Consider the following 57,671-nt stretch of genomic DNA (forward strand, 5'->3'; position numbering starts at 1 on the left):
TTCCTAACCTCCTTTTTATACAGCTCAATTGTGTATAAACCTATATCCAAAACTGAAAATAAAAAAAGCTGCCTCATTTTACTTTTGAGACAGCCTCCCAATGATATTGTATACCTCGTTAATCTTTCTTTTTCTTGAAGATTCGTTTGAAAAACGGTACTTTCTTTTTTGTAGTATCGGTTGCTTCTTTTTTGTCCCTTCCGTTATCATCATCTTTCGCTCCCTTTCTTGCTTCTTTCAACACTTCTTTTTCATCTTCATCGATTACCTTCTGAGACTCTGTAACCACTTTCTCCCGACCATCACTTACAGGAATATCGATAAAATCTGATGCACTTCCACTACCTGCATTCTCCCCTTCAGCAGGAGGAGCGGTTTCGCCACGTGCGAGTTCCTGGTAATCATAAATTGCTTCGTTATGCAGTTTTTCAGGAACCATAAATTTCGCTTCCTGATCGATACCCAGCGATTTATCTTTAAACACCTGCTGGTAATAATATGCCCATGCCGGCATCGCCATCTGCGCGCCACCTGTAGTATTCAGTAACCTTAGTAACGGATCATCACAACCTACCCATACACCGGTGAGTAACTGTGCATTGAAACCGATAAACCAGCCGTCAGCATTATCATTTGTGGTACCGGTCTTACCAGCAATCTCACCAGGCACTGCATATGCTCCGCGTAATGCACGGCCAGTACCAAAATTGACAACGCCTTCCATCATCTTTGTCATCACATATGAATCAGCTTCGCTGATCACTTCTTTGCTTTCGCTGTGGAAAGATTCGAGCACGTTTCCGTTGCGATCTTCAATACGATTAATATAATAAGGCTTAACATTGAATCCACGACCAGGGAACATCGTATATGAACGCACCATTTCATAAAGAGAAATATCTGCTGAGCCCAATGCAATTGAGGGCACGGCAGGAATTTTACTTTCAATGCCGCATTCTTTCGCGAAGTCAATAGTACGCTGAACGCCTAACTGGTTAATGAGGAAAACAGCTCCCGGGTTTTTCGAGTAGGCGAGACAGATAGCCATCGGGCCGCCACTTCCGGTGATCACTTTATTTCCCATATTGATCGGCCCAGGCGGAAATTCTGTATCGGGCTGATATCCATTCAGTACGCCAACAGTATAAAGCAGCGGTTTGAAAGTGGATCCCACCTGTCTTTTGGTACTTATGTTTACGTGGTCAAATTTGAAATTTTTGAAGCTGCTACCACCAACCCATGCCCGAACTTCGCCCGTCAGCGGATCCATCGACAAAAATCCGATCTGCATGATCTGTTTGTGATATTTTATAGAATCCAGTGGGGTCATGATTGTATCCTTCTCACGTTTCTCATTCCATGCAAAAACCTTCATCGGAACTTTTACATCAAAAGTCTTACGGATATCCGCCTCACTCATTTCATCTTCCTTTGCATTCCTCCAGCGATCACTTTGCTTCATTGCTGATTCAATGATCACACGACCATCCTTTGATTTCCAGATACTGCCATCTTTAATGTTTTTCTGATTGCTGAAAACCTTTTGCAGATTCTGCATATGCCGGTAAACAGCTATCTCTGCATACTCCTGCATGCGTGGATTGATCGTTGTAAAAATGCGCAGACCATCCTTATAGATATCATAGGGATTTCCTGTCTTCGGATTCTTGTGTTCCTTGCACCATTTTTTTATATCATCTCTCAACACCTCACGGAAATAAGGTGCTATACCTGCATTCTCGTCAAGCCTCCTGTATTTCAGTTTGATGAAATCTTTTTTGAGTTTATCTGCTTCAGGTGCCGGCAGAAAATTATTACGCACCATCTGATCAAGTACAGTGTTCCTTCGGTCCAGAGCAGCTTTAGGATTTCTGCGAGGATTGTATTTTGTAGTTCCTTTCAGCAATCCAACCAACACTGCCGCTTCCTGCACTTCAAGTCTGCCAGGTTCCTTCTGAAAATAAGTACGGGCTGCATTCCGGATCCCATAAATCTCATCTCCGTAAGTAACCATATTGAGATAAAGTGCAATGATTTCTTCTTTAGTAAAATTCCTTTCGAGTTTGATTGCTACGATCCATTCTTTGAACTTCTGGATCATGCGCATAAACATGTTCTTACTTCCTTCCCCGAAGAGCAGGTTTTTTGCAAGCTGCTGTGTGATCGTACTTGCACCACCTTCACGCCCCAGGTAGAATACAGCGCGTGCAGAGCTTTTCGGATCGATGCCGGAGTGATCATAAAAACGTTCGTCTTCAGTGGCGATCAAGGCCTTGATCACATTCTGCGAAATATCCTGGTACTGTACATTGATCCTGTCCTTTGTATAATATTTACCCATGAGAGAACCATCGGAGGCGTAAATTTCTGAGGAGGAAAGTACGGATGGATTTTCCAGTTCTACCAACGAAGGCAGTTTGCCGAAAAGGCCGAGGTTAATCGAAAGGATCAATACAATAAAAGCGGCCCAGCAGATGAAGAATACTTTCCAGAATATACTAACCCATTTTGTCATAAGATCTAGATTTTCCTGATGCTTTCGCAGCGTATAAAACTAAAAAAAATCCCTTTCCCGGTTTAATAAGATTAGCTAAAATTTACCAGGAATTGCCTGCTGTAGAAATTTAATATACTCATCGACATTTTTCTTTTCCTGAAGTACATCAAGATTAGTGCCCGACAGCAGGATAAACTTCCATTTACCTGCTGGTAACCAGGGGAATATCTCGGCTTGCGCCACTTTCCTTGTGTTTTCGAGATAATTTACCGCCGCACCTGCGTCAGGGAAGGAGTCGATGATCACCAGTTTAACATCATCATTCAGCGGCTTTATGGAAATTTCTAAAGGTGTGCTATAATATTTTTCCCTGTTGTATCTGTTCAATGCCTGCCGCGCTTCATTTACATAAACGATGTCAACTTTGTCCAGCACCAGCGCCACTTTTTGCGGTTCCGCTGCATTGAAACTATATCCTGCCGCCTTTTTCGTAATCTCAGGCGCTTTAAACTGTGTAGTATCCACCTGTTTGACAATCGTCTTTGGAGGAGCCGCTACTTCAGCCTGTGGTTTTGGAGCCTGCGTGATCTGTTGTTTTTCTTTAGGTATGTACAAATCCTCCACCTGGTAAATGCTATCTTCTTTCATCCTGGTTACCTGGAGATTGGTTAGATAATCCTCTATTTCGCCACGCCTGCTGAGTACATTTAAAAGATTTCCCGCCTTCATGATCAGGTTGGACTGAGGATAAAGACGGATCAGGTTATTGAGTGTCGACATGGCGAGACTGTCCTGGCGATTTTTTATATAGTAGACAGATTCGATGTACAAAAGTTGTGGCGTCCAGTAGTTTTCGCCATAGGTACTGTCCGCTTTCTTTTTTGCTTCCAGCGCCTGGTCGAATTTTCCTTCGATGAAGGAATTATAGACGTCTTCATAGCTTTTTGTCGCGGCGGTATTGAAAGCATTTTCATCTTTTTTCGCCTGTACGGGACTGTTAATATAACGGAGATACTTACCCGAACTGAAGTTTTTTTCAAGAAATCCCTTGTAGAAATTTGCCTTTGCGGTATTTCCCGCTTTCGCGTAGCAGCTGTACAAACCAAACAAAGCTTCTTCCTGCTTATTTGTTTCCGGGAACTTATTAAGCAGGTTCTCATAATTGATGATGGTTTCGTCGCAATCATCCAGCCTGTCTTTAAAAATCTTTCCTAATTGATAATAGCTGCTTTCCAAAGTATCGTTTGACACTTTAAGCGCTTCAGGCGTCAACGGAATATTTTCCATCAGTCCTTCAGATGTGATATCATCGGGAACTGTTTTTGCATTTGGTTTTGCATCACCATCCTCGCGCGTATTTATGGCGATGGCCTGCGTATTGATGGCTGTTATTCTTCGCCAGTTGTCCACATTAGGGCGGTTTCCCCATTTCCCCTTAAACATGCGATAACCCTGTGACCTGAGAGAACTGTTACTAAAATACCATTCGCCACCGCGACCAGCATTTTCAGCAAAAATATCTGCGGGAACATTTGCATCAAATGCACTGGGCACAGCTGCTGTGCCGGTAACAGGTGCTGCCTCTTCTTCTTTAAGACCCCTTTCTTTTCTTAGCTTTTTTGCAAGTACTTTGACATACTTTTTTCTTTCTTCTTCCGGCATCCGTGCGATATGCTGAAGGCTGTCTTCTACGCGAATATTTTCCTGGAGTTTAACAACTTCTCCTAGAATGGATTTACGATGTGCCAGCATCGCTCCATCCGGAATATCAGGTTGATCAAGATTTACACTGTCATATGCTGCATAAGCCGGTCCCCATTTCTTCATGCTGTAATTCAATTCAGCCATGAGAAGAAAAGACCTCTGTTTGTGCGCGTCATCGACGAGGTTTTCATTTATGCTTTTCCTTAAATATGCAACGGCAGCATCAGGTTGATGTCTCAGCATTTCCATTTGCGCAGCGGCATAGAAAATCATATAGCGGTATTCTTCATACCGGCTTTTTTTTGCCATACTGTTGAGTGCGGCAAGATTTTCTTTTATGCGTAGCTCTTCATTTTCACCGGTGACCAGCCTGATCTGGCTGATTCTTGCCCAGGCCTCCATGATCGGGTCCGTAGTATGTTTCATTGACCTGGCATACCAGTCTTCAGCCATGTCTTTTTTACCGGACCGTTCATACATCTGTGCAATGAGGTATTCCCAACGGGACTTTTCAGTATTGCTTTCTGCATTATCCAAAGCCTCTTCAAGATGAAACGCTGCGCTGTCATAAATCTCCTGTTTATAAAACCATAATGCTTCCAGTTCTTCCAGATCAGGTTTTAATCTTGAAGGAAACTGAACATCGCGTCGAAGTGTTTCAAGCAGACCCCAGGATTCATTATAATTTCCTTTTTCGATCATAGTGCGTACATACCAGAGCAACGCATCATTTCTTTTAGGCTTGTTTTTGAAGGTATTGGCAAAGACGTTGTTTTTTTCTTTTGTTGAAATCGTATACACGTTTCCGGTAGCGTTCATATTACTGCCGATCTTCTTATCATATCCAAGTTCATCTTTGGTACGCGGCTGGAAAGCAAAATTGATGTACTGAAAAACGATGGCGGCTGAATCTAGGTTGTCCTGGTAAAAATAGGAGAGACCCATGAGCATATACATATCATCGACCCAATCGCTTCGCAGATCATGGAGCAGTATGCCATTGTTGGTTTTGTGAATTACTGAATCAAGCTCAGCTTTCTGGCCTTTGGTGTCCTGCAGGGAATAATTATAAAACGATAGGAGTTTGCTGAAATCGTCCTTGTACGACTGCTTGGCGCTGGTCACCACATCGTTCAGCTCGTTATAGGCGTTGAACTGGTAATTATAATGGGAGGTAACATTCTGGGTAAAACGCCTGAGTCCGCCGATTTTTTTGTCGGTATCTTTTTCAGATGCCAGTTTACGGTTCTCAAATTTTTTCGGTTTTTCCAGGTCGGATACGGACGCACCGGGTTGAGCAGACGAATAGCCGCCGCAATGAATTAATAGCCATATTGAAAATATCCGGAGATATGATCTCTGTATCAATACGTTAACATTGATCCGCACGTAGAGTAAACTGATTTTCCGCAAAATTATTTTAAAAATATCGCAAATATTTCGCTGTAACTTTATGAATTCCAATCTGAAAGCATATTTAACAGCGCATTGGGCAAGTGAAAATTTTATGCCAGTTGCGGCCGCGTAACCGGTTTTTTGTTGTTAATTCGATTTTTCATTTGAAAGGTCAGGGAAAAATTATCAATTAGTAGGAAAAATGGCCAAATCCCAGGAGGAGTTATCCACATTAAAGCGTTTAAAGAATCATTATCGCCTTGTTGTGATGAATGATGATACTTACGAGGAAGTTGTTACGTTTAAGTTGAACCGATTAAGCGTTTATATCGCTTTGTGCACAATTTTTGTGGTGTTGGTAGGTCTTACGGTGTCCCTGATTGTTTTTACCCCATTGAAGTATTATATACCGGGTTATGGCAGCCAGGCGGAGCGGAGAGAGATGATTCAGCTGAAAATCAGGGCTGATTCGCTGGAGACACAGGTAAAATACAAAGAGGCTTACTGGAATAATGTGAAAAATGTTTTATCGGGACAGGTGCCTGTCAATCTGGATACTACCCAGATCAATGTACCTGAAGCAGAAAAGAGCGTCGATTAAATCCAAAATTGATACATTAAAATCTGAAGCCATGTTTAACTCAAAATCCAAATCCGACTCAGGGTCAGTTACATCATTCTCTTCAAGTTCTTCATCCTCCTCTTCATCATCACCGGCGGGTAACAGCCTTATCGGCGTAGGTACCACCATCAAAGGCGATATTGTAAGCAATGGTGACGTGCGTATAGATGGTATTCTGAAAGGAAACATCACCGGTTCTGCAAAAATTCTGATCGGCCAGGACGGGCTGGTAGAAGGTGATATCGAAGGCCAGACTGCCGACATCCTCGGGAAAGTGACAGGTAAACTCGTAATTAAGGAATTACTTAATCTTCGCGGCCAGGCTCATATCCGTGGAAATATTCACGCCGGCAAGTTACAGATCGAACCAACAGTTACCTTTAATGGTCAATGCCATATGGGTAAGGAAGCCAGTGTGGTGGAATTGCCAAAAGCTGAGGAAGCAAAACATGCCATCGCCAAATAATCAAAAAGACAACTCAGGCAATCGTAATAAGTTACTCTTTCGCTATGCCGGTTTGGCCACTCAGTTCCTGGTGTCCACCGGCATAGCTGTTTTTATCGGTTATAAGGCTGATCGTTGGTTATCTATCAGGTTCCCGGTATTTGTTTGGTTATTACCTTTGATTGTTATTGCAATCACTATTTATAAGGTAGTGCGAGATACATCAAAAGAGTAAGTATGGCAGCCCGGAAATCCCTTTCCCCCTTAATCATTCTTTTTGTTTTACTGAATATGCTCTTTATCGTTTTCAGGAGTTTCCTGGAAAAGAAAGGGTTTAATGTCGATGTGCTGTTGATTGGCAACCTTGTCCTCTGGCTGATCACTTTATTTTCAGCGGTGATGTTGCAGAAAGGACTGAGAGCAACTTCGACTGCGGGTTTTCTTCGATCGGTCTATGGATCATTTATGATCAAGCTTTTTCTAGTGGCAGCATTGGTATTCGGATACCTGATGCTGAATAAAGAGAATTTTAATAAGCCGGCCATATTTAGCTGCATGTTCCTCTACCTGGTGTATACTTTTATTGAGATCCGCGGACTATTAAAACTTTCGAAGCAAAATCCGGATGCCTAAAGAGGAAAAGCCGTTAGACACACTTGCCAGATACCTGCCGGAAGGAACCTACCCGATGGTAGAGCAGTTTCTGCATCAGCACAAAATTCACCTCACTATTACGCGTGAACGAAGTTCAATACTTGGCGACTACCGGCATGCTGTAAACGGTAAAAATCATCGCATCTCTGTGAATGGCAACCTGAATAGTTACGCGTTTCTGTTAACGCTTCTTCATGAGATTGCGCACTTGCTCACCTTTCAACAATATGGCAACCGGGTTCAATCGCACGGCAAGGAATGGAAAAAAGATTTTTCGCAATTGCTCCGCTATTTTCTGCAATCACACACATTTCCCCCCGATATTGAAAATGCTGTAAGGAATTCTTTGAATAATCCTGCTGCAAGCTCATGCGCTGATGATGACCTTACGCGTGTGCTTAGGCGTTATGATAAAGATGGCGATCAGCTTTTATTTGTAGAAGACCTGCCGCCGGCGAGTTTATTCAGGATAAAAGGTAATAGAATATTCAGGAAAGGAGAGAAGATCAGGAAAAGAATTCAATGTACGGAAGTGAAAACAGGGAGGGTTTATTTGTTTAGTCCGGTGTATGAAGTGGAAAAGGTTTGAAGTTGAAAGTTGAAAGTTTAAGGTTGAAAATTATTTGATGATTAAATCGTAGAGACGCCCTGCATAGCGTCTCTACGATTTAATCTTTATAATTGTCACAAGACTACAATGATCTTTTGTTCAGGGTTCGAAATTAATTTAGTCACTCGATGAATACAGTTTAGTCCGGTGTATGAAGTGGAGCAAGTTTAAGGTTGAAAGTTAAAAGTTGAAGGTTCAAGGCCCCCTGCCGGCACAGGTTATCAATGGTAAGTTATATGTCATCCTTCGCGAGTGACAAATTCAACTTTTCCTGCAAAATGCCATGCCTGCAATGATTGTTTAAATGTAGATAAAAGGCATGCCTTGTATCTGCATTTAGACTTTTGAACCAAACATATTCTAAATTCACACGCATACGCCGGCTGTTCCTGTTGCCTTTGTACTATTGCCTATTGCCTCTGCTGTCTTTTCATTCCGCTGCCCACTGCCAATTTACCTATATTTACCCCGTTATATCATTACCAAAACCAACCCGAATTATGAGTAAGATCCTGATTGCGATAGCATTGATTTTTTCTTTCAATATTGTCAACGCACAGACCGAACGTGGCGACTGGATGGTAGGGGGAGGATTGGAACTGAACACTTCAAAAAACAAAACTGTCTTTGTTTTCAATCCCAATATCGCATGGTTCATCGCTAAAGATTTTGCACTCGGCGCACAGTTTTCTTATAGTTATTTAAGTCTTGGCGATAACAGGATCAATACTTACGGAGCCGGGCCTTTCATCCGTTATTATATCCCAACAAAAAATGTAAGACCGTTTCTTCATGGTGATGTCGATTTTCAAACCAATAAGATCAAGAACAATACGATCACAACCACTGAAAATGCTTTCAGCTTTTATATTGCCGGCGGTGCTGCATTTTTTATCAATGAAAGTCTTGCTTTCGAATCAAAAATTGGCTACCGATATACTGATCTGAAAAATCAGAGTGGTGCTGGCGGAGTTGGTTTGAGTCTCGGCTTCCAGGTATATATCAATCGGAGACAGGCAGAAGCGGCAAGGTCGACGATTAATGGTAAATGAGGTTTAACGTATAACGTTAAACTTCCCGTATCATCCACACATCACACCCATGATGCCCGGAATTTCCAAGTGGTTTATCGAGAGCGATGAAGCCGAATTTCTGGTAATTGGAAATGGCTTTTCTCAGTTCGGGCATCGTTTCGAGGTAGATCTTTTTGAAACCATGCTGGCGTGCGAGAGCAAGGCATTCTTCCATCAAAGCTGCACCCAGACCGAAGCCGCGGGCTTCAGGAATAAGATACATTTTCACCAGTTCGCAGGTATCTTCCGGTAATCCGTCTGTAGGAAATATTCCTGCGCCGCCCTGTATGACTTGGTTCTTTTCAGCGATCAGGTAAGCGGATTTCTTCGCCTGGAAGAGTTCGTATAAATGATCCGTGGTTTCATCATAATACACTGTTCCTGGTTTATTGGCACCGAACTCAGCGAGAGAATTTCGAATGATCGCAGCGATGGCAGCATTGTCACGCGCTTCAATTGGTCTGATACTAAATCCTGAAACGGGCTTGATCTTCATGTGACGAAGATACTGGAGGTAGAACGTAAAACGTTCAACGTAAAACGTAAAACGTTCAACGTAAAACGTAAAAAACCGCTCCCAAAAGGCAGCGGTCTTTTCTGACGGTTGATTATAGAAATTATTTCGGCTGATAGACGCCCACCAGTTTGATCTCCATTCCTGTTGAGTTATCAACAAGAGATCCTTTGAAACTGGTTTCGGTTAATTCTTCGATGGTAAGTGTTTGTGGATCTTCATCCGCGGGATCAATGATCACTTTAGTATCATTTTCCACCAGTTGCCAGGTTCCGGTAGTCACAATATCGTTTGCACTGCATTTTACAGTGTTTTCTGTGAGAACGAAAGTACCGTCGGAATTAAGGGTGAATATGTTATCCTGGGCACACGCTTCGATTTCGTCGTCAAAAACGCTTTGGGAAAGTCCACCCACGCTGGCGATCAGGTCTGTTTGGATCCACGCGCGGACAATCAGGTCTTTTTTTGTTTTTGGTTTATCCTGGTCAGGGTTTTTATCCTTGCTGCAGGAACCTAAAGTGACGATAAGAACGAGTGCGGGAATCAGAGCCCGGGTTTTTAGATTGAATTTCTTCATGGTATCAGATTATAAAATAGATGAATGCTTTCGGTAAAGAAATGCAAATTCATTGAACATCAGTGTAGTTTTTTTCCTCAGCAAATCCAGGCCATCACCGTATACAAAAGCGAAATCGCTGCAACGATGATGAGGATAAAAGGACGATCTGCGTGTTTCATAAAGCCGGATATTAAAATTTAGTTAGTGAGTACGTAAACTGAACGAAGCTGGCAGAAGAAAATTGTGATTTTCCTAATTTTAACGCCTTTTTCATTGGCAACGTTATAATACGCACGTAAAATGGTGTTTATTAATGTGATAATTTTTAGAAATTCAACGCTGTGAGAGAAAAAATCATGCCAGTGATTTTACGTGGAAGGTTTTAAGTTGGAGGTTATAAGTTAGGCCCTGTGATTGGGCCTTATCTCCATTGTATTAAACCGTTTCGGTTTGCGGAAAAACTTCTTTAATCAGGTAACAAATTTGTAAGCAAAATTCCAGACTAAACCATTTAAAAAGCCCGACCGTTTGCTCTTAGGCTTACTTAAAACATAGAACCTAAAACTTACAACTTTACTTCACCTGAATATGTTCCACTCCACTCCAGTCGTCCGGAACGCCATGATTGAGAAAATTCAGCGCGTTGGAAATAAATAATTTAGCCGCATGATCCGTGGGGAAATATTCCATCCCTGCCCGGAAGGAACTGATAGCGGATTCAAATGAACGGTTCAGGTAAAGATGCATCCCTTCCGTGAAGTAGGGCAGGGTAATGAGTTTATCATTCTTTTCATCGGCTTCGTTGCCGCTGAAGCACTCATGAATATTGATCGCCTCGTGTTTACCTTTCAGCCTTACGCGACCCAGGGGTCTGAAATGAAAATGACTGTTGTCAGCGATGTGCTGAAGGGTCGCTTCACTTAATATAATGCTGGATTTATAATACTTGGTCAGGCTTTCAATCCGGGAAGCGGTATTAACCGTATCCGAAATAGTGGCAGCGTCCATCCTGTCCTGGTCGCCGGTGATTCCCATAATCAACGGGCCCGTATGCATTCCGATCCCGATCCTGATCGGGTCCCGCCCGCTCATTGTCCATCGCTCATTAAAATTCCTGACCTGGACTTCAATTTCCACTGCGGCAGCCAGGGCATCTCCCGGGCTGCCCGGAAAAATGGCCATGATCGCATCACCTAAGTATTGATTGATAAAACCGGAATGGCTCCTTATTACCGGACCCATCATGAGATTAAAGTCACACACAAAATTGAAATTCTCTGCCGGCGTCATCTTTTCCGCGATTGTTGTATATCCGCGGATATCAGTAAAAAGTACGGTCACGATTTTTTCAACCTGGTCGCCTAACCGAACATCAGTTATTACCTCCCGGCCAAGCGAACGTAGAAATTCAAACGGCACAAACTTTCCGGCGGCGGCATAAATTTTTCGCATGGCTTCTTCCTTCTCCCGCGATTCCTGGATATTCTTTTCATACAGCATTGCACTTTCTATTGTGGTAGAAGATTGTTGGGCAAGTGTTGTCAGAAGTTTCAGGTCATTCGCATGATACAGGTCAGCTTCTGTGTGCGCCAATACAATCGCACCCATCACCCTACGGTTAACCTTAAGCGAAGAAAAAATCAATGAATTGACTTCTTCCGCAATTATGCCGGTTTCTTTGAGTTCACTAAGATCGCTCATGATTTCGGACTGACCATCCAGTAAAATATTCTGCAGCATCTGGTGATACTCTAACACAAGTCTTTTATTCACCAGCGGCAGACCTTCCGATGCAAGAATATTCAGCTGCTTTGTTTTTTCGTCCCAGATAATTATCCATCCTGCTGCGAAACGAATAACATGACCTGCTTCTTCAAGGGTAATCTGTGCAATTGCGGCAGGTTCAATAGCCTGCGCCAATTTCCCCGCAAAATTGAACATCAGGTTAACTTCCTGGTACATATTCAGTACTTCTGCACCTAGTTTCTTTTTTTCCTGTTCCTTGTTCACGATCATCCGAAGCATGTCTGCTACCAGCAATGCCTGTTCATTGCAGGTTACCCATCCCAGTAAGCTGCTGTCTGATTCTATCGGAATTTTTTCAGCATCGGTCGAATCCGGCAGACCGAACAGAGCTATTCCCTTCGCATCTTCTATATATAGTGAAGCACCGGGCAAACCCTGGAAGTGATCCAGCAGCCTGCCGAGTTCTTTATTCGACTGAATGATGTTTTTAAGACTTAGTTTTCCCATGTTTCAATATATCTGGCTATTTCAACCGTTCAGCTGTAAAACTTCCCTCGCTTTTATCAGCAGGCTTTCCGGATCGAAAGGTTTTGTCATATATACATCAGCACCTACTTCTGATCCTTTTTGCCTGTCAAGTTCCTGGCCTTTTGCTGTGAGCAATACGATAAATACCTGGTTCATGCCCAGTTCTTTTTTCACTTTTCTGCAAACCTCCATTCCATTCATCCGGGGCATCATTACATCAAGGAAAACCAAATCCGGCGTTTCCCTCCGAATCAGGTCGAGGGCTTTTTCTCCATTATCAGCTGTGAGGAATTCAACACCATCATCTTCCAATTCCTCGAGCGTCTGTTCAATCAGCATCCGGATATGTTGTTCATCATCTACGATCAGAATTTTTTTACTCATGTATTCGTGTTTCTTTTTAGTTGTCAGTTGTTGGTTGTAAGTCAGGCAGCAGTGCGCAGGCAGCAGATACATTCAAACTCACCTGACATATTCATATCATTTGAACTTGAAAACCTCAATCGCTTTATCCTGATTATTCCTTTTGCTTTTGTTTCTTATTTTGCCTTTTCCTGACTGTTTTATTTCTTTTCTCATTTCAGTTTTTTGTTTTTCCCAAATACGCCTGATCTCCCAATCGCCGTTTGTTCCTGTTGCCTGTTTACTATTGCCTGTATTCTGTCCCCTCTCTTTTATTGGTATACTAAAAACAACACATTTTCCATTCCTTTTTCCAAACGCAAACTCTGCGTCAGATCATGCTTTTCTGAAATCAGGGAATTCAGAATGATGATATCCGGTTGCGTATCCATAGCTTTTGTAACGAGTTCTTTTCCGTCAGATTCCACCACCTGGTATCCTTTACTTTTCAATACATCAACAAGCGTACGTACTGTCGTCTGATCTTCATCAACAACCAATACTTTTTTCCTTGATTTGCCTTGCTGTAGTAATGAATCTACTTCATTGAAAAGAATTCCGGTATCGATTGGCTTGGTGAGATACCGGTCTACCCCGATTCGAAAACCGCGTGCTTTATCCTGAACAATTGACAATACGATGATCGGGATATCAAGTGTCTGCGGATCATTTTTCAATACTGCCGCAACATCAAATCCGTTCATTTCCGGCATCATGACATCCAGTATCACGAGGTCGGGGCGGTTGGCACGGATGCTTGCCAATGCTTCCTTTCCATTTGTCGCCTCTTCAATCAGGTACCCCGCATCACTGAGTTCCTGGTACAGTAAAGAGCGTATCGAATCATCGTCATCAACAATCAATATAGTGGACGTTTGGGTTTTGTTGTTCAGCCGTGATTGTGCCATCTGTTCTTTCAGCTGAGCAACGAGATCGTTTAATGGAACAGGTTTCAGCTCTTCATTTACTTCAATAGGAATAGAAAACGAGAATGTACTGCCTTTGCCGATCTCGCTTTCCAGCCAGATCCTTCCTCCATGATGTTCGATGATTTCCTTACAGATCGGCAGACCGAGGCCGGTTCCCTTAGGCTTATCCGTTAGTGTGTCTCCCACCTGCCGGAACTGTTCGAACACAGCATTATGATCAATTGCGGCAATTCCGATTCCGGTATCAGTGACGTCGACAATGATATCTGAATCAGTGCGGCTGACCTTACATGTTACTATGCCCTGGTCGGTGAATTTTACGGCATTGGACAAGAGGTTAACAACCACCTGTATAAGTTTGTCGCGATCGCCGCGAATTTCAGGAAGATCTGATCCATATATTTTTTCAATTGCCAGACCTTTCTGATCAAACAACGCAGATGTTGCCGAAGATGCACGCTCCACAATTTCCGGGATCGATACCCATTCTTCACTCCACTCCATTTTACCCGCTTCGATTTTTGCCAGATCGAGTACATCATTGATCAGGTGCGTGAGCCTTTCACCTTCAGCTACAACAACATTCAGGTTTTCTGATACCTGCTGTATTACTTTTTCTGTTTTTGGATCTGATTGATTCGTGAGCGGAAATATTTTTTCTTCGAGTCTTTTCCTGATGATTTTTGCAAAACCAAGAACAGAAGTTAATGGTGTACGCAATTCATGACTTACTGTAGACAGAAATGCACTCTTTGCTTCATTGGCTTTCTCCGCAATCTTCGATGCTGTTTCCGCTTCAAGTTTTGCCAGTTGAACTTCTTCGAACAGTCTTGCATTTCGAAGGGCAACTCCTACAGACGCGGCAATAGTAGATAACACGCGTTGATCATTTTCAGTAAACCGGTTTTCCTGTTCAGTTGATTGAACACTGAGTACGCCGATAATTTTATCACCGTCAGGAATGGGAACACCGAGATAGGAAGCTGCAGGTAAGCCAACACGTTGAAAACCCAGGGCAGTTGTTGAACTTTCAATTTCACTATTCAGTAAAAGCGGCTCTCCTGTGATCAGTACCTGTGAAGTAAGGCCCTCTCCGATTTTGCGCGGATTCATTACTTCTCCATATTGATAAGGGAAAAAGATGGTTCTTGTTTTTTCATTCAGCAATGCCAGGTAAACAATATTTGCATTGAACAGCTCTTTCATCTGGTTCCCGACACGTGCGATCAGCTCGTCGGCGTTGAGTTGAGATGCCAGAGTCTTGCTCACATTATTAACTGTCTGCAATTCTGCACTGCGTTGTTTTGCCTGGTTGAGCAGGCGGTTGGTTTCTTCAAAAAGTCTTGCATTCTGCAGGGCAATACTTAAACTGTTCGACAGTGTTACAAGCATTTTTACATCTGAATCAGTGAATGCGTTTTCTTCATCGAGGTTCTGCAGGCTGACGATCCCTGTTACTTCATTACCCTCAAACATCGGTACAAATACTGCGGACTTTGCACCCTGGCCAACAAAAATCGGGTTTACAAACTTCTCTTCATAATCCCGCATGCCGCTGTTGATCAGCAGCATTTGTTTTGTTTCAATGATGTGTTTGCGTATGCCGTATGGTTCACGTGCAGCCACCTTACTTCTATCGCCTTTTTCGTATGCATAACGATCTTCGATAATATTCGCCTTGCGGTCATAAGTAACGATGTCGACTACCTGCGCGTTGAATACTTCACGCATTTTTTCGCCCACCATTTCATAGATCGATTCTGCATTCATCTCACGAACCAAACCTTCCTGAACTTTGTTGATCGTAGCAAGCTCTGCTGTTCGTTGTTCTGTTTCTTTCAGCAGGCGTTTCGTTTCATCGAACAGTCTTGCGTTCTGAAGGGCAATGCTAAGACTGTTCGAAAGGGTAACAAGCAATCGCAGATCTGATTCACTGAATGCATTTTCCTGGTCGATATTCTGAAGACTGACAATTCCTGTGACTTCATTTGCTTCTATCAACGGAACAAAAACTGCTGACTTCGTCATCTCACCAACGATCACTTCATTACCATAGAACGCCGCATGTCTTTCCATGTCTGAATTCAACAGCAACATTTGTTTACTTTCAATCACGTATTTGCGATATCCGTTCGGTTGCCTTGGCGCAAGCAATGTGCGGTCGCCTTTCTCAAAAGCATATTTGTCAGAAATGATGTTTTTGTTTTTATCATAAGTAACGATGTCGATCACCTGTGCGTTGAAGATCTCACGCATTTTTTCGCCGACAAGGTTATATATCGCCTGTTCGTCTATTTCTCTCACCAAACCTTCCTGTACCACATTAATCACACCAAGTTCGGCTGTCCGCTGTTCAGTTTCAAGAAGCAATCGTTTGGTTTCATCAAACAACCTTGCACTTTCCAATGCGACACTCATACTATTGGAGAGTGTCGTGAGCAGGCGAACATCCGATTCTTTGAAGGCAAATTCTTTATCGAGGTTCTGGAGGCTGATAATACCTTTTATTTCTCCGCCTGCAATCATCGGAACGAATACCTGCGATTTGGGTTGTACTCCATACATTACTTCATTTCCGAATTTCTTCGATTCCTCTGCTACGTTTTCATTGTGTAAGAGTACCTGCCTGGTTTCGATTACATGTTTTCTGAAACCAGATGGAATACGAGCGGGCAGGGTGGTACGATCGCCATTCTCATATGCGTAGCGATCTTCAATAAGGTTTGATTTTGAATCGTAGGTAACGATATCTATTACTTGAGCATTGAAGATTTCCCTGATCTTTTCTCCCACTAAATCATAAATCTCCTGGATATCCATATGCGCAACCAGCCCTTCCTGTACACTGTTGATCACGGCAAGCTCGGCATTGCGTTGTTCTGTTTCTTTGAGAAGCCTTGTGGTTTCATCAAACAGGCGTGCGCTTTCCAGCGCAACACTCATACTGTTGGACAGGGTGGTGAGCAGGCTATGGTCGGATTCACTGAAAGCATATTCCTTATCAAGGTTCTGCAGACTGATAATTCCTTTCACTTCATTGCCCGCAATAAGTGGAACAAGGGCGGCGGATTTTGGTGTCTCACCAAAAATGATTGCATTATCATATTTCGCGGCAGCGGATGAATAGTTGGCATCAATAAATATCGGCTGCAAGGTTTGTATGATATGCTTGCGGAATCCACTGGGTGTTCTGGGACCTATCAGAGAACGGTCACCTTTTTCATATGCATAGCGGTCCTCGATGGTGTTGGAATCTTTATCGTACATAACAATATCGATCACCTGTGCATTGAATATCTCCCTGATCTTTTCTCCCACGAGATCAAAAATTCCCTGCATATTCATTTCCCTCACCAATCCATCCTGTACACTATTGATTACAGCGAGTTCCGCATTGCGTTGTTCCGTTTCTTTCAGCAATCTTGCCGTCTCATCAAACAACCTTGCACTCTCTAATGCAACACTCATACTATTGGAAAGTGTATTGAGAAGGTTATGATCTGCATCTGAAAAAGCATTTTCACGGTCCAGGTTTTGCAGACTGATCACCCCCTTAACTTCATTCCCGGCGATCAAAGGGAAAAAAGCAGCTGATTTCGGAAGATCTCCGACGTGTACGGAATTATTTGCTGCTCTTGCAGCGGCTTCAAAATTATCAGTTACAAAAATGGGTTGCCTGTTTTCAATCACCAGTTTCCGGAAACCTTCGGGTTTGCGTGCGCCAACCAGTGTGCGATCACCTTTCTCAAAAGAATACCTGTCTTCAATCTGGTTCAGCTTGGAATCATACATCACAATGTCGATCACCTGCGCATTGAAGATCTCGCGGATTTTTTCACCCACGAGATCAAATATGCCCTGGATATTCATTTCGCGTACAAGACCATCCTGCACTCTGTTAATTACATCCAGTTCGGCATTGCGTTGCTCAGTTTCCTTCAATAGTCGTTTTGTTTCATCGAAACGACGCGCGCTTTCCAATGCAACAGTCATACTGTTGGCAAGTGTCTTCAGCAGACTGATATCTGATTCCGTATACGCATTTTCGCGTTCCATATCCTGCAGGCTGATCATTCCGCTAACCTGGTTATTTACCATCATAGGAACAATCACAATCGATTTTGGAACCTCACCAATCAGAGCGCCGATATTTTTTTGTCTGGCAATTTCGTCAAGGTTGGAATTGATGACCATTACTTCACCGCTTTCTGCGACTTCTTTTCTGAATCCCTGCAGGGGGCGGGGGCCGAGCTTCGTGAGATCACCTTTTTCAAAAGCATACCTGTCTTCAATGGTGTTGTTTTCTCTGTCGTACATCACGATATCCATAACATCAGCATGGAAAATTCCCCTGATCTTTTCACCCACCAGGTCAAATATTCCCTGCATACTCAGTTCGCTTACCAATCCTTCCTGCACACTGTTGATAACGCCTAATTCGGCATTTCGCTGTTCTGTTTCTTTCAATAATCTCTTAGTCTCATCAAATCGTTTTGCACTTTCCAACGCAACGCTCATGCTATTGGAAAGGGTTTTGAGCAGGTTGACGTCACTCTCAGAAAAAGCATTTTCTTTGTCGAGGTCCTGCAGACTGATCATTCCCGTCAGTTTCTTGTTGGAGATCATTGGAACGATTACAACAGATTTCGGAATTTCTCCGATAACGGCAATGACATTTTTTTCCTTTGAAATCCTGGCTACATCTTTATTTAGCAATACAACTTCGCCGGTTTCAGCTACCGATTTTCTGAAACCCTGCAATGGCCGTGGTCCCAGTAATGTAGTATCGCCTTTTTCGTATGAGTACTTGTCCTCTATAACCCGGGAATTTTCGTCGTAACTAACGATATCGATCACCTGCGCATGAAATATTTCGCGGATTTTTTCACCGATCATCCGGTAAATGGAATTAATGTCCTGTTCGCTTACCAGGCTTTCCTGCACTTTGTTGATTACCGCAAGCTCTTCTACACGTTGTGACAGCTGTTTGGTGCGGTCGTTTACTATTTTTTCAAGCTCACGATGCTGTTCATGCAGGTGTTTTGTGCGCCAGCGAACGAGTAAAGAAATCAGTGCGATTGCCGCTATTGCATAAATAGTCCATGCCCACCAGGTGAAATACCAGGGTGTAGTTATGATAAAAGTATAACTGGCTTCTTTACTGATGGTGCCATACACATTCTGTGCACGAACGCGGAAGGTATATTTTCCCGAAGGCAGGTTGGTGTATTCTTTATAGTTGCTATTGCTGAAACTGCTCCAGTCGTCATCATATCCATCAAGCATGGTCTGGTATTCAGTTCTTGTTTCATTATCGTAATACGGAGCGGTAAAATCGAACCTGAGTGAATTGTTTTTGAAAGGGAAGTGTAATAACGACCCGGATGTTTGATGCAGTTCCGGATTATAAGTGGTTTTACCGTTTCTGACAAAGCGAAGAATCGCGGGGAAACTATTGTTCTCTTCCGCTGCAAGTTTAGAATCATACCGGATCATAGCATCAGTTGCGGCCAGCCAGGAGATGCCATCCTGGTCATGATAAATCTGGGCGATCGAATATTTCGCCAGCGGTTCCATACTGGTGCTGTCGATAGAGTAGCCATTTCCGTTAGGCGTGAGTATATTTGTCCGATGGCCGATTCTCAACCAGATACGGCCTGCTTTGTCAGTACCAATAAGAGATTCATTTATCCCACCTCCCCTGGGATATATTCCCAGTAGGGTGTCCTGGTAAAAGTTCTCCGTTTTGTAGTTAAAACGATAAAATCCGGAATCACCTGTAAATATCGGATGGCCTAGCAGGCTGGTTGTAATACCAGGCAACTTGCCGAAACCGTTTGAAGCATCGTATTTTTTTACTTTCAGATCGGTTTTTTTTGGCTTTCCAGTCAACGGAAATTGAACCCGGTACACCGCACTGTTTTGCGTTCCGGCCCAGCATTCTCCCGGATGATCAATGTCTTCAGAAAATGTCCATACACTTTCATTTATACCAGGTGCTGATCCGAGTAATTCCCATTCAGCACTTCTGATAGTACTGTCCCTGTAAAAAATAAAAAAGCTCTCATTTGACCCCACAAAAAGCAGGTTCCGGTTAGCCTTCGGTCTAAAAATAACCAACGTTGAAAAATCGCCGCTTACTGATTCCCTGATTGTTTTGACTTTCCCGTTTTTTAAAGAGTAGAACCCATCATTGGAAACCAACAATTGATCCCGGTCAACGTGCAGATCAAAAATCTGGCTTTGAGGGATAGCAGTAACCCTTTCAAATGCCTGCTTTTCTGGATTTAGTTTTAATAACCCCGATGCCACACCGGTATATAAAGAACCTTCGAATCTCGTCAGCGACAATGGAGATGAAGTAATTCCCTGGAGAGATCTGAAATAAGTAAAAGGACTGCTGAGCTTGACCTTTGAAATACCTACGTCGTGGCCAACCCAAAGATTTTTATCCCGGTCGATTAACATGGAATAAACAAGGTCATCGGCCAGACCACTTGTTTTGTTGATTCTTTGAACAATTTTTCCTGATTGATCAATTATGATAATACCAGCCCCGATGGTTCCCAACGCATATGTTTTATCGGGTAAAAGCATGGCCTTGTATACTGAATATTGCGTAATAATTTCATTCGCTTCGGAGCTGAATCTTTCAAAGGTTTTTCCGTCGAACAGGTAAAGTCCTGCATTGAATAAAGCAATCAGAAATTTTTTATTACCCTTACCATCATCAAACGGTAGCATTACCTGCATCCGGTCTTTGCCTATAAATTCACTTCCCGGGATCAACGTAAGGCTGTCATTGATCAGCTTATACAATCCTTTGTTTTGCTCATGAACAAAATATTCACCGTTCACGAAAAAACTATACATAAAAGAAGTGGTTGGGGTCCACACTTTTACCCTTTTGTCAGGAGACACCCGAAACAGATGGGACCGAACCTGGAAATAAGTACCCTGGGGTGTAATTTGTATTGAGCGTACATCCTGGAATTTCCGGTATTGTTCAGGAACTAAATTCAGTAATGAAGACTTTTTATTGTTTCCAATGCTGTCTTTAATGAGATATCCAAAATCACCACTGGTGCCATAATACAATACGCCGTTGCTATCTGCTTCCAGTGCACGATAAACGCTGGAAACTACTTCTCCCGGTAAGTTAAGAGCCCGCCACCTTGATCCGTCATATTGGAAAATATCCAGTGTTCCCCCGAAGTAAAGAAAGCCCTGTTTATCCTGGGTGACAGCCCACATCTGGGAATTGGTGAGTCCGTTGACAGTGTAATCATCGATTTCAGGCACACCTCGTTCATTTTGAGATTGCCCGAAAGTGTTCAGCCTCGAAAAAAGACAACCAATTACAATAAAATACCTGATAAACTTCGCTCTGCGAATGAAAAAACTAATGCTTGTTGCCGGCATGGAAAATTTAGTCTTTAGAAAAGAATGGTGGAAGTAAATCGGGAGGCTTTCACCGGCAACGGATAGACAGAACGCGATGCTGATACAGCGTTTGTAAATATAGGTGATTTAAAATGCAATTCACAGCGATTCCGATGCAGAAAAGTTTGCCCTTTTCGGCAGTTTCGTAACACTAATGACAGCTTATAGAAAACTGCAATTGAACCGGCAAAGAACTTTCTGTGATTTTGACTGTAAAGGATTTGATTGACAATCAACGGGCGGGCCTGATCAATGAGAATTTATTGTCATACAAGCCAATGAGTATGCCCTCTCCATTTTTATCGACTTTTAAGCCTCCATACCTTGCGCTGTCGTAGTCCGCTAGTCCTTCCTGGAAAAAATAGCTGTCGGCTCCAACCTTTACGAACATGTCTTTAACAACGGTATAGCGTAAGGGAAGTTCTCCTTCTGCCAACGGTTCCGGTTTTTCCTGAACCCTGATCTTTTTTGCAACACCATTTGAATCAGGTACTATTACAAAATAGCCCTTAACAGGAATAGAATCGTGATTTTGTGACCTGCTGATTGCATAATCCAGGCGCATATAGTCGCCCTGGAAAAGAGACCTGGGATCAACAGGTGCGAGCTCAAGTAAAACAATTTTACCGTTTTTTAAAGTTTGCTCTTTCTGATATACACTCCATGCAAAAAAGGCAAGAACCAGTACCAGGTTGATCGCGATCAAAAAGAGGTTACGCTTTTTCATCGGTTATTTTTTGTGAACGGATAAACAGCCATAACAGGCTTATGACAATTCCTGACAAACATAGAATACCAGATTTGACAAGCAGAGTTAAACGGAGATCGTAATAATAACGAGATAGTCCATACAACAGGAACACCAGGCTGATGACCAGTTCAGTGATCAAACCATAATGAAAACAAAGAAGTATGAGTAACAACGCTCCGGAAACATAGCTTGCAAAAAACAGCGGTACGGCGATGAGCGCAAGAAAAGCCATTACGATCATTATGTTGCGAAACTTTACTCCAATCTCAAACATTAAATTGTACGCAGTAAAGCCGATGGCCAACCAGATGGCGACAGATGCAATCCATTGCGTGCCTGTTCCAACCCTTGTGTTATAGTATGGATACTGGTGCAGGAAATAAAGACAGCCGACAAATGTGATAAAAAAGCCCGCCTGTAATGGCTTGAGCATCGAATTCAGTTTTTTTCCTGAGGCAAGTATGTCTGGCTCGTTTACAGTAAGCCATACCAGACCTGCTTCAATGAGTATCAACGGGAACTCAAGAAGGTCATTCCAGTTATTGACTGCGAAGTAGCCAATGAAAGCTCCGAGACTGAATAATGTTCCCAGGAAAACCGGAACGAAGCGATCAGAAAAAATAATTGCTGAAAGACCACAAAAGAAAATGCAATATATCCAGATGATCTCTTTATCCAGCATCTGGTAAAGGCCCAGGCCAAGCAAAAAAGTACCAAAGATGAAGAAACAGATGATCGCTGTATCCAGCACAAGGTTATCTACCAATCTGCCAATGACGAGGCTTGCTGCTACCGAAACCAGGCCGATCACAACACATGCAGCATCGGATTCGAAAATATTAATCATGGCCAGGAACCCGAATAGAAACGAAGAGCCAAGAATTCCGCCGAGAATAGACAGCACTTTAATGATGATCTGTGAGTATGCAGATTGAATCTGGTTATTGGCTGCAACAATTTCGGTTTCATTGACAAAAAGATCCTGTCTTTCTGTTGCCCGAAGATTCGATAAATATGCTGTTAACTGATCAGGTTTCAATGTTCCATTTTTTATGTAACTGAACTAGTTTGATGATGAGAGCTGTTATGCCGGCGACAAAAAACAAGCTCACAAACAAAAAAACAGCAGCAGATCCGTTAAATGATTTAAATATCCACGCTGACAAAATGCAGATCAGGGCAAATCCCATAATTGCAAGTGGAAATATCGATTTTTCAAATATGCTCCACGCGAAAATCAATGGAAAAAAAACAAGTCCAAACACAAGAGAAATTACAGCATGCATCCCTGGTGTACTATAAATCCCTGATATGATAGCTACGGTCAGAAAGTACAAGGCACCGGATAATACCAGGTGTATAAACCATGGGGGCTTTAGTGCTATTATTTTCCTGCGACTGAGCCACTCCGTTAGAATGCAGATGTATATGTTAACGATGAAAAGAATATTTAGCTGCGCTCCATCTTTCCATATGCGGCTGTCCTGTATGAAATAAAAATAAACTGTGAGATTAATCAGGAAAACTCCGACGAGCCAGAGCGGAGGGAAGGACGATGCGAGGGTCCATACAGCAATACATATCAACCAGACAAGAAAATAATCATAAGTATCTGCACCGGTCTGGTAAACCTGTCCAAATACGGCCCATAGTGTCCCGACAAGCAATGCTGTTGCCGTCAGGCAGATTCGTTTAACCAATGGCGTGGTGCGTTTAAGAAATACCGGGATGATACCCGCAATGATTAATAAGATCAGGATGCCGAATTTCTGGAAGGGCTTCATATCCTGCCAGTTGTAGGCAAAAAAGAAAAATACGCCTGCAGTAAATAATCCTATTCCCAACGCCGATAAAAAGTATTCGAGAAATTTTCTCCAGCTGGATGCTGTTGCGCGAATTTCATTATCCCTGAACGCGTTGTTGATCTCAACCGGCGTCCAGTTGCTGAAACGGGAAATTATATGGATAAGGTTTCTACTGAGTTTAGTCCCAGGCATCGGGTTGAGTTGTGATTCTAAAATAAGAAAGAATTATTGGGAGGGAATTGATTAAAGTCAAAAAAGTTCGGTTCAGAAAAGTTGTCGGTTGTCGGTTGTCAGGAACAGCCTGTTGATCGTTTATAAGGCCGCGGGAAGCAGATCGGTGCAGAGCGTTTAATTGAACGCAATCAGTTTGGTTTAAGGCAGCAGGCATCCGGTAACAGATATACTCGAATAGAGTACTGTTTACGAAAACTGCCGAGATCGTAGAGCTGGCTTTCCGTTTTTTTTATCATAATATATAATGTGAACAGCAGTCAATAATTCCAGGAGAGCCGATCATTTGCCAGCTGTTTGAGATTGTGCAGGGAAGAAATTGCTCTATGCAAAGTCGGTTATTTTGCAGAGACAAGGATGCTTTGACTCTACAAAAAAACCAAACGAAAAATGATGAACGAAAAAAGTTGAACGAAAAACTATGAACTATACCTGATCGTCTTCACAAATTCCGGCTTCTTCCGGTTTTTCGAAATCTGCTCATAAGCATATGCCAATCCGATCAACCGGCCCTCATCAAGTGATCTCCCGAAAAAACAAATACCCACCGGGAGACCGTTTACCATTCCCAGGGGTACTGTGACTGAAGGATAGCCGGTTTTTGCCGCGAAAGAATATCCACCATAACCGGTGAATGCATCACCATTGACAAGATCGATATTCCAGCTGGCGCCATTTGCGGTTATACAAAGCGCATCGAGATTATTTTTATTCATCAGATCGGTCAGGAATTTTTTGCCGGTTGCCATTTTCGTGATGGCATCTGTATATTCTTTCGATTTCAGATTGCCCTTTGCTTCGCAGGCTATCAGAATTTCCTGCCTGAACCAGGGCATCGCAGATTCTTCATGGTCATTATTAAACTTTATAACATCTGCCAACGATTTAACTGACGCATCCGCGGTTTTTAAATAATGGTTTAAACCGTCTTTGAATTCATATTGAAGTACCAGGTATTCTGCGTCACCGAGTTTGTCATTTTGTTTGTCAAATGCAACAGGTACCAGTTTGGCTCCTGCAGTTTTCAGTTGACCGATGGCAGTATTGAACGCTTTATCAACCAACTCATGTCTTTTTACTGAAGGATCATAACCGATCCTTTTTCCCTTCAGAAAGTCTGCATCCAGGAATTGAGTGTAATCCGGAATTTTTTTTGATTTCAGGATGGATGTTGTCGGGTCCCTGGGATCATCACCGGCAATAGCAGTCAATAGTATCGCTGCATCAGTTACCGTGCGTGCCATGGGGCCCGCCGTATCCTGCGATTTCGAAATCGGGATAATTCCGGATCGGCTTACCAGTCCTACGGTTGGTTTTATGCCGACAATTCCGTTGATACTTGAAGGGCAGGAGATAGATCCGTCGGTTTCCGTACCAATGGCAACGGCACAAAGGTTTGCGGCTACAGCCGTACCAGATCCCGAACTCGACCCACAGGGGGAACGATCGAGAACATAAGGATTGAGTGTTTGTCCGCCTCTGCTGCTCCAGCCACTCGACGACCTGGAAGAACGGAAGTTGGCCCATTCGCTGAGATTGGTTTTGCCCAATATAACGGCACCGGATGCCCGAAGACGGGAAACCAGCCCTGCATCTTTTTGCGCTTTATGACCTGCAAGTGCAACAGAACCGGCAGTAGTCTGCATTTGGTCAGCAGTATCGATATTGTCTTTGATCAACACCGGAATTCCATGCATTTTGCTCCTGGTCTTACCCGCTTTTCTCTCCTGGTCAAGTTCATCTGCAATGGCCAACGCATCCGGATTCAATTCAATAACAGCATTCAGCTGGTATCCGGCCTTGTCGATTTCGGATATGCGTTGCAGATATAACTCAGTGATCTTTCTTGAGGTCAGTTCTCCTGAAGTCATTTTGCTTTGCAATTCATCAATGGTGATTTCTTCAAGGATAAAATCTGACCTGACAGGGGATTTTGTTTTATTAAAGTTTTTACTGAAACCTTCAGGCAAAAAACCAATAGCAGTGCCGGTGAGAATACTGTTCAGGATAAAATTTCTTCTTTTCATATTTGAATCTGGAAAGGTTGTTGGAGCAGATGGTTCTTCTAATTTACAGGAAATACGGGTGCTAAGTAAAGCCAGCTTTATTCAACAGCCTCAATGCGGAGGGAGCGCGGAAACAGGCCGCGGCTGCGCACTCAACAATGAAAAAGTCAGCCCATGGGATGTAGTGCTGATGGGCGGTAATGGGAACAGGCTATTTGCAAAGCCGGTATTTGATTGATGACCGGGCACTAACTCCTTACTGTTTTATAAGCAAGGGCAACAATTTCTTTAAGCAGCGGTTGTTTTATTTTTTTCAATTCAATCATGGTCCATCCTTTAATGCCCCAGTTTCCTTCAACAGGATATATTACAGTCGGATCGATCCTGCAATAAATAAATTGATCTTCAGGTTTTAGTTTTACGACTACCCGCTGTTTTATTTCATCCAGGGTCGCAAAAATTTTCTTCCTCGTCCGGTAAGATTTTTTTTCAAAATGAGGATGTTCTTCCGCTTCCGGAAGTTCCATCGCCAGTTGTGTGAAAAATTTTATGGAGGCCATTTCTATATGGGCTAAAGCCCAAAATTCAATATTAATTTATAATCCCCAGGCTGAATCCAGGGGCAATTGAAAATACATTTTTATCAGGGATACAATAAATCTTGTCGCAGTTAAAGCTGCATTTAACATGTGTGCGGGCTAACGCTCAGCCAATAATTGAAACTATTACTTACCTCATACCTTTGACCTCATTTCCGCCCTTCGGGCGGCTGGAAACAAAATGGTCCTACCGGAACATAACCTTGCCTCTGATCGCAATGTTATATGCATTTAACACTCGCGGAGGCTAACTTGAAAATTACCACTTAAAACCTTCCACTTTAAACTTTACACTTTCAACGGCTGTTCACTGCTTACTATCCGGGATCACCTGACTAAAATACACTGGTGCCGACTCTGATTTCAAAAAACCAATAATGGTCACCTGGATTTTTTTCAGCTCATCATTGTTGTAAAAGCTGATGGGCTCGGGCGTTGCAGATTCACTTCTCCAGAAAGGGTTCCAGTATAAAACAGACCGCGTGTCTTTACCTTCGGGTTGTTGCGCAGGATTTGAATAGTTGGCCAGGGGGAACTCATTGATTTTATTAAATCCTGGTAATGTGGAATTGGTCATGCCGTCAGCTGTTGGCATCCAGGAGCTTTTGGTGCCATTTCTATGTGTATAAATCAGGACCACAGATGCTGTCGTAGATGCATCTGCTCCCGATGCTCCGGAAAAAACACCTCTGGTTACTTTTACCATCGCAATATTACTCACTGGTATGGCGCTTACCATGTCAACATCGACTAAATTTTCATCTACATATACCGATGCTCTTCCCCCTCGTATAATCGGAACCCAATCGGCACCATCGCGCATTACCTGTAAACCCGGTACGCGGCCTTGCAGATATTGCAGAATATTCTGATAGTTGACCGCTGTTTTGTTGTCATTTACCATATCAAAAACAATCTCGTTATTTCGCCTGTACATGGGCGTTGATAACTGCTCGTTCAAAAGTTCCGTGGGCGTTTTCTTTTTGCCCTTAACCAGAACGGTTTCAAGACTTTTGATTTTTTCATCAACAACTTTGTAGTTGTCGTGCGCGAGAATGGCCCTGGCAACTTCAGGATCTGTTGGAATTGAACGATCCCGCGCCAATGCCTGGTAACCACTGCCCGGCAGTGGTAAATTGTATGGTGCTGTTTTGTTTAGCTGAACAAAACTTACTTTCAGGTTCTTCTTGTTGATCTTTTTATCATTCAGCTGATAATATACCTGCACAGAGTTTTCAAACAACATCCCATACAGATTAAACTGACCCTTGTCATCAGTTTGTACCAGCTGCATCTGTGATGATGAATCAGCATATTTAAAAATCAGGTTGAGTTCCATATTACCTGCCGGTTGATTGGACAATGTGGCAGTACCCTGGTAACTGAGGTAGGGTAGCGGTTTGAAATTAATCGAAGGGAATTTTTCATTAACAACATCTTCCCATTCAAAACGCTGCCATTCTTCCGTCATCAGAAATGCGTCCAGCGCGGCAGGACTTTTACCGGAAGCAAAAAATGATTCAGGTTTATAAATTTTATTCTTGGGAAAATCCGAATTCAGCCATAGCTGCCCATAGTAGGTTTGATCAATGGTGATCGGATCTGCACCAGCTTCTGAAATCAACACACTATAATGATCGAAACTCGTGTCCGGGAAAATGCTGATGCTGTTAGAGGCTCTTGCTTTATCTGTGAAGTCAGGTGAAGCTACAGCAGGAAATTTCATTTTCAGATTTGCAGCATCAATAAAACAAAGTCGCTTAATCAAAACTTTATTCGATGCGTCGAATACCGTAAGTTGAAAAACGCCATTCTCCATATCTTTCGTAGGAATGGTTGCCACGATACCAGATGCTGTAATGGCGCCATTGGCTTTATAAACAACAGTATTGTTAACTGTACCTACAATAAAACATGGTACAGATGCGACGGTGGGATTTACACTCCGTAAAGCATAATGTATTATTCCTTTGCCTGTGTTCAGTTGAATGCTCACCCCTGATGGTGCAGCAGCGGGAAGATCAACATAACTGCTTTTTCCAGCGCCATCCTCAACCACCACCTGGTATTGCTGATTCAGTTCGGGTGCCAAAAAGAAAAATCCAACATTGGGATCAAGTGATTCAAAAGTGGTTATTTTTTCCGCTGGCTTTGATTTCTCAATGACATAACCTGTCCAGGTATCCGGCAATTTTCCATCTGAAAAAAGTCGAACCGCAACTTTTGTATTTACTCCCTGGATAAAATTACCGGCTTCGGGAAAAGCAGCCGCTTTCCATACAGAAGTTTTATTCGGAATGAGTTGAGTTGTTGAAGATGGATTGTAAATGCGAAGAGGTTGGATATATTGAAACGCTTCGTTGAAATTGAGCATCCATTCAGTATATGCCCGGATATAATAAGTTGATTCAGGAAGTGAATCCTTCAGTTCGATGTTTCCGTTCGTTTCACCATCGAGTACTGGCAGAAATAATTTTGCGACTGTTTGTTTTTGTGCATCTAAAAGTTCAACATGTAACGATGTTGAGATGAAACTTTTCTGGTATCCTTCAAACACAATGGCTTTGAACCAGATGGTTTCCCCGGAAACGTAAAAATCTTTATTATACTCGATGTAGATTTTTTCCTGCGAAAAACTACTGTCAAGTTTTTGTAAACCCTGTTCAACTTTATTCTGGGAAATGCCTTTGATACCCAATAATAAAACAGGTACGAGCAGTAGTAGGTGTTTGTAAAAGGAGCGCATAAGAATGGAATTGAGAAAATTCTGGTTATCGAAATTTACTTATTTCAAATCCAAAAGTCTTTACCGAATTGTTAAAACTCAGGTAGGCTTATCTGTTAGCAATCGTAAGGATAAAAAAGGGAAACAGAACAGGTGAAATCACCGTATAATCTCATTGTAAAATAAGGGTGTATCGTCGTTTTTTGAAAATCCGATAATAATCACCCTGATTGATTTTGCATCATCGTTGTTGAAAAACCGGATGGGTATGTTTTTCTGACCGTCTACCTCCTGGTTAGGTTCCCAATAGAGGAGATCCCTGGTGTCCTTCTGAATCGGGCGCATAGCCGGATCCTTATAATCAGGAGTGCTGAAGACAACCGTTTTATCGTACCCGGCAAGAATAGAATTGTTAAGCGTCGTTGTAAGACCGGGGGCAGTATTCGCCGGTTGGGTATCTCCGCGACGGGTGTAGATCGCAACTGCTGCTCCACCGCCGCCACCGGCCGAACTACCGACGAAACCACTTTTTATCACTTTCACCATGGCGATATCCGACACTGCAATAGACCCTGCGCCACTCGGATCGATAAGCATTTCATTCAGATAAATTGCCGCCTGTTGTCCGCGGATCATAGGTACAAAAGTGCCGTTCCGGTTTTCAACAGTCAGACCCGCGACGCGACCCTGCAGGTACTGGATAACACTCGAGTACGCGAAGGCACTTTGATTTTCATTCACAAAATCAATTACGGTTTCATTCATGGTCCGGAACATGGCCGTACTCAGTTTATTATTCAGCTCCTGCGTCGGATTTTTCTTTTTCGCTGTGATCTTTACTTCTTCCAGTTCCTTGATCTTCATCTCATTCATCTTGAAATTATCCCTTGCCTGCACCGCTCTGGCAATATCAGGCTTCAACACATCCTTCGGATTTCTTGCTACAAGCACAAATCCGGAAGGAGGAAGTGCTGATTTGTAATCGGCCGTGTTATTTAATGGTTCAAAAGTTATTTTAAGGTCCCTTGTACCTGCATTCTTGTCGTTCAGTTGATAAAATATTTTGACAGCATCCTCGAAGCCGAGACCTGTCAATTCGAAGTTGCCTCTGCTGTCTGTTTTGACCTGTTGAAACTGTGTTGAAGAATCAGAAAATTTCAGAATAAGATTGAGTTCTGCATTGGCAGCGACATTACCACGACCGAAAGCCGTGCCTTTGAAACCCAGATAGGAGGTGGGCTTGTATTTTATTTCGGGATATTTTCCGGCAAGAAAATCTTCCCAGCTAAATCTGGTCCATTGTTCAGTGATGAGTAAAGCATCGAGAGCGGCGACATCTCCATCATAACCGAGATATCTTGCCGGGTTATGAATTTTTTCTTTAAGATCTTCCGTTAGCCAGAGGCTCGTGAGAATATTATTCTCTGCAAGAAAATTTGGTGTGCTTCCGTCAACTACCAGGATTTCGTAATGTATGCTGTTGGTATCGGGAAGTAACTCAAACGTATTTAAATCTCTTGCGTTGTGATTAAGGTAGATGCGTGCAAATGAAGGTTCATTCAATTTCAGCTCGGTTGGTTCGATAAAACTTATTCTTTTCGCAAGAACCTGGCCCGCGCTGTCTATCACTGCCAGTTGCAGAATTCCATTTACTAACCTTTCTGTCGGGATGTTAGCTGCAACACCGGCCTGGTCGATACGGGCCTGTGCTTTGTAGACCATGATATTGTTGATGGTGCCAACGATGGTACAAGTCGCAAAGCCCTGGCTGGCCGTCTTATTTCTTATCGCATAATGTACAAGACCTTTTGCGGAATTGATTTGCATGGTCAATCCCGTTTCGGTTACTGGCGGGAGTGAGATGGTTGATTTTCGTTTTTTGTCGTCCTCTACAACGACCTGGTATTTTTTATCTTTTTCAGGGATGATATAAAATGTACCGATATTTTTATCCAGCGATTGGAAGCTGATTATTTTTTCTGTTGGTTTTTCAGCATCGATGACATAACCCGTCCATTTCGCAGGCAGCACTCCATCACTCGTTAAACGAACAGCAACTTTTGAATTGTTTCCAGCTACAAAAGTTCCTCCTTCTGTATATGCTTTTGCGGTCCATGCAGAGAGAGTATCGGCAACAAGTTTTTTCGCTGACGCGGGATTGTAAACTTCGATGGGATGTACATACTGGAAAGATTCGTCGAAGTTCAGCATCCACTGCGTATATGCGCGGATATAGTAAATGCCTTCAGGAAGGGAATCCTGCAGAACAAAATTTCCGTTTCCCTCACCTTCAAAAAGCGGTATGAATTTCCGGGAGATAACCTGTTTTTTATCGTTATACAGAACGAGATGAAGACTCGTGGAAATGGCACTCCGGTTATATCCATCAAACACATAGGCTTTGAACCAAAGCTGGTCGCCTGCTACATAGCTTGCTTTTGAATACTGTAAATAAATTTTTTCCTGCGGATATTTTTCACCCAGTGTTTGTAAGGCTGTTTCAATTTTCGTTTGTGCAGACAGCGTTCCAAATCCCAGGCACAGAAGGAGTAGAAAGGGTAACTTTTTCAAATCGACAGCTTAAAATCGGGTTAATGCTAATTCTTAAAAATAGCATTAAATGTACGAAAATAGGCAATAGTAAGTAGGCAATAGGCAATAGGAACAGCCGGCTGTTGGCAATGTCAAAGACTGCTAAGGCAACAGGCGCAGGCAACAGATCGGAGCCATCGGATTTATCAATAGTAATCAACTTGTTTTTTCAGTGGCTTTGACGAAGGGAAAATGTTATAGCCTGTATATAAATGAAAAAGTTCCTGATGGATCAGAAATTCTAATGCAAGTTTAATTTCTGCAATTTGTTAATGGAATTTGAATTTCATCACTACAAACCAGATACTATAAACTCCTATTGCCTATTGCCTACTTACTATTGCCTAAGCCATTGCCTAATCGATCGTATCCAAAAACTCCGCCAGTGTGTTATTAAACGCTTCAGGATTCTCAAGATTGGGAAAATGACCGGCGCCAGGAATTATTTTCAAAGTTGATCCCGAAATTTTTTCATTCATAAACTTCGACTTCTCCGGGGGAGTGACGACATCTTCTTCCCCGCAAATGACCAGCGTAGGCTTTACGATGGTTTTTAGAAAGGTGCAGGTTTCACTTCTTTCGGCAAGTGCTTCCAGGGAATTGGTAATGGTTGTTGTATTAGTGTTGAGAATTTGATCCAGCGTGCGATCAACCAGTTCCTTATTTTTCTCATGAGTAGTTTTGCCGAATGCATTTTTTACAAATGCCTCTGCAAATTTTTTAAGATCGCCATTCTTTATCAGCTCAATATTGTCATAACGTTTCTTTTTTCCTTCTTCTGAATCTGCAACACATTGCGTATCGCTCAAAATGAGCCCTTTGAATTTATCAGGGAATCGTGTGATCATATTCAACGCTATATATCCTCCCATCGAAAGACCACACAGAACGGGTTTTTCTACTTCTAACGCTTCCAGCAATAGCAACAGATCATTTGCCATCAAGGTGATCGTGGTTTTTTCTTCGCTGTCGCTGCTATTGCCAAAGCCACGGATATCGTAAACGATTACACGGTAATTTTCCGACAGTTTTTCTAACTGCACTTTCCACGATGATTTGTTCAACGGAAATGCGTGAATGAAAATTAAAGTCAAAGGACCTTTTCCCAGGTCATCATAGCTGATATCAATACCGTTAATTTTTATAGCCAGGTCGTTGCCGGAATTGCGCATAGGTGAATATTTGGTTGCTTACCAAAGTTCAAAATTAATTCCAGCATAAATTACCCTGATAAACAGCGAAAAGAAGGAATTCGGGCACGGAATGGGGAGAATTTTCTTCAGGATGAATTACCTGAGTTTGCCCTGGGCGCGCAGGGCCTCGATTAATTCTGTTTTGTTACGATCGTCAGTAATGGAAGAACCGGGAAGCTGACCGGGATATCCGAGGTTGACGAAGAGAATATTTTCATTATTTACTTTTAATGGGCTCATGGTAATCGATTGATCGCAGGATGAGCTGGATGTCATATGTTTTAAAATTCCATAGTACACCGCCTTGCTGTTCACCGCTACAACAAAACCTGTGTTACCGGCGTAATTCTCAATTTTTTTAAAAGAGGTCAGTGTCAGGTAAAACTGGTGCTCACTCTCGGAATAGCCGAGGATATCTTCATTCCTGACAATTGGTGCGTGATCCACGTCGGATTTTGATTGATCTACCTGGCACATTCCAGGAGTATACACTGTTTTGGACAGCATATGAATGGTAACCTGCCCATTTTTCGAGGCTTGTTCGGAGCCGGTACCCTGATCCTTGGAACAGGAAATCATCAGTGTGAAAAAAGCCAGCAAGGCTGCAATGGAAATCCTATTCATAAAGCGCCAATTTTAGAACAATTCGAGGTATTGACAAAGAGAAATCAACGGCCGTTGCTTTTATCTGGCAATTCCTCGAATAATCCGAAAATAAAATCCGGGCAGATCAGAAGACCTGCCCGTTCTTATTAAGCCGCAGCAATACTCATCTCATCTGCGCTGGGGCCATAGCTGCCTGGTATGGGTACATCCAGCAAACGCAGGAATACACCCAGTTGCGCCCGGTGATGAATGATCTGGCTGAGCGACATCCTGATCATATAACTTTTCGGTTCTTCCACATAGATCTCTTCACCATTCCGCATCGTCCAGGTTTTTGACAATAGAGCTTCGTTTGATTCCACCAGTTGGGAACGTCCGTTGATCAAAGATTTTTCAAACAGGTCCATTACCTCCGCCGTGGTATCTGCAATCGGCGGATCGTACGGGCTGGCTGCGAAATCCAGTTCGTCCGTGGTCAATGCCAGGGTAATCCAGGTTGGAAGTTCAGCAATATGCGTCGAGAGTTGCCTGATGGTCATGCTCTTAGGATGCGGTTTCCAGTCGTAACTGTCGTCTGGGATTCTGCTGAGCATTTTCCTGGTGGTCTCTGATTCGCGATTCAATTCTTCGAGGAACATTGAGATGAGTGACATAGCTGTAAATTTTGATTGTTAAGTCAAAATAAATATAGCCGGGTGACAGCCCTATGGCAGTCAGTTTTTAAAAGTTTTAAGTTTTAGGTTTTAAGTTATAAGTAAGAGGATGAAGTTTTAAAGAGTACTTCGGAAGCGTAAAAAAATGTAGATGAGAATCATTTAGAATATAATACCTGCAGCACTGAGTTCTGTAAAATTTCAATAAATAAATCCGGTGAAGTATGTTGGCAATTAACAGGCCCGATCCGGATTGAAGTCTTTTATGCAGCTTTCATCACAGTAAAGTGCTTACTTATAACCTAAAACTTACAACATATTACTTGCATCTGCTACCACTTCACCGGTAGCATCTTCATATACTCATCCATATCAATATGGTCATCCTTGGTGAATGGGGAACTGGTATTGCGTAGACTTCGGATATTAGAGATCTTAAAATCACGGTAGTCTTTGCGGAGATGGCACCAGCCGATCAGATGCCAGCTGAATGCATAGAAAATCAATCCTAACGGTTCGAGGCGGCGAATGCTGACTTCTTCTTTATTGTTCGTGTATTGTATTTCGACGACGCATTTGCCAGAGATGGCAGATTGTAATGCGGTCATGTATTCCACTTCGTAATGCAGTCTGTCTGGTACCTGCATTTTGATTTTATCGGTCAGGCTTTCCAGTTGGTCCTTCTCCTGTGAACGCATAACCGCTTTTACTTTGTTTAATGCGGATGCGTAGTTTTTCTGAATGGATTTATCAGCGAAACCAGGAACCATCTTCTCCATCAATAGAAAAGCGCTGGCTTCTTCCATGGTAAATGAAACCGGTGGCAGAAAATATCCCTGTACAATGAAGTAACCCCTATACTGTTCAAAACTGATGGGAATGCCGGATTCGCACAATGCTTTCACATCACGATACACTGTACGTATACTGATCTTAAATTTTTCCGAGATCTTTTCTGCCGGAACAAATTTTTTCGACTGAAGTAAAACCAGGATACCAAAAAGTCTGTCGATACGGTTCATACTATTTCACAATGGCAATAGCAATTCCGTCGTGCATTTTTTCTCCAACGGTTTGCAGAATACTAGCATCTACTTCAGGTGTTTCTGAAATCAATTTATTGAATCGTGCAATGCCTGCTGCATCTTCATCAGTAGTTGCTTTATCAAGAATGCGACCTTCACGCACGACATTATCTGCAACAATCACGGTACCTGGTTTTGACAGCTTCAATGACTGTTTGAAATACTCTGCGTATGGGGGTTTGTCGGCATCAATAAAAATAAAGTCGAAGGGTTCTGTTTTGCCTTTGATCATCTGATCGAGCGACTCTCCGGCTGGACCAACCAGGATCTGTACTTTGTCCGAAAGTCCTGCGTTCTCAATATTTTTTAATGCGATATCTGCATGTTGCTGTTCCAACTCCAGTGTGACCAACACGCCATCTGATGGCAGAGCTCTTGCGAGCCAGATCGTACTGAAGCCTGCGAGTGTTCCGATCTCCAGAATTCTTTTTGGCTTCGACATTTTCGCCAGCAGAAACAACATCTTTCCCTGCGTATAGGAAACACTGATGGAAGGAATTCCTGTTTCACTGATCGAATTCATCGTTTTATTCAGCGCCTCATCTTCAGGAATAAAAAGTTCATGTATATATTGATCAACGTCGGTGAATATTGAGCTGCTCATGAGAGAAATTTTAGGGAAGGCAAAGTAGGGATTTTTAGGCAATAGTGAGCAGGCAATAGGCAACAGGAACAGCCGGGCAGCAGGCAAAAGGAACTGCCGGCTTTTGCGGGTGAATTTAGTAATTGTCTGGTGTAACAGATTTAATTGCAGAGGCAAGGCATGCCTTGTCTCTGAAATTAAAGCAATCATAAATTCATTTGATATCGCGGAAACCTATAAATCCTTCATTCGCGAACGATAACTTATAACTTACCACTTACAACTTTAAACTCAACTCACTTACCAATTCATACCTCTGCTCCACAACAGGTTTCCCAAATCTTTCCGATGGGATAGATTCTGTAAGTACAAAGCCGGCTTTTTTATAAAGGTGTGCTGCCGCGGGTAATTCTGATGAAGTGTACAAAAATGCACGGGTATAATTTCTTTCACGCATACAATCCAGAAATTCATTCATCCATTTATTTCCGATACCGCGGCCACGCAATTGAGGAGATAAAACAAAATACCTGAGCTGAACCAGTTGATCATCGTGATGCAGGAGTAAAAGAAAACCCAGCAATTCTTCCTCGCTTTTGCAAAGCCAGACTTTATCTTTTAATGGATCGTATCGGGAATAGAATTCATCAAGCGTTGTGTCGACATATTCCATAAACGATTCACCATATCCATATTCCGTTGTATAAATCTTACGATGAAGCTCAGACACTCCAGCTATATCTGAAGGAAGAAGCTGGTTTGAAAATTTGAGTGTTGACAGCGTTTGCATCGCAGTTTAATTGGTATGCAAGGATCGAAATATTTGTCAATACGGTAATGAAAAACTACCGGATGCTGATTGTTTTTCCTGATTTAGCTGATTCCCTTGCTGCTGCAAGGATTTTCACCACAAGCACATTATTCTCGAGTGAGTATAATCCGAAATCCGGAACTTTTATTTCTCCCCTCACGACATCAGTGAAATAAGCAAAAGGATCTGTGTACACACCCAATGCTGATGCAGACACTTTTAATGGTTGGGTTTGCTGCATACCAACTTTTCGTATGCGCATATCCGTATTGTTGTCTGCATATACCAAACCTGTTTCACCATACACTTCCATATCCTTTCTTCCAAAAGGCCAGTTCCAGGATCCCTGGATCACGCCATTTGCCGTGGAGTAATGCACGAGGATCACGGCATCGTCATCCACTTTTGGATAGGTCTGTGGTTTAAAAGTGCTGGTGATTGCCGTTACGGCGGAAGGTGTTTCACCTTTCATCAGCCAGGTCATCAGGTTGGCACCATAACAACCGAAATCTACAACAGCGCCGCCACCGTTAAGTACCGGATCGGTCAGCCAGTCAAAAAATTCTTTGCCCACACCGATTTCCTTTGGTCCGTTATGTCCGTCATTCACCACCATCTTCCTGATCTTTCCGATATAATTACTATCGTATATCAGCTGGTAGGTTTTTTCTGTTGAAGGATACCAGGAAGTTTCATAATTCGTCAATAAATAGACTTTGTGTTTTTTCGCGAGCGCCTGCATTTTTTCTGCATGTTCATTACTCACTGCGAGCGGTTTCTCCACCATCACGTGTATGCCACGCGGAGCACAGGCTTCCACTGCTGCAAGATGCGCATGTATCGATCCAAAAGCCACGACCGCTTCGGGCTTTGTTTTTTCCAGCATATCATTGAGGTTGGTAAAAAAGAGTTGGGGATCAAGTTTGTACCTTCGGATAAATTTTCCTGCGAGAGCAGTATCAGGTTCATAAACACCTACAACATTCAAGGGCTGTTCTCTTCCTTTCCAATCAAAAATCCATCCCGAGTGACCGTGGGATATACCTGCAACGCCCAGCCGAAGCGGTGTTTTGCTTTTCTGCTGTGCAACAGATAGGATCGAACCAAGAAGAAATATTAGAAACACCGTAATCCCGATAAAGATCTTTTTCATATGGATGCTTTCTGAATTCAATATAACAAAAAGACCTGTCAGGGTTGAATCTGACAGGTCTTTTAATTTCTTATCTCATTGTGCCCGAGACAAGGCATGCCTTGTCTCTACAAATTTATCCGGGTGTAAGCATGATCATTTAATCCACCTCATTGCAATCGCAGCACTTCGGCATTCGCAATTCGTCCTTCGTATTTACAAAAAGAGCCAAGACATACCTTGGCTCTACAATTTATTAGGGTAAGAATGATCATATAATCCACCTCATTCCAATCGCAGCACTTCTTACCTCTCATTTCTCACTTCTAACCTGTTATGCGACTGCTTTCTTCACCAGGTCCGCAGCTTCGCTCAGCAAAATCGCGCTCTGTACTTTCAATCCGCTTTCATCGATCAGTTTTTTCGCTTCGGCAGCATTTGTTCCCTGCAAACGAACGATGATGGGGATATTTATGTTTCCAAGATTTTTATATGCTTCAATAACGCCCGCGGCTACGCGATCGCAACGTACAATACCACCAAAGATGTTGATCAGGATAGCTTTTACATTCGGATCTTTCATAATGATCTTGAATCCTGCTTCTACTGTCTGTGCATTTGCAGTACCGCCCACATCCAGGAAGTTAGCCGGTTCACCACCACTGAGTTTGATCATATCCATCGTTGCCATCGCCAGACCAGCACCATTAACCATACAACCCACATTACCATCCAGCTTCACAAAATTCAGATTATATTTCCCTGCTTCAACTTCGGTAGGATCTTCTTCGCTGATATCACGCAATGAAGAAAGATCAGCATGACGTGTAAGCGCATTATCATCAAGATTCATCTTACAGTCAACTGCAATGATTTTATCATCAGCGGCCTTGAACAGCGGGTTGATTTCAAGCATCGCACAATCCAGTCCGACATATGCATTGTAAAGATTGGTAACAAATTTCACCAGGTTCTTAAATGCTTCGCCGCTAAGACCAAGGTTGAATGCAATTTTTCTTGCCTGGAAAGGAAGCAATCCGCCTGAAGGGCTAACCCACTCTTTGAATATTTTTTCAGGTGTATCGTGTGCAACATCTTCAATATTCATTCCACCTTCGGTGCTGTACATAATCACATTCTGTCCTTTACTTCGATCCAGCAGGATAGACAGATAAAATTCTTTTCTTGGTGAAGGTCCATCATAGTACATGTCCTGTGTGATCAGAACTTTATTAACGACTTTCCCAGCAGGCCCGGTCTGGATGGTTACTAGCGTTCCACCAAGTATCTTCTTTGAAAAATCAATCACTTCTTCCAGGTTTTTGGCCACTTTCACGCCGTTGATACCGGTTTCTTTTATGGTACCTTTTCCGCGACCACCTGCATGAATCTGGGCTTTCACCACCGCGAAACTGCTACCGAACTGGTTTTTAATCTGGCGGTAAGCTTCTTCCGCTTCATGGATGGTACTGCATGCAAATCCTTCCTGAACCGGTACATTGTATTTTTTTAGTAATTCCTTAGCCTGGTATTCGTGAAGATTCATGATTGAAAAAATTTTTGCGAAGATAACGGAAGAAGGACGAAGTGCGAACTGCGAAGGCCGAATTCAAGGATACAGGATACAGACTACAGGCTTGTAAGAGGGTAGACGGTACGTTAGAACGTAAAACGTTGAACGTAAAACGTTCCCTGCCTCCATTCTCCTGCCTCCTGCCTATATTTGCGCCTCAATTAATACCATGACCATCCCTGAGCAGATCGGCGCAGCAGTGGATTTTATAAAAACCAGGTACGCACACCAGCCCGATGTCGGCATTGTGCTTGGCAGCGGACTGGGAAATTTCAGCAAAGAGCTATTTGTTGATATCTCCATCCCATACGAGGAAATTCCGCATTTTCCGGTAGCTACCGTAGTTGGGCACCAGGGAAAACTGATTTTTGGATCTGTCGGCGGAAAAAGGGTGGTGGCGATGGCGGGTCGCTTTCATTATTATGAAGGATATACGCCAACGGAAGTGGTTTTTCCGATCAGGGTAATGAAAGCCCTGGGGATTGAAACTTTGTTGGTGTCAAATGCAGCAGGTGGTGTTAATCCGGAATTCAAAGTGGGGGAGCTGATGATCATCACGGATCATATCAGTATGGCGATTGTAAATCCGTTACTGGGCAGGAATATTGAAGAACTGGGACCGCGTTTCCCGGACATGAGTCAGCCATATTCCCGCGACCTTATTCAAAAAGCTGCGGCCATTGCGGAGGAACAAAAAATCAGAATCAAATATGGCGTATACTTTGGCGTTACCGGTCCGACCTTTGAAACCAGGGCTGAATATAAAATGATAAAAATACTCGGTGCGGATGCGGTGGGGATGAGTACTGTGCAGGAAGTGATTGCTGCCTGTCACATGGGTTTAAAAGTGTTTGCGATAAGTGTCATAACGGACCTGGGTATACGAGAGGAGGACAACACCATCACTCACCAGGAAGTGCTGGAGGCGGCAGTTGCTGCTGAACCGTTACTTTCTTCCATCCTGACCAGGCTGATCGCCGTTTGCTGATTTATGAATTATTTAAGTGATTGGTTTTGTGAGGTGGCTAATTTTGATTGTCTGGAGGGTTAATGAAAAGAATTACATAAACAATAGAGGAATTTCGTACAGATCAGATAAAATTAACATCCAACCGTATCCGCGTAATAACTGCATGATAAAATTTCTGCCATTAAAAATTGTTTTCATTTTAATGCTGTTAAGCAGTAATTACGCGCTTGCACAGGTGCCGATCCGGGGTATGCCGCGTTTTGGTGGTGGTCGTAGTGGCGGTGGAGGCGATTCTCTTCAGTTTGAAAAACGCGATTTCAAAGCAGATACGATCACTGTGCAATACAGGTATCTGGATACGGCGAGATATTATTTGCTTGATTCATCAATCAGCGATTTTTACAGGCGTATCCCTTTGAAGCCGGAATATATTTACCTGGGTAACAATGGTAATGCCATCCGGAATTTTCTCTTCTCACCCATTATGAAACCCGGTTGGGATGCGGGGTTTCATGCATTTGATCCATTCGCGTATACGATTGCGGATACCCGCTTTATGAATACGACGCGGCCTTACACAGAACTGAATTATCTGATCGGATCCAAGGCAGAACAACAGATCGGTATTCTGCATACGCAGAACATTATGCCCAACTGGAATTTTGTCGGGCAGTTCAGGCTCGTGAATTCACCGGGAAGTTTTAATTCGCAGAATACCAATCACCGGAGTTTCAGATTCAATACGGATTATCAGACCAACGACCAGCGTTATTCCGTTTATTTAATAATTCTGAATAACAGCCTTCAGTCTTCAGAAAATGGTGGAATCACGAGTGATACTTTCCTTGTTAACCAGAACCCGGCTTATAATGATCGCTTTAATATTCCGACCAATATTGCCGACAGCGTTTTCACTACGAGAAACTTTTTTAATGTCGCACTGCGTACAGGAAATAAATATTCGGACACAAAAATTTTCCTGCGTCAGCATTATGATTTTGGAATAAAAGACTCCATTGTTACTGATTCGACGGTTCATCGGTTCTTCCTGCCTAAACTTCGACTGGAGTATAATTTTGGCTTCAATAAGTACCAGTATAAGTTCCTGGATGTGCAGGGCAGTCTTGACAGTCAGTTCTTTCAAAAGAATTACGACAATTATTTTACGCCGATTCCGGATACCATAAATTTCACGGACAACTGGAAGGAGATGACCAATGATTTTTCGGTGATCCAGTTTCCGGATTCAAGAAATCCATTGCAATTCATCAAGGTGGGGGTGACCCTTCAGAATATCAGGGGAAATTTCGCTGATGGCAGTTCTGATAAATTTTCCACTATGCAACTGCATGGAGAGTACCGTAACCGAACGCGTAACCGAAAATGGGATATGCTGCTCAACGGAAGTTTTTTTGCAGGCGGAAGATATACCGGTGATTTTGAAGTTGCCGCCAGGCTTAAGCGAATGATCAGCCCGAAGATCGGTTACATCGAACTGGGGTTTAATAATGTAAACAGAACGCCATCTTATTTATACGAGCGCCAAACCGGTTTTCCTGTACAATTAGCGCCCGGACTGAACAGGGAAAATATCACGAAGTTTTCAGGTATCCTGGAAGTACCACGGTTGCAGATGCAGTTGACCGGATATTACTATCTCGTCAGCAACTATACTTATTTGGAAAACTTCAACGATGTAAAACAGGCTTCATCGATATTCAATTTTTTGAGGATCGGCGCAAATAAGGTGTTTCGGATCGGAAGGTCATGGCGATGGTATGCAGATATCTATGTACAAACAAAAGCAGGTAATGCGCCGGTTAATCTGCCGCTCATTTTCACCCGTCAGCGTTTTGCGTACGAAGGAAAATTATTTAAGAACCTGAATCTTTCCACCGGAGTTGATCTTCGTTACAACACTCCATATAAGGCCGATAATTATTCACCTGTACTCGGCCAGTTTTTCTTCCAGGATCAGCAATCGATTTCGGTCAGGCCGGATATCGCGCTGTATGTCAATTTCAAGATCATGAAGCTCGCTACGTTCGCCAGACTGGAGAACTTAAATACACTAAGCTTTAAGTATGGCTTTGGTTTCAAGGACAGTAACCTTGCGGCGGATCTGTATTCTTATCCAGGGTTGGTTTTCAGGTTGGGATTCTTTTGGGATTTTGTTAATTAGGCAGGAGGCGGGAGCCTGCTTGCCGGCAGGCAGGTGAGCAGGCGGGAGAAGAAGTGAGCAGTCGGCAGTCCCAGGCATGTAACCAGAACTCTAAAGGTAAATTGCGGGGAGAGAAGAAAACAACTGAAATTTGGGTCAATCTTTATTCAATTCTAACGTTTTATCACCGGACGAAGCCGGCAGTTTCTTCTGTCTGCTTGCTCCTTACTTCTGCCTGTTTTAACTATAAACACTAAACTCTTTTAAAAATTTCGATTATTTTTGCTGAATCGGCATGAAAAAAGTCCTTGTCATATTCCTGGCTACAGTCTACCTCGCTATCAGCAGCGGTGTGATCGTCAACACCCATTATTGCATGGGAAAGATCGCCGAAGTTGTTTTCGGGCATGACGAATCAGGGAATGATTGTGATACCTGCGGAATGAAAGCAAAAGAGGGTTGCTGCAGGGACGAAGTAAAAGTGGTTAAACTCGCCGACAGTCATTCCTTTGTTCAGCAAACCATTGACTTTGTAAAAGCACCCGTTATTCTCCCGGACCTCATCGCTACTGGCAATACCGAAACAGTCATTGCTTCTTCGGGTACTGTTTACGGTATTCATGGTCCACCTGAAGGATCGAATGTTCCCCTCCATGTGCGCAACTGCGTTTTCAGGATTTGATAAATAATCAGCATTAGTTAACCGGTATTTTTTACCGCAGATGTTCTGTTTTATTTATCCATCATTTTTAAACTTTTTTACAATGAAATCGCAGTTTAAATTTTTCAGTCTTACTATAGTTTTATTTTTTTCTCTCTCTGCAATAGCACAAAAGAAAGTGACTACCGACAGCATTAAGGTTTGGGGTAACTGTGGCATGTGCAAGAAAACCATCGAAACAGCAGCAAAATCTGCAGGCGCGGATTCAGCAAACTGGAGCACAGAAACACATATGCTCACTGTTTCGTACAAAAGCAAAAAATCTAAAAACCAGGACATTCAGAAAGCTGTAGCAGCTGCGGGTTACGACACACAGGATTTTACTGCTCCTGATGATGCTTACAACAAATTGCATTCATGCTGCCAGTATGATCGCAAAGCAGATACTGTTGCTACAGATAACGCGCAACTGAAATCAGCAACGTCGATGGATTGCAGCGATTGTTGCAAAGATGGCAAATGCACTAAAGACAAAGAATGCTGCAAGGACGAAGCTGCCTGCAAAGCAAAAGGTTGTGCTAAAAGCTAATCAGCTCTGAATCTTTTTTTCCCGACGACTTTGTCGTCGGGATCACTTCAACATATTTCCATGAAAAAATTAATTGTAATAGCATTAATGCTGATATCCGGCATTGTTGCAAAAGCGCAATTTTCAGAAGTGCACGTTCAGGCCAGTGGCCTTACCTGCGCGATGTGCGCGAAATCAATCTTTAAAAATCTTGAGACATTGTCTTTTGTTGACAAAATCGAAACTGATCTCAATACCTCAACATTTGTACTGGTTGTAAAGCCATCTGCTGATGTTGATCCCGACCTTATACGCAAGAAAGTGGAAGATGCTGGTTTTGCCATTGCAGGACTTACATTGAAAGGCAGGTTTGATGGTTTAGCGGTGGGAAATGATGGGCATTTTAATTATGGCGGGCAGACGTTCCATATGCTGACTGCGGGGGATAAAAAAATCGAAGGTGATGCTTCAATGAGGCTGGTAGACAAATCTTTTGTATCCGAAAAAGATTTTAAGAAATACAGCAAGACAACATCGATGGAATGTTTCAAAACCGGGTATGCAGGCAAATGCTGTGAGAAAGAAGGCATTGCCCAGGGTACGCGCATTTATCATGTTGTGATATGATGACGCTGAATGGAAACTGTCGTCCACGAAATTGGATGGCAGCAGGCAGAGGCCTCGCCGTTTTTGTAATGCTTGGATTTTTCTCCGGACAATTGCAGGCTCAGGAGCTGTATGTATTTACAGAACCAGCTTCCAATATGCCTGCTAAATCTGCATCGTTAAAATACAAGGGTAAATTTCTCGAAGGATATCATTCCCAAAAGCTTGAACAACGTCATTCCATCGATGCGGAATTTGGTTTGAGCAATAAACTGATGTTTCATGTCGGAAGCACATTTTCTGATATGTACTCGTATCCGGAATTTCAATGGGAGTCTGTTAATGCATATCTGAAATATCGGTTTCTGTCCAAGGATGAAATACATAAACATTTCCGCGCTGCTGTATTTATGGAAGGATCTTATAGCAGGAATGATATGTTTTACGATGAAATTTCTTTTGACGGTGATCAGAGCGGTATACGCACAGGCGTAATCGCAACGCAGCTTTTGCATAAGCTGGCGCTGTCGACGACTCTAAGTGTAAGCCAGGTATTGAATGAGCAGCGATGGGATAAGACAACACCGGATCCATATAGTTATCAGTCGTTCAACTATAGTCTTTCTGCCGGCTATCTTATTTTCCCTTTTAAATACACGAGTTTTAAACAGACCAATTTCAATCTGTATCTTGAATTGCTGGGAAGCCAGGCTTTAGATAAAAAATTATACTACGTGGACCTGGCACCTGCAATGCAGTTTATTTTCAACAGTACTATAAAACTGAATTTCGGATACCGGTTCCAGCTGGATGGTAATATGCATCGCATGGCTAAACAAAGCTACATGGTGAGCCTTGAAACCGTATTTCTGAATCTCTTAAAAAAACGATCATGAAACTCACAGTAATGCTCAGTCGAATTCTGGGTTTTATAGGAGGATTATTCATAAAAAAACAATGTTGTAAATGAGGCCATTTCTAATACTGATTTCGTTTATCCTGCTGAACAATGCTGTTCAGTCGCAAACTGTAGCAACAATCAAAACCGGAATGCCTGCGCCGGAGATCAATCTTCCCGGACTCGTGGATACAACCATTTCCCTGGCCAGCTTAAAAGGGAAAGTTGTTCTCGTGGATTTCTGGGCGAGCTGGTGCTTGCCATGCAGGAAAAATAATCCCGAACTCGTAAAAGTATATTCAGAGTTTCGTGACAAGGGGTTTGAGATCTATGGTGTTTCCATCGATCAGAAAAAAAATGATTGGAAAGAAGCCATCAATAAAGATCAGTTGGGGTGGTTGCAGGTGGTGGACCAAAAGGGTTGGTATGCACAATCGACATACGATTACGGACTGGAAGGTATTCCTGCATCATTTTTATTAGATAAAAATGGAGTGATCCAGGGCATAAACCTGACCGGAAAAGAACTCTACAGAAAAATCAATGCCCTTTTAAAAAACTAAAGTACCTGGTGATAGAGGTAACGACGGGCCGGCTGCCCGTCGTTTTTTTTAATTCTTTGTCAAAGCAAAACCGTACAAATAGCATGATTTTGAAAAATCAACGTACGTCAGGTCGGATCTATGGAAAAATTGGCCCATGAATGAACACGTTTCAGGCGATTCAACGTGAACGGCCCCTATCACAACTATTGATGAATTTGACACCCACAGAGGTTAGCTTAGAACACATCATCTCAAACCTGCCTCTGCCGGCAGGCAGGCCTTCAACTTTCAACTTTTTCCAATCATTATTTCCGCCCTTCGTGTGGGTACAAACAGGATGCTCCTGCCGGAGCATGAGCATCGCTTCTGGTCGTAATAAGAGATGAATTTGGCTTTCGCGTGGGCTAACTTATAACTTGACACATATAACCTTCATCTTCCGCCCTTCAGGTGGCTACAAACAGGATGCTCCTACCGGAGCATGGGCGCATCATCTGGTCGCAGTTATAGATGAATCTGGCTTCCGCAGAGGCTGACTTATAACCTATCACCTGTTATCACCTATAACTTTCAACTTTCAACTTTGCACTCTCAACTTATTTGCTTTTTCTAAATCTTTTTTTATATTTGTCTTAAATAAATTTTAGACAAGCCTAAAAAATGGAACGCTTTGTAATTCTTTTTTTGTGTTTAACTGTAGCTTGGCTGGGGTCAATTGCCCAGACGAAAGACAGTTTACCTCCCAAAAAGGAAGACTCCGCTTTTAATGCAGCGATGAATGAAATCGTTGTATCGGGAACTTTGAGAGCCGTACACAGATTAGAAAGCCCGGTGGCAGTGGAAGTGTATTCACCAAAATTTCTGAAAATGAATCCATCGCCCAGTGTGTTTGAAGCATTGCAACTGGTAAACGGTGTAAGGCCACAGTTGAATTGTAATATTTGTAACACAGGCGATATTCATATCAACGGCCTTGAAGGGCCTTATACGATGGTGACGATTGATGGAATGCCCATTGTCAGTAGCCTTTCTTCCGTATATGGTTTGTTTGGAATACCCAATCAATTAATTGAAAGAATTGAAGTAGTGAAGGGTCCGGCTTCAGGATTGTACGGTTCAGAAGCTGTGGGAGGTCTGATCAACATCATCACAAAAAATCCATCGACGGCACCGGTATTGAACGTGGATCTGATGTCGACCACCTGGAATGAATACCTCGCTGATGTTGGAGTAAAATGGCATGCCGGGAAAAAAGTTTCTGCGATACTCGGCGTGAATTACTTCAATTACCAGGATCCCAAAGATGATAACCAGGATGGCTTTACGGATATGGCTTTGCAGCACAGGATTTCTGTTTTTAATAAATGGAGCTGGCAGAGAAAAGAAAACAGGCAGGCCAATATTGCTGTCCGTTATTTCTACGAGGACCGGTGGGGTGGAGAAATGGACTGGTCGGGAAAGTTCAGGGGGACGGATTCTGTATATGGTGAAAGCATTTATACCAACCGTTTTGAACTGATTGGAAATTATCAGTTACCGGTACGCGAGCCGATTCTTTTTTCCTGGTCTTATAATTACCATAACCAGGATTCGCGCTATGGAGATATCCCTTATCTCGGAAAACAACATATTGGTTTTGGTCAGTTCACCTGGAACAAAAAGGTCCGAAATAATGAACTGTTGACGGGCCTTGCATTGCGTTACAATTTTTATGATGATAATAGCATTGCCACCGCTGATCCGTTGACTCAGACCAACAACCCATCAAAAGTTTTTCTGCCGGGAATATTTGTGCAGGATGAAATAAAATTTTCTTCCAAACATTTGTTACTGGCGGGGTTGAGATATGATCATCACCCGGTACATGGAAATATTTTCACACCAAGGATCGCGTGGAAATGGAAAACAGAAAATGCAGGTATTTTAAGACTGAATGCAGGAACCGGTTTCCGGGTTGTGAATCTTTTTACAGAGGAACATGCAGCGCTTACCGGTGCCCGTGAGGTAGTGATTAACGAGGAACTGGATCCGGAAACCAGCTACAATATTAATCTGAATTACAATTATCATCTGCCTGTCAGGAAAGGATTTGTAAAATTTGATGCCAGTGCATGGTATACTTATTTTTCGAACCAGATTATTCCTGATTATGATACAGATCCGAACAAGATCATTTATCAGAATCTCGATGGTTATGCAACATCTACAGGTTTCAGTTTGAATACTGAATTCAGTTTCACCAACCGCATTCGTGCGATGGTAGGCGGAACGATCCAGGACATCCGCAGACATGACCGTGATGCGACTGGTAAAATGGTGTCTGTCCAGCCGGTACTTACAGAAAAATGGAGTGCAGTCTGGAACATGACTTATGTGTTTGTAAATGCTGGTCTGACCGTCGATTATACAGGCAACCTATATGGACCGATGAGATTACCGCTTGCCGGTCCATTGGATCCGCGGAAACCTTACTCGCCTGTATGGAGTATTCAGAACATTCAGCTTACAAAAAAGCTCGGAAAGAAGATTGAAATCTACGGAGGCATAAAAAATCTGCTTGACTGGACGCCGGTAAAGGGAAATCCGTTCATCATCGCCCGCGCCAATGATCCTTTTGATAAGCATGTGCAATACGATGCTAACGGTCAGATCATGCAGACGCCTGATAATCCTTATGCCCTCAGTTTTGATCCCACATATGTTTACGGACCGAACCAGGGGAGGAGAGGGTTTTTTGGAGTGAGGATGGTGATTCAGTGAGGCTGGATCAGGCAGGAGGCAGGAGTATGAAGGCAGGAGATTTAGTTTATAGCAGATAGAGATAAGCACCACTGAATAACACCCGTTATAGCTTAACATTTATCGATCTGACTAACAATTGTAAACTGCAAACTTCCTATTGCCCCTCCCTGTATGGTGAGGAGTTGCTTAATAGTGTCTCCTTTTGCCTTATTACATTTGCCTCCCTACTGCGTTTTATACTCCTCCCTCACCGGCACAAACACATCGATTACTCTGCAATTTCCATGAGCAAAAGCGCCATGTGGTGTATTTGATGGAATCACATGAACCATTCCTGGCCTGAGTAAAAAAATCTCATTTCCGATTTCCATTTCAAGTGTTCCCTCCAGTATAAATGTGACCTGCTCGTGCGGGTGCTGATGAACAGGCATTACTGTTCCGTCTGAAATAATTACTTCTCCAAATGTTACCGATTCCCCATGTACATAACGGCCATCAATACCTGACATCAGGTGCTTCACCGGAACATCTTTAATATCAATCATAAGTTTGGTTTAATATTTTGGTTTAACGTAGAACGTTCAACGTTCAACGTTTAACGTTCAACGTTGAACGTAGCACACACTTCCTCCCACCCATTCCTTATCCTTATTGTAGCGAACGCCAATCATTTTTCCCTTACTGAGTCTTGCCAGATTTGTCAGCAGTGTGGGTCTTGCATCTCCGTCTTTCCAGATATACATCAGCCGGATCTCTGCTTTCGCCGGGATATCTGGCGTCTGAATCACATCAGCATATTTTACTTTCCGTTGAAGGATCCAGTTTTGCGGGTCTTCGATTTTGTCGATATCCTCCGGTTTTACATCAATCACTACTCCCTGTCCTGCAAATGAAAACAAAGGTTTCAATACATAATTCTCCAGGTCAGTCGGCAGTTGTTTGATTTCACTTAAGAAATATGTTTTGGGTATATATCGGTGATTCAGGAAAGGTAATGTGAACTTACTGATCCTGTAAAACCAGTTGGGATGCGGTATCCATTGAACATCAAGATCAGCTGTAATGTCAGGTATATCACCCAGCTCTTCTTTTTTTGCATACAGATCATCAAATATCACACGGTTATAAATCCTTTTGATCTTCACTTTTTTATCATGGTTCATGTAGAACAGCTCCCTCCCTTCGCGAATCAGGTCCGTAAGACAAACAATAGAAATCCCAAGATATTCTTCGGTGCAATAAAAATCAATCCTTGTTTTTTGCTCATGCGGTTTTATTTCCAGGAGAACAACTTCTTCCGGATTTGCATCACCGATAATGAGTTCTTTTAATTGTTTGATATAAGATTCTTTATCGAGACCATTGAAGTAGTGACTATAATTATCCGGAATCTTCCAGTATTTCTCCAATACTTCCGGATAGTAAGCCTGGAAACCAAATAACGTGGGAAACCCCTGCATTTCGATCAGTTGCGGTTCATACTCACCCGATTCATTTTCACAAATACCAAAATCAAAAGCGATAAAATGCGATTGACGGTTTTCATTCGGTACATATTCTGATTCGGGAATGGCTCTTTCTGTAAGTTCAGCGAATTGCGGATCAAGTATAAAATCAATAATGGATTCACAGGTATCAATCATCTTATTTCTGAAATCTGCAGGAACAAAAACGGGTGTTTCGGCGACCCTGAATTCAATAGCACCCGGATACTTGCTGTGCAGATCAGTCAGAAAGGTTTTGTACAATGCTGCTGAAAATGATTCATTGAATTTTTTCCTTAGTTCAGGTACCATGTGTGCTGGATTGAAGTAAGGAAATTACGGAAGATTCAGGAACAACATAACATTGTCTTGGGTATTTCATTTTTTGACAATGGTCAAATTTTATCAAAGCATCGATCCTGAAATTTGTTGGGGAGATGCTAAAGATGAGAATGACATTATCGCCAAAGGGGTTACTGGCTTTATTACCTATGATTATAATTTGTTCTTACCTAACAATTGGTTATGCGAGCAGCTATATCGGATGGTATGGATATAAAAAATGGCAACATCGTAAAAGAAGTGCATCTATACTGGAGTCGAAAGAACGAAATGTATTTTTAACTCAACTTCGGTACAGTGTGGAAGGGGATATCAAAATGAACAATTTGGAAGTATATATGGAGAAAGGATTTTATTATGGCAAACATACTTCCAAAGTGACCGACACCTCCCATCGTGAAAATTTTCCGTACCAGATCACTTTCCGTAATCCTGATGATAAAAGACTTTTCATATTTATACCTGAAGAAGAATTTTCGCGTTACGACAGTTGTGCAAGTCACAGTATTTTCCTTAAAATACAAGAGTTCACTGACACGCTTGAACTTCATGTCCTGGATTCTGCAGGAACATCTGCTACTATAAAGGCCTGGAAATAGGATGGACGCATTTTTATTAATTTTTAACTTAGTTTAAAAGTTATCGGATATAATTAAGTCAGCGACAATTTGAGAGCTTTGCAGCAAATAGCCGGTAATACCCATTCAGTTCAGATATTATGAAAACGCTGTGCATAGTTGTTGCAATCAATAATGTCAACCGACACTGTATTTGATGAACAAAAGAGGATTTCTTTACATCAGCATTATGGGTACTCATTGCACTGACGATCGTCCAGCGCATCGATAATTATTTCGTTGAGCCAAATGTTGTCGGGGGCGAGGTAAGGCTGACTGCATTGAGTACTATCCTTTCCATCTTCGCGGGAGGATTCCCTGGGGGATTGCAGGAATGGCGCTGTTTATTCCACTGCTTAATATTGTCAAAATTGTTTGCGACGGTGTGGAAGTGTTCAAGCCTTTCGGTTATCTTATCGGTGATGATGATAAAAGTCCGGGTTCTAAAATAAAAGACTGGGTGAAAAATTTTTCCGTTAAAACACCCAAAATTCAAATTGATTTTTTTTTATATTACATTAATTCTTCGAAGCATTCTCTCCTGAAATCAATAAAAGATTCTCTCGCTGCATGATTTGGGTAAGGTTGTACATGCCTCAACCCGATTGATGTAAGTAATCTTTTGTCCTGCCCAAAATGTTGCCGTACAGCTAATAATTTCCATTGATGTAAATACCGTTGATATATGAAAAAATGCACCCTTGTTACAAGTATTGTATTCCTGTTCTTTTCTGTTTCAATAAGCCAGCCTGTTTTCTGGGGAACTACTTCAAAAGGCGGCGGCGGTGGAAATATTTTTAAATATGCTGTTGCGGGCAACAAACTAAATACCGTATTTGCATGGGCAGACAATGGCCGCAATCCTGATAGCCAATCAGACCTTGTAGAAGCTGCTAATAAAAAATTGTATGGTGTTACAAGATATGGCGGAAGTAAAGGTTATGGAACCGTGTTTGTATACGATCCGGTTACCAATCAACACACAGCGATTCACCATTTTTCAAAAACTGATGGATCCAATCCCCTTGGATCACTGGTAAGAGCGAATGATGGAAAATTATATGGTGTTACACAAATGGGAGGAACCGGCGATGGAACAATTTTCAGTGTCGATCCTGCGACTAATAAGGTGACCCGAGTATATAATTTTCTGGCGGCAAACATTTCGCATCCATTTGCAGGACTGATGCTTGCCTCCAACGGGAAATTGTATGGCACCACCGCGCACAGCAGGAACCTTGGTTTGGGTGGTGGTTCGATATTTTCTTTTGATCCGGTGACTAAAGCGGTTGTAAAGCTGGCTGATCTTGAAGGAACAGGAATCGTTTTGCCAAAGAGTGCAATGGTGCAGCTCAGCAATGGCTTGATGTATGGTATTTCAACTTTTGTGGGCTCTGACGGTAAAGGTGCGATGTTTGAATTTAATCCTGTAACTAATAAGGTTGAAAAGATTTATGAATACAATATTGACCTTGGTTGCATACCCAACGGTCTGATTGTTGGCACCGATCAGAAGTTATACGGAACAACGTCTCTTGGCGGAATGAATTTCGGAGGAAGTTTGGGTGGAACCATTTATTCTTTTGATCCCGTGATACGCAAGTATACTCCGCTGTACAATTTCAGCGATCCTACCGGCAGTTCACCAGCCGGGAATTTGTTTCTTGCCAGGGACGGACTTTTTTACGGTACTGCATCAGGTGGTAAAAATGGGAGAGGCGTTGTGTTTTCTTTTGGAAATAACAACACCTACCGTGTGTTGTACGAGTTTCGCGCAACAGACGAGGGATATCCTAAAGGAGGATTCATCGAAGCTACCGTTGATGGGCAGATGTATGCATTGGCAAGTGGAGACGGAGCGGGATTGGGCGGAGTGTTTTCTTTTTCCCGGCAGACGGGCATATACAAATCACTTGCATCATTTACATCAGCCGACGGAGCTGCACCCTATACAGGTCTCGAACAGGCGCCAAACGGAAAATTATATGGTACGCTGACGGCATCGGGAACGCCTGGCACTACAGGAGCTATTTTTTCAATCGATACCGCAACCGGCACATTTACGAAAATTTATTCTTTCACTGAAAAAGATGGTTCACGAATAGTAAACGAACTTACATTAGGCGCTGATGGAAAATTGTATGGATTGGCAACGATCGGTGGTTCCAATGCAGGAGGAACGCTGTTTTCATTAGATCCGGTTACAAATAAATTCGCTGTGTTATACTCATTTAGTTCAACACTTGGAATTTATCCTACAGGAAAACTTGCCAGACGAATAGATAATGGTTTGTTGTATGGTACAACCACCGCTGGGGGTGCAAATGCGCAGGGTACTATTTTTTCTTTTGATCCAGCCACAAAAAAGTATACCAAGCTCTATGATTTCAGTACTGCGCAGAGTGGTCAACCTGTAGGCAATCTTACCATTGGGACTGACGGTCTTTTATATGGGTACACAGATCAGACTTTTTTTATTCCTGATAACAGGGGTAGTATATATTCTTTCAATCCCCTGACAAAGCAAATCAACTTTCTGCACACATTCAATGGAACGAATGGTGCCTCACCGCGTGGAGGCTTGCTGGTCTCGGGCAGTAAATTGTATGGTGTAACAAATAGCGGAGGTACTGGTTTTTATGGTACTGTTTTTTCTTTCGATCCGCTGGCAAAAAAGCATACGATAATGTACAACCTCACCCTGGTTAATGGTGCCTACCCTTTAGGAAGTTTAGCCCTTGGTTCTGACGGGCTGATTTATGGGCTGACCTCAATAGGAGGCACCGGGGGCGTCGGCGTACTGTTCTCTGTAAATCCGGTAAATAATGCATTTAGAAAACTGCAGAATTTTACAACAACCAATGGTGCCAACCCCCAGTTTGTCAGCCTGGTTGAATTAAAAACCTGCGTTCCCATCAAGGAAATCTGTGACGGAATAGACAATGATTGTGATGGGTTGATTGATGAGGACGTTAAAAAAACTTTTTATCCTGATAAAGATGGCGACGGTTATGGAACGCTCACCGGTGGTATATCGGCATGTACAGCACCTGCAGGATATGTTGCCAATAACAAAGATTGCAATGATGCCGATGTGAAGATCAATCCAAAGGCAATTGAGATCTGCGGAAATAAAATCGATGACGATTGTGATGGACTCGTCGATGAAAATTGTGCCGGCAGCACAAATCCTGCAATTACCGCATCCGCTGTAAACGTCATTGAAGGAAATGCGGGAGCAATCAATGCAGTCTTTGAGATAAAACTCAGTGTTGCGTCCGGTGTTCCGGTGGGCGTTACTTATACTACGGAATCTGCATCAGCAATTGCCGGAACAGATTTCGTGACCAAATCGGGAACAATTGTATTCCCCGCAAATACCTTGACTATGACCGTACCGGTTGCCATCAAGCCAGACAAGCTGGATGAAGAAGATGAGAAGTTCGTTTTCAAACTTAGTGCGCCTGCAAACGCAACGTTGGCTACCGCGGAAGTTTATGGTACGATCATCGATGACGATGCTGAGCCTGTTTTGAAGATTTATGATCTGACTGTGCAGGAAAACGCTGGAACGGGATCGGTACGTGTGAGCCTTTCAGCAGCCAGCGGGAAAACCGTGCAGGTATATTACGATTCACGGGACAGTACGGCCACCGCACTTGCTGATTATACCTCCCAGCAAAATAAGTTGTTGACTTTCCTGCCGGGAGAGATAACAAAATTAATCCCGGTCGAAATCAAGTACGACCAGGTGAAAGAAGGCACAGAAAGGTTCTTGCTGATATTGCGCTCGTCTGTTAATGCCGGCTTGCCTCCAGCCACCGGCGCCGATGACAGAGCAATTATTTCGATTTATAATGTCGTCCAGCCGGCAAATACAAGATCGATCGCTGACTATATTGAATCTGCTGCCGGCGACAAGGAGTTACAGATACGTGTTGCGCCAAATCCAAGTAGCAGTTTATTCCAGATTACGTTTGATGGGAATGGCCGATCATCCACACGTGTACGCATAACTGATATCTCGGGCCGACTGGTACAGGAGAAGGTGTTGTTGCCGGGTGTGAGCCGTATCAACCTCGGTGACAACTGGGTGAACGGAACATATATAGCAGAAATAATTCAGGGCGAAAGGAGAAAAACCATTCAACTGATCAAACTGAAATAAAAGTTGTTTTAGAAAATTGAATTCCCCGGATCCTATTAAAGGCCGGGGAATTTTATTTAAGTTGCGTTGACCGCTTATTACCGGTGAAAAGTTTTGCTCGCCGTGATTACCCAGCACATTAATAATCCAGTGTGCGTCAAACCTGTCAACTGGCAACCAACAACGGAGAATTGAAAAATCAGTATTCTGTCATCTTTTCAAACTCTTCCAGGTGAAACGCTACCTTCATCCTGTTCTGGCGGATTTATACATTGCCTGTATAATGCGCATTTCCCTTAGCCCCATTTCTGCAGGCACTAGCTTTTCCCGATCATATCTTACACACTGGGCAAAATCATCCATTTGTGCAGCTTGTTGATTTACCGGGTGAAAATCCATTTCTCCTTCTGAAGTTTTGCCTTTCAGGCCGCCATATTCATATCCAGGTTCTAGCCCGAACCAAACTCGCACTGCATCCGCATGCATTGAATGCTGATGTTTCGAGTAGCCCGTCCCGCAAACAGCAACAGATCCTTCATCAAAGCACATCTTTCATTCTATACCTTCTTCGACTTCACCAAATCTCACCGCATCTGATACGGTACAAACCTTGCCTCTACGGCGACAGGTAACTGGCCTGTGATATATAGCTGCCTGCACGCGATAATATTCACGCTTATGCCACCGGCCATCAGCCCCTTTCGCATCCGGTAAAAGAATGCGGAATTACATCGATAGGAATAATGAGCCTATACTGGAGCCTGCTAGCAGGAAATGCTTCGATACTTCGTTAAATATTTACAACCGCCCCTTGCAGATGACCAACAGCATCCCTGAGGAAGTTGGGAATAATATGCGCGTAGGTCCACAATATCTTATCGGGGTCGTTCAATTGTGTGATCATCGATTCCCACTTTTCATAACCATGGGTTTCCACAACTACTTTCTTCTTTTCTTCCGTTTGCAGATGGATGCTCATGCCGTGCGCGTCAGCTTCAGGATGAAATTGCATGCCCACGATATATTCTGAAAACCTGATCCCCATAACGGCTCTTTCGAGAGGCACATGTGGTCTTTCTTTCTCGATGCAGAGCAATTTAGCGCCGATCTGTTTTATTTTATTGTGAAAAGGCTGCAGCACCTGGTAATCGCGGCTGTCTACTGCATAAAACGGATCATGCAATCCTGCAAATACGGGATCATTCTCCCCATCCGGGAGAATATGAACAGGAAAAACGCCGAAGGCTGTGGATTTTCTTTTCGTCACATGAGCAATTTTATGATGCCTGCAAACGAGCTGAAATGAATGGCAGATAAAAAACACAAATTTTTTTACCCGGCGCGCAGGATTTGCATTCCATTTTTCTACCTGGGACAGCCAATGAAAGTAATGACGTTCCCATGCTGATCCTTCACTTTCCAAAGGGCTTCCGGGCCCGCCGCTGGAAATGTAAATATCATAATCAAGATTTGGCACCTCATGTTTTATCCTAACATCAAACTCATCCCAGGTGAGATTCAACTGGCTTTCCTGGGCATAACTTTTCAGTAGGTCACGAATACAGCGCATACCCTGGTTGGGTGCACCGGCATATAGATCGAGGATAGCTACTTTTATTTCTGATTTATCAGCGTCCATAGTATAATCGGCAAATTTACAAATTTTAGCGTCTGAAGACGCCAGTATTCCTTTGCTAAAACGCTGACCGGACCTCGATATGATGCTAATTTGCTTTAACTTGACAGCAACCGGTAAAACATGAGAAAAACTGCACATGTTTGTTGTCTGATGCTGTCCTGCTTGTCGTTCGCTTACTGCTCTCAAAAAAAACAGGTGACAGATATAAAAGTCACATATTTCGCCCGCGTTGACAGCGGCGTCCAGGTAGCAGGAATAAAAATGATACCGGTAGAAACTCCTGTTGGAAAATTCCGCGTGTGGACGAAAAGGTTTGGCAATAATCCACGCATTAAAGTCCTGTTGCTCCATGGCGGGCCGTCCATGACACATGAGTATATGGAGTGTTTTGAAAGCTTTTTTCCCTCGGAAGGAATTGAATTTTATGAATATGATCAGCTTGGATCGTACTATTCTGATCAACCGACGGACAGCAGTTTGTGGACCACGGAAAGATTTGTTGAAGAAGTTGAACAGGTCAGGAAGGCTTTAGGACTGAATAAAGACAATTTCTATCTGCTTGGAAATTCGTGGGGAGGAATTCTTGGTATGGAATACGCGTTTAAATACCAGGATAACATGAAGGCATTGATCATCTGTAATATGATGGCAAGTGCGGGTGCGTATGACCGTTATGCTGACGAAGTTCTTGCAAAGCAGATGGATCCAAAAGTCCTGGATACATTGCGGAGGCTTGAAAGTTCCGGTAACACACAGGATCCGGCCTATATGCGTTTATTGATTCCGAATTATTATAACCAGCACATCATCCGCCTGCCGGAGTGG

General features: G+C 42.8%; 43 protein-coding genes (1 of these 43 running past the window's edge). 17 read left to right on the forward strand and 26 right to left on the reverse strand.

Annotation, left to right across the window (positions count from 1 at the left end; translation table 11 throughout):
* Nucleotides 1-118: 118 nt before the first annotated feature.
* Entirely contained in the window at nucleotides 119-2,515 is a 2,397-nt protein-coding gene (locus P2W82_RS24355) for a penicillin-binding protein 1A (protein WP_336518576.1), read from the reverse strand.
* A 75-nt stretch (nucleotides 2,516-2,590) separates the two neighbouring features.
* Complete coding sequence (porW, locus tag P2W82_RS24360; RefSeq protein ID WP_336518577.1) at nucleotides 2,591-5,569, reverse strand: type IX secretion system periplasmic lipoprotein PorW/SprE; 2,979 nt, start codon at nucleotides 5,567-5,569, stop codon at nucleotides 2,591-2,593.
* Between the two features lie 229 nt (nucleotides 5,570-5,798).
* On the opposite strand from porW, the gene P2W82_RS24365 reads away from it, so the two are divergent.
* The 6 genes from P2W82_RS24365 to P2W82_RS24390 all read left to right on the forward strand — a co-directional run bounded on the left by P2W82_RS24365 (nucleotide 5,799) and on the right by P2W82_RS24390 (nucleotide 8,979).
* Complete coding sequence (locus tag P2W82_RS24365; protein WP_336518578.1) at nucleotides 5,799-6,197, forward strand: hypothetical protein; 399 nt, start codon at nucleotides 5,799-5,801, stop codon at nucleotides 6,195-6,197.
* Nucleotides 6,198-6,228: 31 nt separating this feature from the next.
* Nucleotides 6,229-6,684 (forward strand): bactofilin family protein, encoded by a 456-nt coding sequence (locus P2W82_RS24370; protein WP_336518579.1) that lies wholly within the window; start codon nucleotides 6,229-6,231, stop codon nucleotides 6,682-6,684.
* A complete protein-coding gene (locus P2W82_RS24375) occupies nucleotides 6,668-6,898 on the forward strand; it encodes an AtpZ/AtpI family protein (protein ID WP_336518580.1) in 231 nt (76 codons plus the stop codon). Before P2W82_RS24370 ends, P2W82_RS24375 begins: the two co-directional genes overlap by 17 nt.
* A 2-nt stretch (nucleotides 6,899-6,900) precedes the next feature.
* A complete protein-coding gene (locus P2W82_RS24380; protein ID WP_336518581.1) occupies nucleotides 6,901-7,296 on the forward strand; it encodes a hypothetical protein in 396 nt (131 codons plus the stop codon).
* Nucleotides 7,289-7,906, forward strand: coding sequence for a SprT-like domain-containing protein (locus tag P2W82_RS24385; RefSeq protein ID WP_336518582.1), 618 nt, complete (start codon nucleotides 7,289-7,291; stop codon nucleotides 7,904-7,906). Before P2W82_RS24380 ends, P2W82_RS24385 begins: the two co-directional genes overlap by 8 nt.
* Nucleotides 7,907-8,427: 521 nt before the next feature.
* Nucleotides 8,428-8,979 carry an outer membrane beta-barrel protein gene (locus tag P2W82_RS24390; protein WP_336518583.1) on the forward strand — a complete coding sequence of 184 codons (552 nt, stop codon included), beginning with the start codon at nucleotides 8,428-8,430 and terminating at the stop codon, nucleotides 8,977-8,979.
* Nucleotides 8,980-8,995: 16 nt separating this feature from the next.
* Here the strand turns inward: P2W82_RS24390 and P2W82_RS24395 are convergent, their stop codons facing one another.
* From P2W82_RS24395 to sucC, 20 genes are all read right to left on the reverse strand, one after another.
* Nucleotides 8,996-9,496: a GNAT family N-acetyltransferase gene (locus P2W82_RS24395; RefSeq protein WP_336518584.1), complete on the reverse strand. Its 501-nt coding sequence runs from the start codon at nucleotides 9,494-9,496 to the stop codon at nucleotides 8,996-8,998.
* A 121-nt stretch (nucleotides 9,497-9,617) separates the two neighbouring features.
* Nucleotides 9,618-10,091, reverse strand: coding sequence for a lipocalin family protein (locus tag P2W82_RS24400; protein ID WP_336518585.1), 474 nt, complete (start codon nucleotides 10,089-10,091; stop codon nucleotides 9,618-9,620).
* Nucleotides 10,092-10,646: 555 nt separating this feature from the next.
* A complete protein-coding gene (locus P2W82_RS24405; RefSeq protein WP_336518586.1) occupies nucleotides 10,647-12,326 on the reverse strand; it encodes an adenylate/guanylate cyclase domain-containing protein in 1,680 nt (559 codons plus the stop codon).
* Nucleotides 12,327-12,347: 21 nt separating this feature from the next.
* Nucleotides 12,348-12,731 (reverse strand): response regulator transcription factor, encoded by a 384-nt coding sequence (locus P2W82_RS24410; protein ID WP_336518587.1) that lies wholly within the window; start codon nucleotides 12,729-12,731, stop codon nucleotides 12,348-12,350.
* Nucleotides 12,732-13,021: 290 nt separating this feature from the next.
* Nucleotides 13,022-21,100: a GAF domain-containing protein gene (locus tag P2W82_RS24415; protein ID WP_336518588.1), complete on the reverse strand. Its 8,079-nt coding sequence runs from the start codon at nucleotides 21,098-21,100 to the stop codon at nucleotides 13,022-13,024.
* Nucleotides 21,101-21,353: 253 nt separating this feature from the next.
* On the reverse strand, nucleotides 21,354-21,848 hold the full coding sequence (locus P2W82_RS24420) for a GDYXXLXY domain-containing protein (RefSeq protein ID WP_336518589.1): 495 nt from the start codon (nucleotides 21,846-21,848) through the stop codon (nucleotides 21,354-21,356).
* Nucleotides 21,835-22,911: a DUF4401 domain-containing protein gene (locus tag P2W82_RS24425; protein ID WP_336518590.1), complete on the reverse strand. Its 1,077-nt coding sequence runs from the start codon at nucleotides 22,909-22,911 to the stop codon at nucleotides 21,835-21,837. Before P2W82_RS24425 ends, P2W82_RS24420 begins: the two co-directional genes overlap by 14 nt.
* Nucleotides 22,901-23,869 (reverse strand): DUF2157 domain-containing protein, encoded by a 969-nt coding sequence (locus P2W82_RS24430; protein WP_336518591.1) that lies wholly within the window; start codon nucleotides 23,867-23,869, stop codon nucleotides 22,901-22,903. The genes P2W82_RS24425 and P2W82_RS24430 overlap by 11 nt, the downstream gene beginning before the upstream one ends.
* Nucleotides 23,870-24,327: 458 nt before the next feature.
* On the reverse strand, nucleotides 24,328-25,935 hold the full coding sequence (locus P2W82_RS24435; RefSeq protein ID WP_336518592.1) for an amidase: 1,608 nt from the start codon (nucleotides 25,933-25,935) through the stop codon (nucleotides 24,328-24,330).
* Nucleotides 25,936-26,162: 227 nt separating this feature from the next.
* Complete coding sequence (locus P2W82_RS24440; RefSeq protein WP_336518593.1) at nucleotides 26,163-26,474, reverse strand: MmcQ/YjbR family DNA-binding protein; 312 nt, start codon at nucleotides 26,472-26,474, stop codon at nucleotides 26,163-26,165.
* A gap of 346 nt (nucleotides 26,475-26,820) precedes the next feature.
* On the reverse strand, nucleotides 26,821-29,259 hold the full coding sequence (locus tag P2W82_RS24445) for a hypothetical protein (RefSeq protein ID WP_336518594.1): 2,439 nt from the start codon (nucleotides 29,257-29,259) through the stop codon (nucleotides 26,821-26,823).
* Between the two features lie 138 nt (nucleotides 29,260-29,397).
* Nucleotides 29,398-31,809, reverse strand: a complete 2,412-nt coding sequence (locus P2W82_RS24450; protein WP_336518595.1) for a hypothetical protein — start codon at nucleotides 31,807-31,809, stop codon at nucleotides 29,398-29,400.
* 377 nt (nucleotides 31,810-32,186) lie between these two features.
* Nucleotides 32,187-33,002 carry an alpha/beta fold hydrolase gene (locus tag P2W82_RS24455; RefSeq protein WP_336518596.1) on the reverse strand — a complete coding sequence of 272 codons (816 nt, stop codon included), beginning with the start codon at nucleotides 33,000-33,002 and terminating at the stop codon, nucleotides 32,187-32,189.
* Between the two features lie 117 nt (nucleotides 33,003-33,119).
* Entirely contained in the window at nucleotides 33,120-33,647 is a 528-nt protein-coding gene (locus tag P2W82_RS24460; protein WP_336518597.1) for a hypothetical protein, read from the reverse strand.
* 128 nt (nucleotides 33,648-33,775) lie between these two features.
* Complete coding sequence (locus P2W82_RS24465) at nucleotides 33,776-34,282, reverse strand: DinB family protein (RefSeq protein ID WP_336518598.1); 507 nt, start codon at nucleotides 34,280-34,282, stop codon at nucleotides 33,776-33,778.
* A 332-nt stretch (nucleotides 34,283-34,614) separates the two neighbouring features.
* Complete coding sequence (locus P2W82_RS24470; protein WP_336518599.1) at nucleotides 34,615-35,304, reverse strand: helix-turn-helix transcriptional regulator; 690 nt, start codon at nucleotides 35,302-35,304, stop codon at nucleotides 34,615-34,617.
* A 1-nt stretch (nucleotide 35,305) separates the two neighbouring features.
* The gene (locus P2W82_RS24475) at nucleotides 35,306-35,971 is read right to left on the reverse strand and encodes an O-methyltransferase (protein WP_336518600.1); all 666 of its coding nucleotides are present in this window, start codon (nucleotides 35,969-35,971) and stop codon (nucleotides 35,306-35,308) included.
* Between the two features lie 256 nt (nucleotides 35,972-36,227).
* Nucleotides 36,228-36,740 (reverse strand): GNAT family N-acetyltransferase, encoded by a 513-nt coding sequence (locus P2W82_RS24480; protein WP_336518601.1) that lies wholly within the window; start codon nucleotides 36,738-36,740, stop codon nucleotides 36,228-36,230.
* A gap of 55 nt (nucleotides 36,741-36,795) precedes the next feature.
* Complete coding sequence (locus P2W82_RS24485) at nucleotides 36,796-37,914, reverse strand: Gfo/Idh/MocA family protein (protein ID WP_336518602.1); 1,119 nt, start codon at nucleotides 37,912-37,914, stop codon at nucleotides 36,796-36,798.
* A 313-nt stretch (nucleotides 37,915-38,227) separates the two neighbouring features.
* Nucleotides 38,228-39,439, reverse strand: coding sequence for an ADP-forming succinate--CoA ligase subunit beta (gene sucC / locus P2W82_RS24490; protein ID WP_336518603.1), 1,212 nt, complete (start codon nucleotides 39,437-39,439; stop codon nucleotides 38,228-38,230).
* A gap of 196 nt (nucleotides 39,440-39,635) precedes the next feature.
* Between sucC and P2W82_RS24495 the strand changes: the two genes are divergently transcribed.
* From P2W82_RS24495 to P2W82_RS24530, 8 genes are all read left to right on the forward strand, one after another.
* Complete coding sequence (locus P2W82_RS24495; RefSeq protein ID WP_336518604.1) at nucleotides 39,636-40,454, forward strand: purine-nucleoside phosphorylase; 819 nt, start codon at nucleotides 39,636-39,638, stop codon at nucleotides 40,452-40,454.
* Nucleotides 40,455-40,599: 145 nt separating this feature from the next.
* Nucleotides 40,600-42,618, forward strand: a complete 2,019-nt coding sequence (locus P2W82_RS24500) for a putative porin (RefSeq protein WP_336518605.1) — start codon at nucleotides 40,600-40,602, stop codon at nucleotides 42,616-42,618.
* Nucleotides 42,619-42,892: 274 nt separating this feature from the next.
* Nucleotides 42,893-43,279 carry an HYC_CC_PP family protein gene (locus tag P2W82_RS24505; RefSeq protein WP_336518606.1) on the forward strand — a complete coding sequence of 129 codons (387 nt, stop codon included), beginning with the start codon at nucleotides 42,893-42,895 and terminating at the stop codon, nucleotides 43,277-43,279.
* Between the two features lie 82 nt (nucleotides 43,280-43,361).
* Entirely contained in the window at nucleotides 43,362-43,847 is a 486-nt protein-coding gene (locus P2W82_RS24510; RefSeq protein WP_336518607.1) for a heavy-metal-associated domain-containing protein, read from the forward strand.
* Between the two features lie 60 nt (nucleotides 43,848-43,907).
* The gene (locus tag P2W82_RS24515; protein ID WP_336518608.1) at nucleotides 43,908-44,453 is read left to right on the forward strand and encodes a heavy-metal-associated domain-containing protein; all 546 of its coding nucleotides are present in this window, start codon (nucleotides 43,908-43,910) and stop codon (nucleotides 44,451-44,453) included.
* 35 nt (nucleotides 44,454-44,488) lie between these two features.
* Nucleotides 44,489-45,328, forward strand: a complete 840-nt coding sequence (locus P2W82_RS24520) for a hypothetical protein (RefSeq protein ID WP_336518609.1) — start codon at nucleotides 44,489-44,491, stop codon at nucleotides 45,326-45,328.
* A gap of 70 nt (nucleotides 45,329-45,398) precedes the next feature.
* Nucleotides 45,399-45,893, forward strand: coding sequence for a TlpA family protein disulfide reductase (locus tag P2W82_RS24525; protein ID WP_336518610.1), 495 nt, complete (start codon nucleotides 45,399-45,401; stop codon nucleotides 45,891-45,893).
* Between the two features lie 642 nt (nucleotides 45,894-46,535).
* Nucleotides 46,536-48,635 carry a TonB-dependent receptor plug domain-containing protein gene (locus P2W82_RS24530; protein ID WP_336518611.1) on the forward strand — a complete coding sequence of 700 codons (2,100 nt, stop codon included), beginning with the start codon at nucleotides 46,536-46,538 and terminating at the stop codon, nucleotides 48,633-48,635.
* A gap of 206 nt (nucleotides 48,636-48,841) precedes the next feature.
* Here P2W82_RS24530 and P2W82_RS24535 read toward each other — a convergent pair whose 3' ends face one another.
* Both P2W82_RS24535 and P2W82_RS24540 read right to left on the reverse strand, forming a co-directional pair.
* Complete coding sequence (locus P2W82_RS24535; RefSeq protein ID WP_336518612.1) at nucleotides 48,842-49,162, reverse strand: cupin domain-containing protein; 321 nt, start codon at nucleotides 49,160-49,162, stop codon at nucleotides 48,842-48,844.
* Nucleotides 49,163-49,219: 57 nt separating this feature from the next.
* On the reverse strand, nucleotides 49,220-50,413 hold the full coding sequence (locus tag P2W82_RS24540) for a hypothetical protein (protein ID WP_336518613.1): 1,194 nt from the start codon (nucleotides 50,411-50,413) through the stop codon (nucleotides 49,220-49,222).
* Nucleotides 50,414-50,547: 134 nt separating this feature from the next.
* Between P2W82_RS24540 and P2W82_RS24545 the strand changes: the two genes are divergently transcribed.
* A complete protein-coding gene (locus P2W82_RS24545; protein WP_336518614.1) occupies nucleotides 50,548-51,042 on the forward strand; it encodes a hypothetical protein in 495 nt (164 codons plus the stop codon).
* A gap of 703 nt (nucleotides 51,043-51,745) precedes the next feature.
* Nucleotides 51,746-55,228 (forward strand): choice-of-anchor tandem repeat GloVer-containing protein, encoded by a 3,483-nt coding sequence (locus tag P2W82_RS24550; RefSeq protein ID WP_336518615.1) that lies wholly within the window; start codon nucleotides 51,746-51,748, stop codon nucleotides 55,226-55,228.
* Between the two features lie 225 nt (nucleotides 55,229-55,453).
* On the opposite strand, the gene P2W82_RS24880 is transcribed toward P2W82_RS24550, so the two are convergent.
* Both P2W82_RS24880 and P2W82_RS24555 read right to left on the reverse strand, forming a co-directional pair.
* Nucleotides 55,454-55,756 carry a Gfo/Idh/MocA family oxidoreductase gene (locus tag P2W82_RS24880; protein ID WP_419555737.1) on the reverse strand — a complete coding sequence of 101 codons (303 nt, stop codon included), beginning with the start codon at nucleotides 55,754-55,756 and terminating at the stop codon, nucleotides 55,454-55,456.
* A gap of 241 nt (nucleotides 55,757-55,997) precedes the next feature.
* A complete protein-coding gene (locus tag P2W82_RS24555; protein ID WP_336518616.1) occupies nucleotides 55,998-56,846 on the reverse strand; it encodes a type 1 glutamine amidotransferase in 849 nt (282 codons plus the stop codon).
* Between the two features lie 195 nt (nucleotides 56,847-57,041).
* Between P2W82_RS24555 and P2W82_RS24560 the strand changes: the two genes are divergently transcribed.
* Nucleotides 57,042-57,671, forward strand: the 5' portion of a protein-coding gene (locus P2W82_RS24560) for a proline iminopeptidase-family hydrolase (RefSeq protein WP_336518617.1). 324 nt of this gene lie beyond the right edge of the window; the window shows 630 of its 954 coding nt (coding positions 1-630); its start codon is at nucleotides 57,042-57,044; the stop codon falls past the right edge of the window.

Source organism: Pollutibacter soli, assembly GCA_029269725.1.
Classification (GTDB): domain Bacteria; phylum Bacteroidota; class Bacteroidia; order Chitinophagales; family Chitinophagaceae; genus Pollutibacter; species Pollutibacter soli.

Bases quoted from the DNA above. Each gene is read 5' to 3' on its own strand.
- P2W82_RS24355 (WP_336518576.1), bottom strand. From the start codon at position 2,515: ATGACAAAATGGGTTAGTATATTCTGGAAAGTATTCTTCATCTGCTGG.
- P2W82_RS24365 (WP_336518578.1), top strand. From the start codon at position 5,799: ATGGCCAAATCCCAGGAGGAGTTATCCACATTAAAGCGTTTAAAGAAT.
- P2W82_RS24370 (WP_336518579.1), top strand. From the start codon at position 6,229: ATGTTTAACTCAAAATCCAAATCCGACTCAGGGTCAGTTACATCATTC.
- P2W82_RS24375 (WP_336518580.1), top strand. From the start codon at position 6,668: ATGCCATCGCCAAATAATCAAAAAGACAACTCAGGCAATCGTAATAAG.
- P2W82_RS24380 (WP_336518581.1), top strand. From the start codon at position 6,901: ATGGCAGCCCGGAAATCCCTTTCCCCCTTAATCATTCTTTTTGTTTTA.
- P2W82_RS24385 (WP_336518582.1), top strand. From the start codon at position 7,289: ATGCCTAAAGAGGAAAAGCCGTTAGACACACTTGCCAGATACCTGCCG.
- P2W82_RS24390 (WP_336518583.1), top strand. From the start codon at position 8,428: ATGAGTAAGATCCTGATTGCGATAGCATTGATTTTTTCTTTCAATATT.
- P2W82_RS24395 (WP_336518584.1), bottom strand. From the start codon at position 9,496: ATGAAGATCAAGCCCGTTTCAGGATTTAGTATCAGACCAATTGAAGCG.
- P2W82_RS24400 (WP_336518585.1), bottom strand. From the start codon at position 10,091: ATGAAGAAATTCAATCTAAAAACCCGGGCTCTGATTCCCGCACTCGTT.
- P2W82_RS24405 (WP_336518586.1), bottom strand. From the start codon at position 12,326: ATGGGAAAACTAAGTCTTAAAAACATCATTCAGTCGAATAAAGAACTC.
- P2W82_RS24410 (WP_336518587.1), bottom strand. From the start codon at position 12,731: ATGAGTAAAAAAATTCTGATCGTAGATGATGAACAACATATCCGGATG.
- P2W82_RS24415 (WP_336518588.1), bottom strand. From the start codon at position 21,100: ATGCCGGCAACAAGCATTAGTTTTTTCATTCGCAGAGCGAAGTTTATC.
- P2W82_RS24420 (WP_336518589.1), bottom strand. From the start codon at position 21,848: ATGAAAAAGCGTAACCTCTTTTTGATCGCGATCAACCTGGTACTGGTT.
- P2W82_RS24430 (WP_336518591.1), bottom strand. From the start codon at position 23,869: ATGCCTGGGACTAAACTCAGTAGAAACCTTATCCATATAATTTCCCGT.
- P2W82_RS24435 (WP_336518592.1), bottom strand. From the start codon at position 25,935: ATGAAAAGAAGAAATTTTATCCTGAACAGTATTCTCACCGGCACTGCT.
- P2W82_RS24440 (WP_336518593.1), bottom strand. From the start codon at position 26,474: ATGGCCTCCATAAAATTTTTCACACAACTGGCGATGGAACTTCCGGAA.
- P2W82_RS24445 (WP_336518594.1), bottom strand. From the start codon at position 29,259: ATGCGCTCCTTTTACAAACACCTACTACTGCTCGTACCTGTTTTATTA.
- P2W82_RS24455 (WP_336518596.1), bottom strand. From the start codon at position 33,002: ATGCGCAATTCCGGCAACGACCTGGCTATAAAAATTAACGGTATTGAT.
- P2W82_RS24460 (WP_336518597.1), bottom strand. From the start codon at position 33,647: ATGAATAGGATTTCCATTGCAGCCTTGCTGGCTTTTTTCACACTGATG.
- P2W82_RS24465 (WP_336518598.1), bottom strand. From the start codon at position 34,282: ATGTCACTCATCTCAATGTTCCTCGAAGAATTGAATCGCGAATCAGAG.
- P2W82_RS24470 (WP_336518599.1), bottom strand. From the start codon at position 35,304: ATGAACCGTATCGACAGACTTTTTGGTATCCTGGTTTTACTTCAGTCG.
- P2W82_RS24475 (WP_336518600.1), bottom strand. From the start codon at position 35,971: ATGAGCAGCTCAATATTCACCGACGTTGATCAATATATACATGAACTT.
- P2W82_RS24480 (WP_336518601.1), bottom strand. From the start codon at position 36,740: ATGCAAACGCTGTCAACACTCAAATTTTCAAACCAGCTTCTTCCTTCA.
- P2W82_RS24485 (WP_336518602.1), bottom strand. From the start codon at position 37,914: ATGAAAAAGATCTTTATCGGGATTACGGTGTTTCTAATATTTCTTCTT.
- sucC (WP_336518603.1), bottom strand. From the start codon at position 39,439: ATGAATCTTCACGAATACCAGGCTAAGGAATTACTAAAAAAATACAAT.
- P2W82_RS24495 (WP_336518604.1), top strand. From the start codon at position 39,636: ATGACCATCCCTGAGCAGATCGGCGCAGCAGTGGATTTTATAAAAACC.
- P2W82_RS24500 (WP_336518605.1), top strand. From the start codon at position 40,600: ATGATAAAATTTCTGCCATTAAAAATTGTTTTCATTTTAATGCTGTTA.
- P2W82_RS24505 (WP_336518606.1), top strand. From the start codon at position 42,893: ATGAAAAAAGTCCTTGTCATATTCCTGGCTACAGTCTACCTCGCTATC.
- P2W82_RS24510 (WP_336518607.1), top strand. From the start codon at position 43,362: ATGAAATCGCAGTTTAAATTTTTCAGTCTTACTATAGTTTTATTTTTT.
- P2W82_RS24515 (WP_336518608.1), top strand. From the start codon at position 43,908: ATGAAAAAATTAATTGTAATAGCATTAATGCTGATATCCGGCATTGTT.
- P2W82_RS24520 (WP_336518609.1), top strand. From the start codon at position 44,489: ATGGCAGCAGGCAGAGGCCTCGCCGTTTTTGTAATGCTTGGATTTTTC.
- P2W82_RS24525 (WP_336518610.1), top strand. From the start codon at position 45,399: ATGAGGCCATTTCTAATACTGATTTCGTTTATCCTGCTGAACAATGCT.
- P2W82_RS24530 (WP_336518611.1), top strand. From the start codon at position 46,536: ATGGAACGCTTTGTAATTCTTTTTTTGTGTTTAACTGTAGCTTGGCTG.
- P2W82_RS24535 (WP_336518612.1), bottom strand. From the start codon at position 49,162: ATGATTGATATTAAAGATGTTCCGGTGAAGCACCTGATGTCAGGTATT.
- P2W82_RS24540 (WP_336518613.1), bottom strand. From the start codon at position 50,413: ATGGTACCTGAACTAAGGAAAAAATTCAATGAATCATTTTCAGCAGCA.
- P2W82_RS24545 (WP_336518614.1), top strand. From the start codon at position 50,548: ATGAGAATGACATTATCGCCAAAGGGGTTACTGGCTTTATTACCTATG.
- P2W82_RS24550 (WP_336518615.1), top strand. From the start codon at position 51,746: ATGAAAAAATGCACCCTTGTTACAAGTATTGTATTCCTGTTCTTTTCT.
- P2W82_RS24880 (WP_419555737.1), bottom strand. From the start codon at position 55,756: ATGTGCTTTGATGAAGGATCTGTTGCTGTTTGCGGGACGGGCTACTCG.
- P2W82_RS24555 (WP_336518616.1), bottom strand. From the start codon at position 56,846: ATGGACGCTGATAAATCAGAAATAAAAGTAGCTATCCTCGATCTATAT.